This window comes from Paenibacillus sp. BC26 (assembly GCF_900116125.1).
Taxonomy (GTDB): Bacteria; Bacillota; Bacilli; order Paenibacillales; family Paenibacillaceae; genus Paenibacillus_Z; species Paenibacillus_Z lignilyticus.
Genome location: NZ_FPAD01000002.1, coordinates 692,059 through 749,729 on the forward strand (window position 1 = coordinate 692,059; position 57,671 = coordinate 749,729).

Sequence of the window (57,671 nt, forward strand, 5' to 3'; positions counted from 1 at the left end):
TCGCTATCCAGATAATAGATGCCTCCGCGTATATAAACGACGATATCCTTCGTCATTAGGCTATTAATGGTGCGGACGCAGTCGCGCGCCTTCGCAAGCGTCGCAAAAGGTTCTTGTTCCGTACCGGGATTCCAATCACTACCATGAACAGATACGTAATAATTCAAGTTCAACGTCTCCTTCAACCCGTTCTTAAACAGAAAGCGGCTATATTTGGAGCCCGTAGATTCCAAATATAGCCGCGGCGCCAATTTCACTTATGGATAAATCAGCCTGTTATTGAACGTGATATTCTGTATATTTGGATGCTTTTGCAGATGCGGCAGCCAGCTCGGTTTGAGCCCATTGGAAGTTTTTATCCGCACCTAATTGTGTTGCCTTATCGATCAGCTCTTGCTTAAGCTCGTTGAATTGCGCGTCATTCTTCGCGTATACCATTTTCCATGACATCGTTTTGAGGATTTCACCCAGCTTCTGCTGAATCACCTTGATATCATCCGAAGGAGCTCCTGCGAGTGCCACTACGCCATCGTCTTGAACAACCGTCAAATTCTTCTTGGCATAGTCATACACATTCAACGAATTATTCGCAGTTGCCCACTCCTGCTCGGCCGACGTCAGGTTTTTCTTCACGAACTGCGACCAACCTTCATGCGTAATCGACTCGTTCGTTCTTGGATCGATGTTCCATTTATTTAGCATCAAGAAGCTTTCATAGCCGGCTGTGGAAGGATCGTTCTTCGCCACTTTTTCCAAGTATTCAGGCGCATACTCGGCTTTGCCGTTATTGAGTGTCCATGCCTTGCCTTCAACGCCATTCATCAGCTCAGTCGAGCCCTGTACCGTTGCGGAATAGTTCAGCAGTTGGATAATACGGTCCGCATTTTTGGAATTTTTGCCGATGCCGAATACGTAACCGCCGCCGACCGGCAATTCTGCTTGTACAAGCATTTTCGCTTCGTCTTTCGGGAACAGTGGAATCATGCCTGCCATCGGATTTGATTTCACGAGATCATTGCCGTTAAAGATTTGCGATTGCCAGCCCCACATCGTCGTAAGTACACGGCCTTCTTTCGTTTTGCTCTCTGCATTCGGCCATTTTTGGGAGATCGAATCCGGATCAAGGATACCCTGTTGGTTCGCTTTATGGAAGAATTCTACGCCTTTCATGTAATCGCTGGACGGATCAAATACGCTCTTAAGTTGTTTGGTAGTTGGATCGTATTCCGTGAATTGCAGCGTTCCCGAGTTTGCGCTGACACCCATGTATCCCGGAATCGTAAAGTCGACCAAGCTCATACTGATGGAATCCCAATCGCTCCACAGCTGCAATGGATAAACTTTCTGACCTTTGTCGTTCTTCGGATATTCCGATTGCATCGTTTTCAATGTGTTCAGCAGATCGTCAAAGGTTTTCAGTTCCGGAGATCCGGCTTTCTTGTAGAGATCATATCTGGAATAGAGAGCCATATGAAGAAGGTTCGTTGGCTGACTGACGCCGATTTGCGATGCCAAGCCATACAGCTTGCCTGATCCATCGCTATAATTGTCTCTCATGTATTGAAGCATCGAAGGCAGATTATTTGTGATGTCTGGGCCGTACTGCGCGACCAAATCATCCAAGGACATCAGGACGCCTGCCTTGACAGCGCTTTCGAATTGCTTTTTATCCTTGAACTCGATCAGGTCCGGCATATCGCCGCTTGCCATGATTGCGGAGAGCCTTTCGTCGAATTTATCGCCGGCGAAGATATGATCGATTTTCAAGCCGAATTTCTTCTCGAAGATCTCTGTTGAAATCTCATCGCTCTGAACGCCGGAAAGACTGCTTGGCCCAATCAACGCCGAAATTTTGACTGGTTCAAGCGGCGCCTTCTCCTCAGTTGCAGTCGTCGTGTTATTCGAATTCGCCGCGTTCGACGTGTCGTTCGAAGCCGTATCACTCTTCGTATTTCCGGTAACATTACCGTTATTCCCCGTGTTCGAGCTTCCACAGCCAGCCAAACTTGCAGTGAGCATCGTAGCGATTGTCACCGCCGCTAAAGCTGAAACCTTCTTCTTCATTCTTGTGTGCCTCCCCATTTGTATACATGCGTCTATATTGTAGTTCTACCCTTTCACTGCACCTAGCATAATCCCTTTGGTAAAATAACGTTGCATAATAGGATAGATGCAGACAATCGGGAGAATAACAACCATGGCAATCGTCATGCTGACCGCGGTTGGTGTGAGCGTAAAATTCGTGGCTGATAGGCCTGCTCCACCGTTAACCATAATTTTGCTGGCTAAAGCATCCGCTTCCGACATGAACTTGTACAAGACAAATTGCAGCGTGTTCAACCGTGAATCTGTGATGAGAAACAAATTATCGCGCAGGTTATTCCATTGATTGACCGATTCGAATACGGCAACTGTGGCCAGAATCGGTTTGGACAGCGGTACTAAGATGCTCCAGAATACCCGAAATATACCGGCTCCGTCGATTTGCGCTGATTCCTCCAATGCGCTCGGGATGCTCTCCAAAAACGTCTTGATCAGAATGATATAGAACGGAGCAACGATGTAAGGAATGATATATACGGCGAACGTATTCATCAGATGAAGGTTTTTTATGTTGATAAACCATGGAATCAAGCCTGCATTAAAGTACATCGTGACCAGCACGAACCGGTATAGAAATTTCCGCATAAGCATGTGAGGCTTTGTGAACAAGAATGCAAGGAATGACGAGCCTGCGAGCGTACAAGCTGTACCGACAACCGTTTTGAGAATCGTAACCCACAGCGCCATGCCAATTCCGTCAAGCTTGAGAACATGAACATAGTTCTGGACATTGAATCCCTTCGGGAAAACGACCAGCGCACCGGATGCTACCCATTTGTTATCGCTCACCGTAAGGACGAAGATGTAATACAAGGGAAAAATACAAAGCAACGCGAACAGGATAAACACTGTACTGTTGATAAAGCTGAAGCTGTAGCTACCGAATGATGCCTTTTGTTTCATAATGGGTAATCCCCTCTTTAAATGATTCCTTCTCCGCGAACCTTCTTCGAGGCAAAGTTCACCGAGAACAAGAGCGCAATGCTGACAACCGATTTCAATATGCCGACCGCCGTGGCAAACGAATAATTATAGCCTGACATGCCATTTCGTATGCCGACATTGTACACATAGAGATCGAGCACCTCGATGGAATCGGTGTTCAGTGCGTTCTGGAAAACCAAGTACTGATCGAGGCCGTTATTCAAAAAATTGGCTATGCTAAGCATCATCAGTACGAAGAAGGTAGGCATTAAATGCGGTACCGTGATGGACCACATGATCCGGAACCTCCCGGCGCCGTCGATCCTGGCCGCTTCATACAGCTCGTTGTCTATCGAAGTAACGGCGGCAATGTAAATAATGGCTGTCCAACCGATCGTTTTCCAAGCCAAGTACGCCGTTTGAGTCAACCAGACATGGCTCGAACTAACCAAGAAGCTGATCGGATCTTCAATGATATGAAGCTGTATCAGCAGCTTGTTGATAAAGCCGTCGGATTCCGAGAACATGGAGAATGCGAACGCATACACTAACGGCCAGCTTAAGAAATTCGGAAGCGTCGTCAACGTTTGAATGGCTTTCTTCAGCGGCTCAAACTTCATCTCCACGAGGAATAACGCGAATATTAGCGGCAATACTTGAACGAGCAAGCTTAAGAAACTAATGCCTAGCGTATTCGACATAATCCGCTTCACTTCGTCGACTGTGATCGGATCACTTAAAATCATTTTGAAGAAGAAGAACCCTTTGAACTCCGAATCGAACAACTTATGGCCGAGCTTGTAATCGAAGAACGCGTACATCCATCCGTATAGAGGCAAGTAGCTGAAGACGAATACCAGCGCTATGAATGGCAAAGCCATATAAAACAGTTTCTTGCCTTCCTTCTCGGAAACGGTTACAGTTTTACTGCTTGCTGTGCTGCTCATGGTTGAGTGTCACCTCCCTTGATACTAATGGTAACGGAGGAGCAGGATGACTCTCAATTGTCAAAACTCTCAATCGTACTGTCAAAACTCTAGAGCCTTTTCACACCATCGGCTTTTATGCTATCTTAGATGCTAACTGGAGGGATCTGTCACATGTATAACGTGCTGATCGTAGATGATGAACCGATCGTAGTCGAAGCATTGCGGAAATCGACCGTTTGGGATGATTTTGGTCTTGAAGTAATTGGGGACGCTTACAACGGAATTGAAGCCCTTGAGTTGCTGGAGAAACACCAAGTCCATCTTCTGATTACGGATGTTCGTATGCCGCAAATGGATGGAATCGAACTCATTCGCAGCATCCATCAACGCGGATGGGACATCAAGATTCTTATTCTGAGCGGTCATGACGATTTCTCATATGTAAAGCAGGCTGTCAAGCTTGGTGTCGAGAATTACATGCTGAAACCTCTGGACAAGAACGAATTCGTTGCAAGCATCTCAGCGATCGCGGAGAAGCTGCAGGATACCACGAACCGTCAGATCGGACTTGCCGAACAGTTGAACGCGTTTCGCGAGAACATCCTGCTTCGATGGGTTACAGGTTCAATCACGAGAGCCGAATTACACGAGAAATCACAAATCGCTCAAATCGAGCTAAATCTCGATTGCTATCGCATTGTGATCATTAAAATACTGAGCGGCGAAGATAACGCGCAAAAGCATATGGCTGCCTTAACGATCCGCGATCTGCTGGCTCAACGATTTAACCACGATACGATGCGTTTGTCTTTCTGTGACTCATCCTATGACGTGGTTGCCATATTCTCTGAGCCTACTAAAGTAAGCGTTGGCTCTCCTCTTCTAGGGCAGCTGAAGCTATTTCTTTCCGAGATTAAAGCTCGAAATAACGTCCATATCTTAATCACGATCGGGCATCGGACAACTGATATGCTTGGAGCAAATCTTAGCTATCAGTCCGCCAAAGATCTGCAGGGCTACAGTTTTCTATTGCCACCGAATAGCCTGATCGATTCCGACGATGATACGAAGAACCACTCCGGACAAGACCAGATACCGAGCCTTCCTTACGAAACCATCAATAACTTGATCTTGGCCGGAAGGAAAGAAGAGTGTCTGGAATTGACGCGAGCCGCGTTAGAAGGTTTGCAAGACGCATCGCATCTCCCGCTTTCACAAATCAAGAATGCGCTGCTTGAGCTGCTGTTTCAAATCGCCAACACCGTGAAAAAGTCCGTTGTTAATCAGCAGCATGTTCCGGATCAGTTCAAGCATCTTTACCTTCGATTCGAGTCCTCTTCCCGATTCGATGATCTAGCTAAGCTTGTTTATGACACTGTTGCCCTAGCTTCGGATATCTTCGGCGATAAGAGCGGCACTGCCAACGCGACGATAAAACCGATCTTGGACTATGTCTTGCAGCATTCAAATCAAGATTTATCGCTAAAGACGTTGTCCTATAAATTTAATATTAATGCGTCTTATTTGGGTCAGCTTTTCCGGAAAGAAACCGGGATCTTGTTCAGCAGCTACCTGAACCATCTGCGAATCGAGAAGGCAAAGGAACTGCTGTTGCAGACCGACATGAAAATAACGGACATAGCAGCCAAAGTCGGTTACTTGGAACCAAGCCATTTTTATAAAATTTTCAAAAAGGCGACCGGTGTGTCACCGGCAGAATTCAAATGAAAAAACGGATACACATCAAGCTGTTTACCCGAATCCTGCTGCTATATATTCTGGTTCTATCCGTTGCCCTCTACATTTTCACAGGGTATGTGTCAAGAAACTCCTACGCATTACTGAAGGAAGGACAAATCGGAATCCATCAGCAAATTATCGCAGCACTACAGAATACGATGAACGACCGTACGAAGACGATTAAAGACATCCTGCTCAAAATATACGATGACGAACAGTTATTTGCTTATATCATGAGTATGATGGACGTTACAGACCAGTCAGAATCTGTGCCCTTAGACTCCTATGAGAGAAAGAACATGGCTTACAAACTCGAGGACCTATTAAGCCTTGACCCTAACATTAACAACCTCATTTTCTATAACAGCCATTCGCAGAAGGCCTATTTGTACATGTACGATTTGGACTATGCCTTCTTTGACCATACGGAAGCGATTCTGCAGAACATGCCCCGTTTACGGGATGTGTCACAGGAAAGCTTTATAATTCCTGCCCATCCGGGGGAATACGTGGCCTCTCAAGCATCCAAGAACTACTTTGACGTCGCCAGTAACTTTTACTACCCTAGCTCCAGCCTCTTTCTTGGCCGTTTCATCGTAGAATTCGGGATGGACGACCTGCAATATACCATCAACCAGTTTGGCAAAGACATGAAAGGCTATCTGCTAGTGTTAACGAGGGATGGAGAGGTTGTGTTCGACTCGTCTTCGACCTATTATGGGCGAAAATATCCCTACTTCGAGCAGCTACGCCAATCGTCAGATTCCGTGATGTTGGCCGAGGACAGCATTGTCAGAACGGCCAGCTCCGATAAAGACCCTTTTATTTATGCAGCCGTATTACCCAAGTCAGCATTGAAAAAGCAACTGAATATTTTTAACAACTCCACTTATATCGCAGCCATTATTCTGTTGCTCTTCATCTTCTCGGTTTATTTTCTTGTGACTAGCATCATATCCAAGCGGGTTAATCGGATCGTCAAAGCAATGAGCAAGACGGTTGAAAGCAATTTGGCTTACAGGATCCCTTTAAACAATAAAGATAATGAATTTGAACAAATCGCCATCCATTTCAACAAAATGTGCGACAGCCTGCAAGACCATATTAATAAGTCTTACGTCTACGAGCTGCAGCAAAAAATCGCGGAGATGAAAATTCTCGAGAACCAGATCAATCCGCATTTCTTGTACAATTCGTTAGAAGCGATACGAGCAAGACTGGAGATCGACGGGAATGACGAAGGCGGAGAAATGATTCATTCGCTCGCTGCTCTCTTCAGGGCATCGCTCAAAGCAGACTCGGTCGTCACATTAGCTGAAGAAATCGACTTATGCAACATGTACCTCAAAATATTCAATGCGAGATATCAAAACTTCTTTCACTACGAGATCGAAGTCGAACCGTCGATTATGGGGTACGGCATCATTAAATTGATTCTCCAGCCGCTTATCGAGAATTACCTCATACACGGCTTCGACCGTAAGCGTCAAAACAACCTGCTTACGATCCAGGGTTATAGGAATGAGAATGATCTCCGTATCACAATAACTGATAACGGAAGCGGCATTGGACCGGAGAAATTGAATGAAATCAGGCAAAAACTGACCCGCCCTTCACAATCTTCCGATAGAGGAAGCATAGGATTGTACAACGTTAACGAGCGGATCAAACTATTGTTTGGAGCGGCCTACGGTTTGGAGATCGAGAGCTCCGAGCTCAAAGGAACGACGATTATCGTTCGAATCCCTTGCAGACAACCGCATGAGATCAAAGCGGCCCAGCTCGAGATTGGCAACGTTTAATTAGGCAAGGCAACACCAAGAAGGCCCTCCCCTTATCGATGATAAGAAGTGGCCTCCTTGGTGTTTCTACACAACCTAAATCTTAAATGCGAGACCGCCGGACGTCCATAAAGGATAGACAAAATAATTTCCGCATCTCTATAATCACATTTGCTATCTCCATCATTAGAGTGCCAACAATTTGTGTTAGTAGCAGAAGGAGGAATAGATATATAGTAGACTGACTACTACGGCAGCAGTAGTAGTATAGTAGTTGGTGTTATCTTTCATAAATAATTGTAATTTAGAGACCGCAAACCCGCGTGGTTCCGTTGTTGTTATTTCATAATTAGCCCTAGAAAGGGAGAGAAAACTTTCTCTGTTTCAGGTTAAATTGTAGTAGAAATTGTACCAATATGCAGTAATTGCATAAATATACAAACCTCTTCTGACTTGGTCTAATTGTTTCTATCGGATGCTAATCCTTGTTCGACAATGTGAAAAGGACCAGCCCGTTGAGCTGGTCCTTTTCACACAATCTTGGGTATAACTATTTCTTCTTTTTCTTCCCTTCCTCTATCATCGCTACTTTAAAATTAAACTTGTCATCATTAAAAGGGTTCACAGCATGCGGTCTTGAAGATAAATCGAGCTGACTGAAAGCAACATACAAATCATTTTCATGTACATTATCTCTATTCGCCGCGACAGCCTCACAGGTCGCCACCTCAATTGTCCGCATTAAAACTCGAAGGTTACCCATAGAGGCGTAATAAAGCTTTTGTGATAACTCAGGGTCAGCCAGACAGGAGGATGCAGGAAACGGCAGCCTTTCATCCACAGACTTCAGAAAAGCACGAAAATATTTATCGTAACTGAAGGGACTAAATCTCTGGCGATTTGTAAATCTAGTATCCAATTGAATGTTGGTTTTGAAGAGTGATTCGGCACTCGGAATACCACTCAAGACTACTGGAATTTTGATCTCATTGACAAGACCTTTAATCCAGTCAGCTACATTAGACTTCACACGTTTATTTTCACTGTCATTAACATGCTGGAACTCATCAAGAAACAATAGTTTTATATCACACTTTTCAGCAAGATGAATGATCCTCGCCTTCATTGATTTTTCGGTTCCTTTATCAAAGAAGGGATCCCCCATTTCAAGTAGAATCTTAGATGCGACATCCTTGGGCTTGGCACCGGAAGGTAATTCCACCAGTAATACAGGAATAATATCTCCCTCCATTTCCTGTCTACGTGGAAACTTATCCCTATAGTACTCCAATACTGTCGACTTCCCAGTCCCTGAATCCCCGAGTAAACACATACATTCTGGCTTAGGGGAATCCTGTGATAACATGTGGCATTTATAAATCTCCTGGAAAATCTTCAAAAAGCTAGGGTGATGAATGACAATTTCCTTCACCTTATCCATAGCTTCTTTTTGTTTACTCAAGAGGATAGGATCTAATCCAAAGCTTTCGAAATTCTCAATTGCCATGTGTTCAAGCTCCTTTTATCCCCGTTTGATAAGTAGGCAGGTCATCATCCAACTCAATATCTGCAACCAATCCAGGTTGATGCTCAGATTGATCGTGGACTGCATCATGTGACTTCTTTTTTCGACTTTTTGCATCAGCTTGTTTCAAAGCTTCTGCTACTTGAACCGAATTAATGTCAGAGATATCTTCAGGTAAATTAAGCCGATCCAATTCGTAACCCATGTCTTCAAACTTTTGAGTCTGCTGCTCCATTTCATTCAGTGTATCAACGTACCCTTGTTTTTGATCGCATTGCTGTTGTTCTGTTATAACCTCCACATTACGCCTTGCTAGTCCAACATGAAGATCATCATTTCGCAATTTAGCTCTGCTAAGTTCTACTGATCTCAATTGAACCTCATAAAATGGGATTGGGAGATCAGAACGTATTTTCCGATCAGCAAGGATCTCTATATCCGGGTAAGCCTCAATGTAGTTCTCGTTTATCGGATCCCTGATATAGATCACTCGCAAATCGTCTTTATCAAATCGAACACGCAATTCATCATCACGGTTTAACCGATCCATTTCATAACGAAGATCTTGTAGAGCAGCACTTTGAAAATAGAAACCCTCTAGTTTAATCCCCTGAGCTTGCAGTTTTCTAAATTCTAAACCTGCACCCATTACAATTTTCAATTCTTTTAGATTGCGCGGAATCGATAATCTTAGGTGCGGATTCGCTTCAAGACTTTTATGCCAGAGTTCATGCGGAATGCCAGCACGAGTAATAGAATGCCTCCAATCATGAGAAATCATATCAACTAAAGCGATGTGCACGAGATAGTTAAACGCCTGTAAAGTGATGCATGCTTCCCCTTCGGAATCATACTGCGATTTTTCAAAAGGGTTTGAGAACGTGGTACCTGGGGAACGATGAAACAATTTCTGGTTAAGTGTTCGAAATGCCCTTTCAATTGTTCCTTTTTGGTGGCCCGAACCGATACTACAATATTGAATATCAATCCCGTATGTCTGACATACGTCTCGCAAGTCAAACGACTCGTTAACTTTGGCATTGTCTAGCACAACTTCTCTTGGGATGCCATAAGCTGTCCATTCCTTTTGCACAAGCGGATATAATTGACTTAAATAAGTCTTCGGTAGAAAGCAGTGTAACAAACACTGCTTTATTGCCGCGGTATCCGGCTGGTTGAAACAAGTATGAAAACCTAAGGGTTCTCCGGAATGCACATCGATTGCATATACAAGCCAGGGGCGCTGCCGACTAAGAGTAACCGGATTTACTAAGAGCTCATCCACCTGTGTCCAGTCAATCTCGACCCGTTCTAGTATGCGGTCGCTGGATAAACGACCTCGGGAACCCTTACGAAGTAATTTCGCATTTTGGAGACCATGCCGGATAACATCCTGCTTGTATTTATCCTGTACGTCACGGTACACCCGCCAAAAGGTTACTGAGGAGATGCACTTCAGCTTTTGGTTATTCTCCCTAAAATCATTTGCCTCATTAACTCGAACCTTGAGCTCAAGATACATTTCCTGAACGCTAGGTTTGATCTCTTCATAAGCCATATCGTCGACAACCTTTTCAGCCATTCCTAGAACCGTTGTGTCGGACAAGCGTTTTCTAGGTCCTCTCAGCTCAAAGTTGGAAATCAGATACCTAATGTCTCTGTAACGCAACCACTTTTGCATCCAGTTATAAAATGTACCCTGTGAAATATTATGTTCTTCTAGATGCTCAGCCAGATCAACAAACTTCTTCTCCCGATTAATGAAGGGGAGAAGAAGTTTATATCTCCTTTCCGCCTCATTTTTCTTTTCAGCTGAAAAAGCTTCAAAATCCGTTTCAATTATCGGTCGGTTTTCATCAATTTGGAATTCCAAGTTTCCATCCACCCAGGCTCTAAGCAACTCTACAACCTTGTAGGTTTCCAGGTTTCCGTATTTCACATTTTCAACAGTAATCTGTCGATGTCCGGACCGTTTTACAACGACCTCAAGGCCGTTAAGCAAGAATTTGGTACCGTGAGAAAATTCATGTTGTGACACTGTTACCACACCTTCCCTTCATTAATAGAAAGAATCGTCTGCTCCGATATCCTCTGACTAAACAAATCCGCTTTGAAAAACCGATCAAGCAGCAATCGATATACGATCGCTGTAAACCTCGGTACGTCAACTTCAGGAGTGTACAAGTGCAACTCCTTGATTGTGCAAGAACCTACTTTTTGCAAGCGTTCGAATACTACCATCAAATCATGTGTGTCGAACTCATAACGCATTACATCAAGAATGATGTTTATGTTTTTACTAAGATGTCCCTTATGCAGATCAAGTTCCGTCATCACCTTGAATTTCCACCCGTGTTCTTGGCAGAATATCTTAGCCACTTCAAACTTAATAACATTGTCAGGATCGTTCACATGCTTTGAGGGCTTCACCTCCACAATTGTTGTGCCTCCGTTTTCATCGGTCAGTCGAAAGTCTGGCGTATACTTGCGTACACGCCTTTTATAGTTGTAGCTTATGGTTAGCGGCTGGTACTCGACTCCTACGATTTCACATTGAAAGTTGCAAAACCGAACGAAATCTCGCTCGAGAAGGCTCTCACCAAAGACCATTGTTTCATCAGCCGTTGGTCTTGCCACAAGACACCTCCTATTAACCCCTTTTTTTGGGCCAATCTTTCTAACAGGCAAATAAGAAACCTCCTTTAACCACTTAGTAAAATTCGACTAGAAGCTTGTAGTATTCTTATCACTAGATTCATGTTTTAAACTAGTGAACATGCATAACGATGCTCCAGTCCTTTTTATGCTGTTTTAATCATTAAAAAACCTAAAAACAGGACGTTTTTATCTCACTAATTGATTTAGATTAACCTGCTAGTATACTAACTGATGTCTGCAATTAACTCTCTTAATCATCATCTGAAAAAGGGATACTTCATTACAAATGAAGTATCCCTAATTGATTAAACTTTAATATCTAGCTTCTACAAATCATATTTCCCCATTAATAAGTATTCTAATAACAAAAAAAACCGCCTACAAGGCGATTATATTTTAAAAATATATCCTTTATCTTTTAGTATATTGTGCTTTACAAGATCACTCCGCAAATAAAGATACCCTTTACTACCGTCTACGTATTCTCCAGAGACCGGCTTAACACCAATTTCATCTATTCTGCGTCGGATCTCCCTATAATCGATATTACAGCTCATCTTTATTTCTTTTAGAGTGATATATTTCATGTTAAAAGCTTTAATGTCTTCGGAACAGAACATATTAGAATTACCCCGTGGTATTAAACCCAATTTAATCCATGACAATATTAATGAATTATTAACACCAATTAACGTAGAGAAATCAACCGAGCTTAATATCTTATTAGTTGGAGTTGAAAGGTTTAGTTTATATTTCAATATTGCATTTTTAGATTCAAACTTATCAAACAAATATTGATTAATTCCATTCCCAGTTATTTTTTTGCGAGGAATTAATACTCCCTCTATAACAAGTTTAAAAAAAACGCTAATTTTGAAGAAGCAATTTCCTAGTTCTCTTATAATAAAAGAAGAATTGACGCATTTAGAATCCCCACTGCAATTCTTCAATAATCTTTCATCAAATACATCGAGTAATTTAATTACTTGAGTTTTATGATAATAAGTATACTTTTGTGTTGATCGTTCGCTTGATCGGCTTATCAATGAATTTTCTTCTAGTATTTTCACGCTGTCATGGCAAATACCAAGATAATTTTTAACTTCTTTCGAATACATAAACTTTTCTCTTGAAATCATGTAGTCATTAATGCTTTCTTGAGAGACAAATATTCGACAAAATCTTTGAGTCTTTTGTATTTTACCTTGAAGTTCATTAATTTCAATCAATTTCTTGACCTTATTCCAAGGTGTTTTTAGTAACCTGCTCGCTTCACTTCCGGAAATATATTTTCTATCTTCTAAAACGACATCTATCTTTTTAAATGTAAGATGATGTCCGTTACTCCATTCCTTATGTATATACTCAGAAAAAGCATCTTTAATAAATCCATAAGAATTTGATTTTAGAAAGATACTTTGAAAAGTACCAAAATTACTTCTTATGCCTGTTGTAAGCTTATACCTCTTAACTTCACTATATTTATCAAGGAACTTATAAAACTCATACGGCCATGAATTAAAAATGGAAACACTTCGTGAAATAATACCAATAAACTCCTTATCAGATGTATCAGCGTGAAATGAAAGTACCTTTTTTTTAGTTTCGAAATAACTTATAACTCGAACCATATATATAATTAAATAAATTAACTCTTCCAATGACAAGTTATACAAAGGATTGTAAAAACCCTTATTTACACAACTAGTTATCTCAGTTTTTTTGAGCTTCATCTCAATTAAAGAAGGTAATACTAAATCTTCTGGGTCTGCTTTTAGTATGGGTAAATTGCAAAAATCAAATCCACAATTACATTTATCTATAGTAATCCGATTATGAAAAATTTTTGATTTACATTTTAAACAACGATTAATTAAAAAGCACTTATGGACATGACAAACAGTTAAAACATTAATATCCCAAACAGCTCGATAGTAACTAGATTCTTTGAAACATAACGGACAAATCTTTATCGAGTGGCTATTAATACCTCTTCTCATAATAAAGGCATCTATTTCACTTTTCTTTTGCTTTGAGTCAATTAAATAATTAAGCATTGAATGATATGTTTGAATATTAACTCCCGTCATATCTGAAAGTTGAACTAAACTCTCGAGGTTAGGTTTTATTATATATGAACTACTAGGAGTTCCAACTTTGTAATAAATCCAACTTGCGAGTTGATAGCCATTATAATTACTGAGCCGTAACAAATATTCAAAAAAGCTTTCATCTAAAAATGGTGCCGGTCTTCTGAGATATTTCACCACTACACTCACCCACTATTCCCAAAATGTCAGGGGACGTAACCTAATATAATTCAGCAATAGACATCTTGATGCAAATATATACATTTCTCATCAATAGGGATTATCAGCGATCCACGTTCAGAAGGGGCTCCTATAAATAATAAAGAACCCGAAAAAAAGGCGCCCTCCTAGAGGAGATGCCTTCTTCATTAATATTGTGTTACCGCTGCAAACTATGTGATCCACCTTATTCGGGATATCTCTGGCCACAGCTTCATTGCAGCCGTAATGGTCCATAAGTTATTCAACAATAATCTCTTCAAATGAGGTTGGAATCTCAGTCAAACGACCTCCACTCCGTCCAATCTATACTGAACAATAAATATTCCTCTAGAACCAGTATTTCGTTTAGACCAGGATTATGTGCCATTAATTTCCAAGTTCCAATAGTAAGCCCGAGCGATGTATTTGCTGCTGTTAACATGAAAAAGACAGCTGGTTATTTTCAGCTGCCGATCATGGTTTGTATTGAGCTATAGTTCTCCGTTAGCTTAATGAACCTTGCCAAGTAATTCAGCCCCGCAGAGCAGTGTTTTGCTCGGATTGAATACGTAGGATTAAATATGAATTAGAGCGACTGCTTGCAACAAACAAAAAGGGATGCCCGTTATGGACACCCTCATGGTTTAATTCGATAATTTCGAACCATTTTAAAATGAGATCATCAAGCATTCCACACGTTAAGGCGCCGCATCCTTGAACGTGTAAAGGCAAGTAAGCCTTTTGAGTAGATGATTCTATTATTTTAGTTACCGCGCGAACCGTTGCTACCACGGGAACCGTTGCTACCGCGTGAACCGTTACTACCACGGGAACCGTTGCTACCACGGGAACCATTGCTACCGCGCGAACCGTTGCTACCACGGGAACCGTTGCTACCGCGTGAACCGTTACTCCCACGGGAACCGTTGCTACCTTGGGAACCATTGCTACCTTGGGAACCATTGCTACCTTGGGAACCATTGCTACCGCGCGAACCGTTGCTACCGCGTGAACCGTTACTACCACGGGAACCGTTGCTACCTTGGGAACCATTGCTTTCTGGCAAATGAATCAACTCCTTTACTTATAGATTCTATATATATATGTAGCAAATCTATCAGATGCTATAGTTATATACCATAATTTACCATATACATGGGGCTATATACCGATTGAATAAGTAATAAAAGAAGGGATGCCCGTTGCGGCATCCCTTCTATATAAACTCTCCAAAATTCCCGGGGACCAGCCGGGTTAAATCGTCTTCGTGTTAGGCGTAGTATATGCAGATTTTTATCAACATGGCTGGGCAGTCGTATTGCAGCGCTGTTTTTCTAGCCGTGGCATAGCAGCTCCTGCACTAACCTGCCCGTTAGCGCAACGAAAATGGAGCAGCTGCGGATCAAAAACTGCTCCATGGTTCATTGAACTATTGTACCTTTAGCTCAATCCATAGTATTTATCTTTTTGTTGGAGCCAGTTGACAATGACGCTTTTAAAAGTGTCTATTGGCAGCTCGCAATAAGCTTTGTCTTCGGAATATCTGTCGATTATCTTCACTGTTGTCTTGCTTAATTCAACATCATGATACTTCACACATAAAAGAGTGGTTTCAGTACCATTCAAAACTTCATCAACCGAATCAATTACCCAACTTCCTTTTTCATTTATATCTTGAAGATTTGTCCCGATAAATGCTTCTAACAAATCATATCCTGCTGGCAAAGAAATTACAGGAACTCCGAACATATCAATAAGGATAAATTTCATGAATAGACCTCCTGGTATCTGCCTATCGAGCCCCGTTAGTTAAATTAAGTGATTAATGGATTTATCCAAAAATCATTTCAAATAAGTATACGAATAGTCGAAGTATCATTGCTATAAAAGGAAGTGCAAAAGGGGCTAGGATGGCTAGTAAAAGTGCGATACCAATCCATTTTAAAAATCGGTTCATTTTTTCAATCCTTCATTCTTAACTTATAGAAATTACCTTAGCATGGAATTCATAACCCATAAATGAGCAATTTCTTCCACTTATTTGCCCATAAACATAATGAAGCCACCGATCGTGCCGGCGACTTCATCATAGGTGTTCGTTAGTTAGCGCAACAACGTTGCTATCACTTTTTTATAAACTTTTTCATTATAGTACTGACCAAGTATGAGTAATACTACTTCTTATAGCATCAAGTTGTTCAATTATCCTGCCCGTTAACGTAATGAAGGCTGACCGATCGATCTAGAATATGGGATATACCGAAAAAAATGTTACTTGGCCGCTTAATAACGAATAGCTCAATCCAGAGGTTGTGTTGCAACAAGAACTTACTTGAATATCCCTCTCGTGCTCTTGCGACAAGAACTTACTTGAATTGAAAATGGACAGCTGCGATTGTTCGTAGCTGTCCACCCCTATTGAACTGATATGGTTAAACTAATGTTCCTCGTCCCTCGGTTTTAAGGATTTATCTCATACCCGTCATATATTTCTGAATCGCTCGAAGTTAGTATTTCCTCACTCGCTACTTTTGGTTGGGCAAAAACCATAAACCGTTATCTTCTTTTAAACATGAAGGGCAGAAAGACGAATGGGATGAATAGAAAAAAAGAAAAACCGAACATTTTGCTAATTAGTAGGAACAAACCGCTGAATAGGATGGTAAAAACCAAACTATACAAACAACCTTTACCGGACATATTACTAAAAAAGAACACTTAATTCCTCCTTTTTTAAACCAAACCAGATGCGACCACGACATAATCACCACGAATAACCTAATTAATTAAAAAGACCATTAAAAAGACCATGGCTAAGTATTAGCCATAGTCTTATTCCAAAAATCAAATCTTTACTACGAACGCTCAGGATTACGGTCATGGTTACGACTTCTCAAACCAGCTAAACCGAGTAAACCTAAAAGTCCTAACCAGCCCCAATCGAAATCATTATCATCATTAACTGCATTAGCCCGATAGTTACCGTTACCTGCAGCAGTTGTTGCATAGCTATTTGTATTAATTGAACGGTTGTCATAAGACTGGTTACTTTGTGCAGAAGTCATATTGTTTGTGCCTGCAGCGCTTAAGATTCCGGCGCTCATCATTAAAGTAAAGCAGCTTAGCAGCAAAAATGTGAATAGATATTTCAATTTTCTCATGCAAATAACTCCTCTGCTGATGATTTGTCAGTCTCAATTAATTTCCCCTATATGTAAGTGAAATATTCGATCGATTTTTAAACTTTAAGCAATCCTACCGGTTCGTATTATGAGGCGGCCTCAATTTTATATGGTCATAAGATTGCGGTAGCCGGGGATCGAACTTCTGTCGGATCCCAGGAGTTATTCCGTCCATCTCCCCTACTTGTTAAACCATCATTCTACATGTCTTATAGGCCAGTGGATATAATAACCTCAGAGGTGATTTCCCAATGAAATGTGTTTATTGCGAAAACATTCAGCAAATCAAAGGTATGAAACATAAGTGTTATATTTGTTCTATAATCAAGGCACGTTAATCAGATAGCAGAAATACAAGCTGCCAATCTGACTGTTGCAATGTTGTCTAGAAGTCGGAAATCGGACAATGTTCTGTCAGCAATCGAGAATCGGATCAAGTTCTTGTCATCGCCAAATGACAAAGAACTTGATCCGTTAACTAAAAAAGCCAACGGACTTCATTCGGACAATGTTCTTGTCAACCGACATCTGATATTTTCTCCGCTCGTCCATCGTCATAGGAACATTTTTGATGTAAATGCATATTTATCTTCCTCCCAGGGGCAACATAGATTTTGTTGTCACTTAGATTTAATAAGGAGGTTGCAGTATGCCTAATGAACAAAATGAATTAACCAAAGCTGATGTGCACTCCGTTAAGCAGAATAAGCTTCCGGTTGCAGGATCCGCGGATACGGAATTTTCCACCGAGGAAGCAGCTGATGTATTTCAGCACAACCCTGCTGCAAACGAAACTTCAGCCAACACATCAGCAAAAGAAGCTCTGGATGAATTCTAGGATAATGTAAAGCAAGATGCCCGACCTCACTTGGAGCCGGGCATCTTCTATGTCACAAGATATTGTCCTCTGCAATCGATGTATTCTATAAAGCTAAAAACGGTAGCTGTCATACAGCTGCCATTTTCTCAATGCTTTGTGGTGCAGCAAAGAGGTGCATGAATGGCTAACAGGCAAAATAGTTAATTATTAAATAGGATTTTATACACGAGATATACTGGGCATGTATTGAGCTATCCTGCCTGATAGTTGAGAAAACGGCCGCCATTAAACCGGCTGCCGTTTCAACGTTACTTATAGAACTATCGTTCCTCGTTAGCGCAACGACTATTTATTTAGACACATAAACACACGATGGTTCAGACAATGGTGAGGAAAGTCTTGCCAAGAATTGTTCATCTTAAAAAAGAGCCGTCAATTAAATTTAATATTGCAATAAGTAACAATAAAATACCAAAAATTCGATTTAATATTTTCACTGCTTTATGTCCAGAATCAGGATACGTAAATTTCCCAGCTTTCAAGTCAAAACTCATGCGAGAGATCATCCATACTTTTACAGGAAAGAAAAAGAATAAAAGCCCGATGCAAATCAGCAATATTGATAACAACATAAATCCACCTATTCTTCCGTTAATGATATGGCTGGAACTAATGTTTCAAACGTTGACGGTCGCTTTTACTTTTTGCAGGCAGCCTCGTGATGTAATAGATTCAACTATCCTTCCCCGTTAGCTTAATGCCTACCTGCAGTCTACAACTTTATTTTCACGGTCTAATACTTTATTTTTCAGTCTAATACTTTGGCGTGATCCTCTAATCTCCCGCCCCGGTGTCCCTTCCCTATGCTACAATAAATGGAAACAAGCCCGTTGACAAGGAGGCTGCTTGCCATGCAAACGTTAATCGACGAATACGCCCGCGGATACGCGATGCTGCGGGAAGCCATGAAAGGCTTGACCGAAGAGGAGCTGCGTTTCAAACCGGCGCCGGACCAGTGGAGCATCCACGAGATCCTCATTCACGTGACGGATTCGGAGCTATCGTCGACCTCCCGGATGCGCAAGGTGCTGGCGGAAGACGAGCCGATGCTTGAATCCTTCGATCAAGTAGCCTGGGTCGAACATTTGCGCTACGACCTGATGGACCGCGAGGAGCAATTGGAACTGTTCCGCTTGCTGCGCAGCGGCATGAAGACGCTTATGGCGCACCTGACGCCCGAAGAATGGCGGCGGGTCGGCGTCTATCCCGACCAGGCACGGTTTACGTTCGAAGAGCTGCTCGGCTACCGGGTGGGCCATATCCGCAGCCACCTCGCCCAAATCGAACGGGTGCGGGAGGCTTACCTACAAGGCCACCAGAATCGCGGCTCGTAAGCCGGTCATCCAACCGGCAGCAAATGTGCCACTTCCCGAATTTCTTCCCGCCGCCGCTTTATCGCAAAAACCGCTTCTCGCGCTGGACGAAAAGCCGTTTTTTGCTAAGCTGGCGCGCAGAGAGAGGTTCTACTGCCCGTTACTTCAATGAAACAAGGAGCAGCTGCCGCTGGCAAACTGCTCCTTGTTCGTTTAGCTATCGTGCCTCGTTAGCTTAATGAGTTATTTGTTTTTTTAAACAAAGCAGTAAGTAAAGCTGAAACACCAAACATAGAATTTGATGCTTCCTTTTCGAGCATATCCCGTAATTCGATTACTTGAAAACCATTAAATATTTCTCTTAATTTTTCGTCCGTGTAACCTAAACCACCTCTGAGGCTCTTTAGTCTATACACTTCCCAATCAGATATATCCGAGCCCCCAAGTGCTCCACCAACCTTAAAGCAAGTTATTGCAAATAAACCATTTGGCTTTAGAGCTTTATTCAATAATTTTAGATAACTCATCCTTCGATGAGGTGCGATATGGTGAAAACAACCCGAGTCGTAAACTATGTCATATACTCCTTCTTCAATATCTAATTCAAATATATTTTGTTTTATAAAATTAACTGTGACATTTTTATCCTCTGCACGCTTCTTTGCCCAATCAAGAGCCTCTTGTGATAAGTCCACAGCATCGACCTTACAGCCCTGTTCAGCAAAATAGATTGCATTTCTCCCAGGACCACAGCCTAGTTCCAACACCTTGCCTGAATTTAAATATCCTCGTTTAAAATAATTGACTAAATTTTCATCAGGTAAATTCACAAAAAAAGGGACTTCCTTTTCCTTGTCAGAATAAAAGTTGTCCCAATTAAAACGTGATTGTTCTTTTAACAACGTATCTAGCATATTCAAGACATCATCATAATTTAAAATTGATTCCTTCATTGAATAACCCCTCACGTAAAGGTGAATTATACAAGTCCAATTTTCATCGCATTTTTTCGAGAGCAAATCAGTTATTGTGAAGATGTAGGGACAACTTTTGGCTTATTCAATAACATAATCATTGACATGTTGGTTTCTTACGAAAACTTTATTTCCAAACAAAGCTGCGTCTTTTATTCTTTGAATTGTAAAATTGGACATTGGTTTAGGCAGGTTATTCAAATCAAAATTGCATATTCATTAATTTCTTTACCGTCTGGAGTTGGAATTCCACTAAACTCGTTCGCACGAAAAATAAAAACATAAGCATCACGGTGAGATAAGAAATAGACTCCACTGAGTGAGAGATCAGTAACTTCTATCTTTATTTCTTCTCGACATTCCCTAACTGCCGCTTCCCATGAAGATTCACCGCTTTCGACAACGCCACCTGGTATTGCCCATTTCTTTTTACCATAGGTATGATGGACGAGAAGAATTCTTCCAAACTCATCGAATATAGTACATCCAGTCGCATCAGATGTTCTTTCCATAGTTTTCTGAGCCTCCCTCAACCAACATATTGGATTTAAAAAACGGAATTCATCTTCAACTACATTTAATCTATATCCATAATTTCCTGTTACTTTTAACAACATATCTATTCATTATGGTCTTCTATTAATTCAATAATCTCCAAAGAATCGTACTTTTCTTTAATTTTTCCAGACAGGGACTTCACACCAAAAATCTCTGTGAAAGTGTGACTCCCAACGATCAGGTTCATTCTAATGAATTTTGCATACTGGATTGTGTATAAGATTTTCTCTCCAGTAATATAGACATCGCATTCTGAATAATGGGCATCACGAATACTTTTTGTAGAATTTCCTGCCCCGGTAATAATCCCTACTCTCTTTATTGGCTTTTCGGAGTTTTTCCACGATTTTATGGTTTCTCCTAGTACCGTACTAACCCGATCACTTAATTCTTGAAAGCTAATAGGGAACTCGAATTCTCCAATACCAGGTAGGCTTCTACCCTCGATTTCAAATGATTGTTGGATAACATTATTTATTCCAATTGCCTTGAATAATGAAGAACAGGTGCCAAATTCAACATAATCCAAAGGCAAATGAACGAAATAGTGACTGATTCTATAGTTTTCCAGAAGTTTATGACACTCTTCTTTCATACCAAAGACAAAATCCCATGCATCGTGGTGGGTAACTATAAGATCAACTTTCTTTTGTGCGGCTTGTTCAATATGTTCAGGAGTTATATTTGTTGCATACCCAATTCGACGGATTAAATCAGGACCATAATTGTAAAATGCAAATTCCTCTCCGTAATCAAATTGCTTGAGGAGTCCGCCAAATAGGGTTTTCATTAATTCATTAAATTGTTGTGAATTCACGCGTACCTCCCCAATAATTAACATTTCATATTAATACTTCTATTCGGCGAAACATTCAACAAACCTGCCCGTTAGCCATTCATGCATCTCTTCTACTGCACCACAGAGCATGAAAGTTAATCCGTTCTTTCATGGTAGTTGAGAAAAGGCAACCGAGCGTCGCTGGCTGCCTTCGTATATTTGTTGAACTTTCGTACCCGTTAGCCATTCATGCGTCTCTTCTACTGCACCACAGGCATGAAAGTTAATCCATTCTTTCATGGTAGTTGAATGTAAGGCAGCAGTTCATTTTTGGCTGCCTTTATCGTGATTACGATCCTTTTTGCCCATCACAGCAAACATTGAAGGTAAATTGTCTACTGCATTAGTGTCCCTTTCCAATTCATCGACTCGAGTTATTATGAATCCTGAAGTAAGAAAATCATTTAAGTATTGTGAAAGTGGTCGATGAAAAGCACCTAAAGTAGAGCGAATTGTACCAATGCCTTCCGACTTCCAAAACTGCGAGTCATATCGAATAATCTTTCTAGAACCGTCACCTAGCGGATAACTAAATGGTGATTGAAAACAAGGGTGCATTATTACCCATATCATCATCCCATTTGGTTTTAAGACTCGATATACAGCATCAAACACCTTTTTATGGTCCTGAACATCCATCAGCATTACGCTAGATATTACATAATCAAAAGCACTATCTTCCAGTTTATGTAGCGACATAGCATCATCTTGCACCCAAGTAACCTGATTTGTATGATTTTCTGCGTACTCCAGTAGCTTTTCACTTAAATCGACACCAGTTACCTTTACTCCAAGCAGAGACAGTTGATAAGCTAATTCACCTTGACCACAACCGATATCACATACATTTAGACCGGTAAGATCAGATTTATCTTTTAAGTGCTGCAAAATATATCTGTAGGAGACATTAGGTCCCCCGGAGGTCACCATGTCGTTATATTGCTTTGCAAAGTCATTATAGCTCCTCATCTTCGCCCTCCTTTTATACATGTTATGTATATCACAGTCCTTTACCAATACAAGATATTCCACTTAAACTAGAATTATCCTGCCCGTTACTTCAATGTATATAAGGAGCAGCTGCTGATGGCAAACTGCTCCTTAATTCGTTCAGCTATCGTGTACCATTAGTGGAACACTACCTATGATTCTTTATTCATAAATTTTGGACGCATATAAAATATCAGCTAACACTCTCCACGTTGGTTGCTCCGGTATGGACTGATTAGTGTTTACATAGTAACTTTCCATTCCTTCTACCCATGCTTCCATCGCTTCAAGGTAACTCTCTAATGTTGGGTTTTCCCAATTTTCCTTATTTATAACTAAGTCCTTTCTAAGTGCAGAAAGGAACTTGAGTAAATCCTCTTTTGTCCTTATTTCGTTTATCATTTCATGTGGCTGCAATTAAACTCACCCGGCTTCCTATCCGTAATCTTGATTGAACTAGAGTTCTCCGTTACCTGAACATCCATATAAATGTCCACGGAAATATAGGTTCGGTTTAATTTATCTTATCTTCGTACTTCTTCCCTTGGGTTTCCCAGTTAATAATGATTAATATCCTATCCTTCTCTATGGCATCTAATGTAGTATAATCATTGTCGGCTTCCACCATTGCATATTCGACGGTAAACTCATTAGTATTTCTCTTTTTGATTTCATCAATAATAATCCCATACCGCTCCTCATATTCTTCCTGATATCCTCCATTATTTATCAATTTCGCTTTATAACTCGGGTCATAAATGTTAATTATTTGAGTTCCTAATGCTGTCCCTTGTGCAAAGGAAATCCTCTCCACTTCATGAAGGTCTTCCAAGTTACCTTTATATTGATAAATAATATTAAAATAATGCTTTCCATCGTGTTCAATAACATTGTTCTGAATTATGGCTTTCCATTGTTCACCTTCGGACTGAAAGATTATTCTGTCCTCAATTGGCTGCTCTCCACCTGAACAGGCACTTAATATGAATAGCATAGAAACATACAAGCATATTTTTTTCATGAAATCACTCCCAGTTACTTTTTCATTTCAACTGGATACTTTTCAACTGGATACTATCCTTAGTTATTAAATCCATAAATCAAGACGCAGAAAGTAAGTGAATGTTGCGCTATCCTGCCCGAACTTAAATGCAAAAAGGAGCAAGCTGCTGAGGCAACTGCTCCAAGGTGCATTGAACTATCGTCTCTCGTTAGTTCAACAAAAGGTTTAAAATCCACGAACAGATTGAAATAGACCGGATCCTGCCTTTATTATTGTTTCATTGTGTTGTTGCTTGACCTCAAAGTAACTTCTTGAATATCAAAAAAGTCTAGGCTACCCCTTTATTTTTTTGACATAATCATCCCGCACTTATAATCTTGATTGCGGGATTATCTTACCTGTAGTCTGAGTGAATTACATTCTATCGATTCGAAGATTTCCAATCGTTTGTTTAAAACTCGATCAAGGATAGCATAATAAAGGAAAACTTAGCGCGCTGATTCAGGGGATGAAAAATGACAGCAATCTCTTTAGAAACTTTAACGCAGCGCCTCGCCCTAATGGAGGATGCGGAGATAATTGATCGAGAGACTACCGACGGACTTCGTTTGACATTTATTTATCTTGGAACCTTAATCGATCAGGAGCGTCTTAACGAATCGATTCTTGAGCCTCTCGTTCGAACATTCCAAAGTTCGGTGGAAAAAAGCCTAACCACTGCCAAAATTACGCGCTTATCCAATTTGGAGCAAGCCCTCCAGTATCTCATGAAGGGTTCAGTGCTAGTTCACGACTCATCCAGCGGGCGATGGCACGCTATTATGCTCCCCAACTCGCTAAGCCGGTCCATCGAAACCTCAGAGACGGAAACAATAATGTTTGGCCCGAAAGACAGTTTTAGCGAGCAGCTGGAGCAAAATATCTTGTTGATTAGAAGAAGGCTTCCTATAACAGCGCTCAAAACAGAGAGATACTCCGTCGGCTCCTTAACTCAAACAACCGTAGTCCTTATGTATATCGACGGGCTAATCAATCCAGAATTTGTAGAGGTCGCGAAAAATAAGCTTTCCAGCATAGACTTCGATATGTTTTTGGACTCTTCACATGTTGCAGCGTTTATGGAAGACCATTATCATAGCATCTTTCCTCAATATCTTCAGACCGATCGACCGGATTCCTGCGCGTATGCACTAGGCATTGGAAAATTGGTCATTCTAGTCAATAACACTCCTTTTGCTTTAGTCGCTCCGATTACGCTGTTTCACTTGTTTCAGTCGCCGGAGGATTATATTAACCGATGGTTGGTAGCCAGCTTTTTGAGGCCGTTACGCTATCTCAGTTTCCTTCTTTCCATTACTTTAATTCCACTTTACGTGGCATTAACGACTCATCATTATCAAATGCTCCCCCTGCAAATTTTATATGTAATCATCGAGTCTCGTAGCAAACTGCCACTATCCCCCTTCTGGGAAGCGTTAATAATTCTTGTTACGCTAGAAATTATAAAGGAAGCCAGCCTAAGAATGCCGACCAAAACAAGCCAAAACTTGGGGGTTATTGGTGGAATCGTTATAGGACAAGCCGCGGTAGAAGCCGGATTCGCAAGCAAAGTACTAATTGTATTGGCAGGCATTTCGGCGATTTCCACTTTTCTCGTTCCAAACTATCTGGTCACCAAATCCAGTTTACTGCTTCAATTCATGTTCTTGATTCTCGCGTCCTATTTGGGCGTTCCCGGAATCTTGCTTGGACTTGTCGGCATGTTTGCCCATCTGAACGGGCTTACGTCCTTGAACCAGCCCTACTTGGCGCCGGTATCTCCGTTTTATTGGAGAGATTGGGTCGATCTCTTCGTACGAGGGCCGTTACACGCTATGCGCATTCGTCCCGAAGCATTGCATCCTTTGAACAAGTATCGTATGAACCGAAGGAGTAAATGAACCTATGCAAGCTATATCGCTGTTTCGAAAAACCGCACAGCAAGAAAGCGGTTTTTACGCGCTCTTCCTCACCAATAGGATTCAAATGCTTTATTACATGATTGTCATGCCCTCAGCCCTTGTTCAACCGTATATGTTGTTGGCGATTGTAGCCATGGGCATAGCCTCCCAATTTTGCCTATATATGCTGTCCAAGTGGTTCGCAACCCCCTACTCAGCCCAAGGGTACCAGGGTTTTGAAAGATTATTCGGAAAAACAGGCATCAAAATTTTAGCTTTGGCAAGCTTGCCTCTCCTTTTGCTCAAGATCTCTTTCATTACAATCAGTTATGCCGAAATCATGCAGCAATTTGTTTTTCCCTCTATGGACCGAGAATGGCACATTGTGTTTCCTTTTATCCTTAGCTGCTATTTGGCGCTGTTTGGAATGGAAAACATGGTACGGTTCGTAACGGTCGTGGTCATTGGAACGATTTGGATCTTCTTTTTGTATATTCCGTTTTTTTTGGAGCAATCAAATTCGATTCACGATCTATACCCTCTCATCCCCATTGGCCCAGAGCCGTTTGCATGGAAATCCCTACTGCTCGTTTTTTCGTCGTTTTCCGGACCTGAATTTTTAATCGCTATTTCATACTGGCTGAATCCGCAACGGAAAATGCTCAAATATTTGACGATCGCTAACGCCATCTCGGTCGTCGAGTATCTCTTTATTTCCATTGCGTCCTTGCTCTTCTACGGCTCCAAATACTTGCCAACCATCAAATACCCGAACGTGGAGATGGGGCGCTACCTGCAATCTCCTGTATTCGAAAGGGTCGATATTATCCTGATCTCGGCATATTCGTTCAGCTTCCTTTACTCAATCGCCTTGTTCGTGTTAATGATATATGGCGCATCTCGTTTGCTAGGCAAGACGAAGACAAACACTACGCGTATTGGGCTGATCGTTAGCGGCTGTGCGGCGATGGCCGTCACTCTTCCGATCAGTAAATGGTTTTGGGAGCCCGGGCTCGAACAGGCCTTTTGGCTCGACCTGCAGATGTGGGCAGGATCCGCCACTTATTTGTTATCACCTCTCCTCATCTGGATCGCGATCAAGCGCAAAGCCAGGACAACGTCATGAAACGCTTCGTACGAGCAACGCTTGTGCTGCTATCATTTTCTTTGTTGACATTCGCATGCGGCTGCGTCCCCATACCAGAAAACAATATAATCGAAGAAATCACGCCGATCATTTTCTGGTCCGTTCAGGGTGGAGGAGAAGAAGATGGAAAGATAACAATCAGCACGCTCGTCCCTCCTCTTATCAAGGAGAAGAAGCGAGTCCTTACCCTTAAGGTCTCTCTATTGAATGAAGGCAATAAGGGGTTTAATTTGACCTATCATAACGAATTGAAAGCCGGTCAAATCCGCTTGCTGTTCGTGGACGAAGCTTATGCGAAACGGGGACTGACCCGTCTTATCAATACCGTTCTGACCGATCGAAACATTTCGCAACGGCTGTACTTAGTCATTACGAAAGGCAATTTTAATGAATTCCTTGCCAAGCACTTGGGTGAAACAGATAATATCGATTATTACCTTTATCGCATGTTCAAACATTACGAGAAGAAAAAACAAGGCGAAATTACTGTCGTCAATTTGCACCAGTTTATGAAAATGCTGTACTCCCAGGTTTCCGATCCCCAGCTACCAGTATTTCGCGCGGAAGGCGAACAGTTCTTGTACGAAGGCACAGCATTTTTCGACCGGGACAGTATGGTTGCGGAGATACGTGGAAAGAACGATCAAATCAACCAATTGTTGTATAGGGACAGATTCGTACGATATTTAGTCCTTCCTGACCTCGCGGTTACGCTAGGGCATATTCGCGCGCATACCCGTAAGAAACTAACCCCGGATTTATCATCCCTGTCCATCGAAATCGACGTGAAGGGAAGAATTGATGAATTGGATTCGCTCGCAAGAATCGAAGATAACTTCCAATATGCCGCTCTCACACAAAAAATCGAACGGTACTTGGAGGAGAATGTCATCCGCTTGCTATCCCAAATGCAAAAATTACAGATTGACCCCCTTCAAATCGGGGCTTTGACTGCTAAACCGTTCTCCAAACCAATAACCAGAGATACTTGGGATCGGCATTGGTCTACTATGAAGATTAATGTAAAAGTGCGGTTACATTTAGAGCCTCTGACGAAGGTGAAATAGTAAGTTGGAATTTTGTTCAAAGAGGTCGGCCTGTCACTGAATCTGGGTCTTCAATACTTGCGCTTGCTGTACTTCACGAAGCCAAAATACACGGAAAGCGCGCCAGCCGACGACAAATGGAACAGCAACAGCCCCGGACGAGAAAATAAAGTCCTAGACTGCTACTGTCTTATTGAACTCAGAGGGAGCTTCGCGCTTCGGTGGCGTTGCCCGATCCCATATGGTATCAAGCATTTCGGTTTTTTTCTCATTTTTAAGTTACATTATAGTTGGTTCATCACTCAGAAAGCGATTACATTAAATTTGATCCCTATACATCAGTAACCATTTTTCCTGTATAAGTAAATTAGCCATAGTTTCAAATTCTAATCCCTTTTGAGGAATGACGAGTAGATGGGTAAAATCACATCAACAATGGTTCCTTCGTTGACCGTGCTTTCGATGTGAATACTCCCTCCGTGTTCGTGGACAATCTTATTGCTGACCATTAGGCCTAATCCCGTCCCCTTTTCTTTGGAACTATAAAAGGGTTCTCCAATGGATTTAATTCGTTCCGCCGAAATGCCACTTCCTTGGTCTATAAATCGAAATTTGATAAACTCTGAATCGTGGCATAGAATCTGTGTTTTGATGATTCCACCGTTTGGCATAGCGTCAACCGCATTCTGGAGAATGTTAATAATCACTTGCTTGATTTGATTCGCGTCGCAGTAGATACGTGGTACTTCCGAGTCGTGTTCTTCAATAATTTCAATGTTGTTTAATATGGATTGTGTACTGAATACCAACACCACCTGTTGTAAAACAACCGCCGCATCAACTTCCTTCATTTTCGGAGCTTGGGGTTTGGCAAGTGTTAAAAATCCCCATAATACTGCTTCCAATCTCCGAACCTCAGATAGAATCAATTCAATATACTCGGGTTTTTCGTTACCTTGGTGTAACAGCTGGGCGAATCCCTTGATCGAGGTTAGAGGATTTCTAAACTCATGTGCAACTCCTGCCGCCATTTGACCTACTATCGAAAGCTTTTCAGTTCGTAGAAGGAATTCTTCTGCCTTCTTTCGTTCCGAAATATCACGAGACCCGTACACGCATTGCACTACTTTGCGATTTTCATCAAATATAGGAGTGCCCCTGGTCTCGATATATACCCAACTGCCATCTGCTTTTTTACACCTCCACTCAAAATCGAACGTTGATTCTAATGTAACCATGTCATCGAATTGCCTCTTAACGTACGCAAGATCGTCAGGATGAACGAAATAAAAAGCAGAATTTCCTTCAAATTCGCTGGACGGAAACCCCAAGACCAATTCATGGGACGGCGAGGCATATAGAACTATACCTTCCATATCCACGACACCGACTAAATCCTGGGTATTTTCGGCAACAAAACGATACATTTCAGCTGTTTGTGGCGGGGTCCAATCGGGATGTTTCATTGGGTCAAATAATAGTTTGGTCACACCTTACTCCTCCTCCTTACTCCTCCTATAGAACATTTCATTTAGCAGCGAGTAGACCTGGCTCCAAGAAATTCATCCAAGTACCAGGATCCTCGTGTATGTGACACTCCAAGTATGTAAGTACACCAGCTTTTGTCGCTGACGGCCACGCATCTTCCGGAACCATACGATCGGAAACCGCTTCCAAAACTGCTCTTAACTCGAATGAAAAAGACTTCTGCCAGCGCTTCATCTATCTACGCTCTGTTGTATCATCAAATCCATTGAGGAGCGTGAAAGGTTGCGTTAATGCCCCTTTAGCTTAATGAAAAATGGAGAAGCTGCCACTGGCAGACTACTCCTTGGTTAGTACAGCTATTGTGCCCTTTAGATCAATAAAGATAGCCTAAAAAATCTAGATCCCCCTCGCTCCAAGCGATCTTTCCTACTTCCTTAATCATCAATTCATCAATTGTCTCAAACCCAATGCCATTTGTAATCAGAGTTTCATTATCAATTTTCACCCATTTGCATTGGTTCTTTACTAATTTATAACCATTTTTCAAATACAAGGTCATGTTATCTGCAAATAAAAGTATAAAGTCAATATTTCGTCGCACAGAAAACTTATCGATTTCTCCAAGCAGCGTTGAAGCCACTCCCTGGGAGCGAGTGTTTTGAGAAACACATAAATCAATTACACCCAGTATTCTTACGGGTTTCCCATTTAGATTCATCACCCTATAATCTAATCCAACGTGTCCTATAAGTTGATTTTCCTGGTTAAAAGCTAGAAATCTAAAATGCGGTAGTTGCTTAAAATAAATTCTGTTTTTTGGATAAACTTCTGGAAAACTGGCGTTTAATAATTCTTGTATATTTGCTGATAATTCATTACTTAGATCATATTCAAATACTATATCTATCTTCAAATTACCTCTCCAATACTAAATTATTTGTTTTATGCCTTTTCTACATACCCATGTCCATTATGACCATATTTTCAACTTATTCCACATTTATTAAGCTAAACTGCCCGTTACTTTAATGAAAACGGCAGCCGATAATCAAGCTAGCTTCCTTTTATGTGGAGCAGCTGATTTACTTATTTGGAATACTAGTCCAACCTGTATCTAAACAAAAAGGAGCCAAGGGATGCTTTCCCATTGACTCCTTCCGACCGATGCTTTCGGATTTGTTATAATTTTACTATGACTTCGAGTAAGTGTAAATATCTATATACGTTGGACTAAATAATAGATTGAATCTCAAGCCATTCATCAATAGCTCTTCATTTTTTCCCATAGTAACATCGGATCTTAGGTCTCTTTATCTCGATTAGTACCTAACTTACAGGCTTTTCTGCCGTTAGCTTAATAATGAAAACAAAGAACTGTTACTCTACCCAGAACTGACTTCTAACTGTGCTTACCGAGTCCATGCAAAATGGTTTGAATTAGGTTTTATCATCATATCCCCAGCTTTCCAGTAGCCACTTATTATCAATAATATCTTGCTCAGTTAATCGCTCCAATTTCATTTTAGCGAGTAGAAGGATGTCTTTATGATCTGTATATGCAAATTCCTTGTAGATCTCTTGATTCTTATGGAATACATGAATCAGCTCAGTTAACTCGAAATATGGTAAAGCCCCCGATTTCCATTCCAAAAAAGATTGATACAAGGGTTCCAGCGCTTGTTCTGTTATCATTTTGTGATATTCATTAATAAGTTCTCGCTCTTGCTCACGTTTTTGCTGTTTAGGAGTTAATCTGCTATCCAAGTTCTTTACCTCTCCTTTTATTGGCCTATAGTCTACCGTTAGCCCAATGCAACGCCTACTAAAAGAACCGACGATACATTTCTCGACGACGTTCTCCACGTAATTGTGCATATATTTGAGTGGTTGACGCTTTTTCATGACCCAGCATTCCTTGAATGAAATCTAACGGTGCTCCATTATCTAGTAGCTGGCATGCATAGGTATGACGAAAGCGATGCGGGTATACATTTGCTTTGACCTCTCCCCGATCTGCAAGCCGCTTTAATGTCCACCTGAGCGTTGGAATGGCCATTCGTTTAATTGGACTTGTATTGGTTATAAATAAAGCTATGCACGAGTCTTCACGACTGGCTATATACTTCTTTAACCATACTTTACACTCAGTAGTGAAGTAAACCTCCCGTTCCTTTGAACCTTTGCCATTTACTATGGCAGAGCAATTCTCCCAGTTCAGATCTGCTACATTTATTTTCTCCACCTCTCCAATCCGGCAGCCTGTGCAATAGAGAAACTCAAGTAGCGCTCTTTCCCTTAGTGTCACACATGAGATCTTCAAATGAATAATATCTTCCTCCATCAAAAACTTAGGGATTCGCTTATCCATTTTGGGTTCGCGTAATTTTAGTGAGGGATTGTAAGTTAAATATGTCTCTTCATAGGCAAAACGGAAAATGGATCGTACAAAACGGATGCGGTGCCCTAGGCTGCTTGGCTTCAATCGCTCAGACTGCTTAGCTAGATATTCTTTCAGCAGATGCAAGGTTATCTCAGAGATTTCAAGGTCACCAAGTTCAGTTACCAGCATCTTGAACTGTAAGGCATAGGCTTTCAATGTTTTCGGACTAAATCCCTGGATTCGTTTATCTGCTTCATATAGAAGCCATAGCTCACTTAAAATCACAAGAAAACCTCCCATTCAGCAATTAATTCTAGTTTGCTTCAAATGGAAGGTTTTAGACTGAATCTGAAGGACTGCTTCATTTTTAATAGATTACCGAGTATTGAGTCAGCCGAATTCCATCACAGCAGTGTTTCTAGGTGTTTATTAGGCGCAAGTGGTAGTTATAAAACTATTGCTTGAATAACTTCATTTGATCTTTCAATGAATTAAGTGCCTGATAGTAACTCTCAAGAATAGCCGGTTCAATCTCTGGACCCTCCTCTATTGAGGAGGCAACTTCTAGTCCTGCTGTATCAAATAAGACAAGATGCTCTCCTTCATCAGGGTTATACAAAATTGGAATGGTCCAGCTGCCGGTTCTCAGGGCTAGTTCAAACCACTGATTTTTTATCATCTGCGTATTTGAATAGACTCTATCGTTAAAGACAACTCCTTTTCCTGTCACAGTAGCTAAACCAAACTGAACATCCGTTTTTCCATTCGGCATACTTGCCGTCCCCTTCCTTAGACCATTAATAATTTCAAATTGCTCCAAGCATATCTGTAGAACTTCTTTATCGAAGGTTACATTCATAATTGAAATACATCTCTCTGAACTCCCCGGAATTAACAGTCCGTTTATTATTAAAAATATAAGCCAAGCAACAGTTATTCCTTTTCTCGCAAATGCCGGCATTACTTCTCGAATGGAGACCCGATCATTTAGCGGCATTATTTCTCCTTTGCACAGTTTCAGCAATTTAGTAACTTCATCGCGAATCAGTAACGTTTGATAATTAATTTCTACCTCTTTAAGAATTCTTAGCTTGATCAAATCAACAATGACTTTATACTGAACTCCGAGTATGTCGCACGCTACGGTTTTAGAAATATAAGGATATAGATCACGATTTAGAAAAGATGGGCCTATATTTATCCTTTTCTTCTGCTGTGCTGCGGCAAAATCAAGATAAACCAGCTTGATTGGATCATACAAAGGATTCGCAAACAACTTTTCAAAATCAAATTTGTGTCTCGTCGTCCGTTTTAGAGAGTTGAAAAACTTCGTTAGAACTTGAATGAAATTACTCGGAAACCCTTCGTATAAACGTATTACCTCACAGATTGAGTAGCCTTTTGAATAGTTCTCCTTTCCTGTCGTAAGATCTTGCACCATAATTCCAACGTCAATTGTGCTGCGACTATTCCTAATTAATGCAAGGCTATGCCTGCACAGAGTGACAAATTGACTCATATTTAGTTGTAAATCAATGATCCTTATCCTTGATCCTGGAACAGTAAAAAGCTTAACTAATTGCATTTGGTAATTCCATAAGTCCTCATTCATAACATCCACTGACTTTATTGCGCTTAACTTGTAATTGCAATATTCACATCGATTATGAACTAATGAGCCATACGAGAAGGGTTTCCGGCACAAACATAAATTTAGCAATTTGACCTTGTGATTCGGACAGACGATAATTGCACTGTTGCACCAGATCTTCCGATGGTATCTGCCATCATGTAGACAGAATGGACAATACTGTACTCTGCTGCTCAGCATGATCAATTTAAAGTAATCATTTTGGAGTTCTTCAAGGTAATCATTGGATGTCATTCTTTCTAGCCTTGCGAAGGTTTGATTTGTCAGAGTACTTATTTTCTTCAAACTTTCCTCTCGAAATAAATTGCGATCGATCTCTTGACGATTTACGTTTATTACCCTCCTCATATAAGCTATTTCCACATCTCCATTTAGAATAGCCACCCTGTGAAGAAATCCAGAAAGACTTTCATCTTCATGAGGATGCGGCCGTCGTAGAAACATTTTCCTCCCTCCCTACTATTCAGTATTGCCAAATCTATCAAAAATACCACCTATAAGTGGTATTTTATAAAATACTATTTATCTAACAATATGAACCTCAGTTAACTTTGACTACACTCCACTTAAGAGGTGTGGGCATGGCTAACATTTTAGTATTCGTTGGTGCAAAGATAAGAGAACTCAGAAATCAAAAGGGCTGGACTCAGGAACAATTAGCTGAGAAAGCCGGATTTTATTATACTTATATCGGAAGTGTTGAACGCGGTGAGAAAAACATTTCCTTGTTGAATCTTCAGAAGATCGCAGATGCGTTACAAGTCGAAGTCAACGAATTATTTGCATACGCACAAGAAATCTCTGTACCATCTTCAAAAGAAAAGACAATAATAGAATTGTTTGAGATGATGTTGAAATTAAAGCTCAATGATTTAAAAAAGATAAAAACTATCGTAAAAGAATTCCTGGAATAATAAAAGCGGATCAGTCTTTGACTGATCCGCTTTTGTTTTGTCTATTGATTTGCTTGCAACGTCAAAAGTTATACTACTATTCACTCTGCAATTTATCTAGCCTATCTCGCCGCTTCTAAGATGATTCCCACCTGGCTCGAATTTCTCACTTTAAATGTATCGTCGGCAATGCCGCTCTTAAAGGAATTGACAACATGACTTTCTATATAAGAGTTCAACTACTCAAGAGCTTCATCCGGAACTGCGTCTCATTAAGCTCCCTCTTGCATCAAAAATGAATAGGGAAATCCTCCCATTTCATCAACTTAAAGCGACTTCAAAACCGTCGTATTACGAGGTTTTCTTGATAATTGGGTAATTATATAAATAGCACTAATGGGATAGTCTAAAAACCTATTTTAAATCATAGCTTGTACAAATCCTAAGAGAGGTGAGTACAGTGTTTATACAATTAACTGAAACTGAGATAAAAGGACTTGAGGTAAAAAATCTTGCTCAGCCGATATCAAGATGGGAGACTATCGAGAAAGCAAAGGCATATTATTCCAATGTTGAAGGTATTTTTTCTGGATATAAAATCAAACTTTCAGATTTAAAAACAGCTTATTCAACGCCTATATTAGTCTTTAAATTAAACAAACAGCCGCCAATTTAGTCGGCTGTTTGTTTTTATTCTTCAAGCGCTTTGGAGATTCTAAAATACCGCTTATCCAAGGCTTCTTTTCCGCCTTCCATAACTTCGCACACTGCTTCACGTATATCTGTTTTCTGTAATGCTCCACTGATTTGCTTTTGAATTTTCCCACCAGCAAAATTCATTTGAATAATATTTTCCGCCGCAGCATTTACTGGAATGTTTGGATTATGTGTTATAACTATGACTTGCTGCTTCTTTTTAAACTGTCTTAAACTAGTGACAACTAGATCAGTGATTCGTTTAGTGTCAAGGTCTTCCTCTGGCTGATCAATAATAATTGGCGAATCATCAAGTAACAACATAAGCGACAACATAGCCGCAGTTCTTTGTCCAGCTGATCCAGTTTCTATATCTTCTTCTTTCCGATTTGTTACTAATTTCAATTCAATTTTATCTTCAGGAAACCACAAATACATTCTATCTGTGTCTTCTGGAGTGTTTGTTTTTTGTGTCACAAGGTGTTTAGTGAAGAGTTTACCCAATCCATTTGGTGCTTGTTCTGTTACTGAAGTTATTTTTGCAATCAATTCTGTCCTTTTTTTCCAAGGATCATCGGCTTTCATTAAATCAAAAATAATCCCGTTTTTCAGGATTCCATCTTCGTCTCTTTCTAAAATATCTTTAGCGAATTCATTCCCAGATTTTCTTATTAAGCTCCTAAAACTCGCTTCTGCATTGGTTATGTTCCCCATGACCTTTAAATGAATTCTGATATGAGGATTTGTACCTTGCCAATTCTTGATTGCTTTGTCCCGTTCCTCTCTTAGTTTTTTTTCATGCTTTACTATCTCTAGGTATACTCTCTTTGCCTCTTCATTCTTCAATTTCATCTGTTCTTCCAATATTTCTACTTCAATGATTCTTTCTTCAAGTTCTCTCTTCCTTAAAACATGTTCTCCATAAGCATTCGGATTTTTTTCGCCTTTTTCCTCCATGCGCTCTACAAGTTCAAGATATTTTTCCTGATTCACTAAGCGCTCAGTTTGCCAAGGAATCTTAGCTACAGATTCAATTAATTGAATTTGAAAAGCCCTCATCTTTATAAACAGATCTTTTATTTGAGAAGTCAAATTATTATATTCAAGTGTTTCTTGCTTCAATTTATCATGTGATTCAACACCTAATGCTGAAAAGCCATCTGAATTAAAGAGTATTTCAGGAATACTAATGCCCTCCAAAATTTCCGTTAAATTTGATACCTTATCCATTTCGTAATTGATCTTCTTATTAAGAGTTTCAGTCTGTTGGTACCTCTCAAGCAATTCTTTGTGTCCAGATTCTTCAAATATTTTCATTTTAGCCTGGACGTCATCCAACTCAGATTTTAAATTACCTTTGTTATTAATTTTCAATTGTAGCTCACGTTGTTTACTTTTAGATTCCAAAAATTCTTGTGTTAATTCTCCTTTCTTATCTAACCAATTAGCTTTATCAAATTGCTGATCGATAATGTTTAGAATATGGTTTGGATCTTCAGTAAGCGAATATAGATGTTTCTGACTAAAAATGCGAATTGGAAACCTTGTATCTATATTGCTACTTTCATCTTTTTCTACCCAATCACCTAATGCATTTTTATGTTCTTCAGTTACTTTATTATTCGACCAAGATAATGCTATATTCCGACCATCTTTCTGCATTTCCACTCGTATTTTTGTGGCAGGAGTTAACATCCCTGGTCTGCCTCTTTCCTTAGGAACTTGATTAAACTCTTTAAACTCTTCATTCACTTTATGCGGTAGCCCCGTAGTTTTACCCAAAGGAAGCCTCATATATTCTATTAGACTTGATTTACCTGAACCTCTACCACCAATAACTGTATTTAACCACGGACTAAAATATACTGTTAATGGGCTCGGTCTGCCTGCTTTAGCCCCATGGGATATTTCAAGGGAATTAATGAAAAAACGTTCATGCGTATCATTTGGATCTACTATCGTGCTATCACTTCGAATTACTCCATCTTCACCATCATGTAACGCAAGTCTCAGAGCTTCTATATTAGGCGTCTCCATTTTAACCCATGTAAAACTTGAACCAACATTTTCCGGATGATGACTATCAGAGCCTGATATTTCAGTAAGAGTTAATTTTGATTCATGGTAAATCTGTGGCTTTGTAAAACTCGGATTACATATTTGCATGGCAAGTAATCCATTAACGCCTAGACACATTCTTAAAGAGTTTCCCTCTTCCTCAACGAATAACCCCCTTTCAATATCAACATGTGCAGGGATTGCCAATCCTTTCATTTCATTAATGATATCAACAACATCATTAAATGATTTGGATGTACAAGCATCAGAATCACCAAAAGTACCTTGAAACCTGCATTCACTCAATAGATTACTGATACGAACAGAAGACTCAGATGGGTCAAATATCGCTAGTAAATGTATATTTCCATTTACCGTTATCTCTACACCAGGAAAAATAATGAGATCTCTATACCCCTCAAGATGTTCTTCCTTCATATTAATAAGCTCTTCTTTAAGAGTATCGATCCATTGTCCTGAATTATGGTCGGTTACTGCTACACAATCGATTTCCTTCTCCATATGATCTAATAACCATTCTCTTGGGCTGCGCGCTTTTAAAGCTTCTTGATTGTACCCCTTACCATAATCTACAGATACTGGAGTATGAGTATGAAAATCAAACTTCCACCATTTTGCACCATGATATTCCACGGATTTCCCACCTTATCTAAATAGTCTCAATCATTATTCGACAAGGCAGGACTATTTACCTTCCAAAGATTTCCTAATAAATCCTCTAGTACATAAGCACATTAGTAAAATGAAGAATGAGTTTCCGCATTGCAAAGATTTCAGGACAAAAAACGACTCAAAGAATCTGTTGAAACAGTTCGAAAATGCTTGTCCAATTAATGCGGAGCATTGAAAAACAATGGAATGAAGTACATCTTTAACACTTATCAGCTAACTGTAAGAAATGTTTCTTAATGAGGGGGCACTCGTGTGATATTATCCCTTTTCAAGTACACTGCTCATGTCGTTTAAGTTACTTAATACTGAGCAGGCCTGCTATAACAGTGAGAATCATCTCGAAAAAGAAATGGCCCATGTATAAATATTCATTTTCATGTATACCACATAATCCTGAAACAAAAATTACAGCTTATTTTGAAACATTTACAGCTAAAGCTGAAAAATCACAGTTGGTGGCTCCCCCCCTCCCAACTTGTACCAAATTACATATAGACACGCGAACACGCGTTCGCTTATAATGAAGAAGCGATGAATGGCTTGCAAGGGCGGTCGGCTAGTCTCCCGGAAGGGAGGTGACGCCATGGAGGTTCAAGACGCGATAACGCTGATGTTCACGTTCGGCATGTTTATTATCGCAATGCTCACTTACCTCAAAAAAAAATAGACCGCCCTCTCGCAAAGGAATGCGGTCTACTCTATAATCTCATATCCTGATACAGCCTTCCGCCCTTAAAAGCGGTTAATCGCGCCTGGAGTCGGTTGCCGCCGACTCTCTTTGCCTGTTACGTTTCTTTGCCAATATAATACCATATTTGCTCAGGAGTTGAACATATGCATTTCGTAAATGAGACCCCTTAATTGAGCAAAATGAATTTGTCTTGACTTATTGCATGCTACCAGTATAATTGCCAATCCTTCTTCACCCGAACAAGCGCTTCGAAGTAGAAGTAATCGCCCCAGATGCAGCACTCGTCGACCCCATTGCGATGCGGCTTACTGTAGACTGCGTGCAGCAGAATACCGTTTGATTCCGGGTTACCCACAGTGGTGTATCCTTCTGCTAACGACTTCAACATGTGCAAAGAAGCATTCTCGTACCTGCGTCGATTATCATTCGATAGCGGCAAATACTTCGAGAGCTCCAATAACCCGCATGCAGCGATAGCCGCTGCCGAGCTATCCCGTTCTTCGTCGTTGCCCTCTGTGAACATTAAATCCCAGTAACACACGTAATCCGCCGGAAGACGGTCCAAGTAATAATTCGCCGATCGTTGTCCGACATCGAGTAATTCACTTCTTCTGCTGTACTTGTAGCTAAGCGGGAAACCGTACAACGCCCAAGCCTGTCCGCGCGACCAGCACGATTCGTCAGAGAAGCCTTGTGCCGTCTTGCCATACCGCGGTTCCCCTGTCTCTACATCCATATAGAACGTATGGTAGCTAGAGTCATCGTCCCGTATCAAGTAGGCAGCTGATTGCCGAACATGGCTGTCCGCCGCCTTATAATACCGTTCATCGCCGGTCACTTCGGAAGCCCAATACAACAGCGGAAGGTTCATGCAGCAGTCGATAATCATTCGGCCTCTTTCGTCCGGATTGTTAAGATTGCCCCATGCTTGGATTATACCCGCTTGATCCCAATACCGCTCAAGCAGTAAATCAGCTGCCTGAATCGCCAAACGTTTCGCTTCTTCATTGCATGTCAGTTTATAAGCGGATACGCATGACAGGGTGTAGAGAAAGCCCAGATCGTGCATGTCCGTCTGAATCCGCTCTTCCAACCGAATCTTGTAGCTCTCGAGCTGATGCTCCGCCGCAAGTCGGTATTTAGCATCGCCGGTCACTTCATAAGCAAGCCACAGCATCCCCGTCCAGAATCCCGGCGTCCATTCGATGTTCTCCCATTCCTCATACCGGTGATCGACGCTCGCCGGCGATGGGAATGTATCCGTAAATGTCAGCATATTCCGATCGATCTGGGACAACACATATTGAATTGCCTCTTCAATGAAAGCTCGGTCAATTCCAAGTTCCTCAATCGCCACATGATTTCGGATTTGGTTCAATGCTATCACTACTCCTTAATTGCCCCGATCATCACGCCTTTGACAAAATACCGCTGCAGAAACGGATACAGACAGATAATCGGCAGAGACGAGACGATGATGGTGGCATATTTAATCGTTTCACCAATGGCGTATTTATCATTGGCCCCAGCATCCGTCATCATGGAATCCGTGTCATTGGCAATGAGAATCTCCCTAAGAACGAGCTGCAGCGGGTAGGCCTCCCGATTGCGCAGATAGACGAGTGCGTTGAAGAACGAGTTCCAATGCCCTACCGCATACCACAAGATCATGACCGCTACCACGGGCATCGATAACGGAAGGATGATCCGAAACAGAATCGTCCAATCATTGGCGCCATCCATACGGGCAGACTCATCCAAGCTGACCGGAATACCTTGAAACGCCGTGCGCATGATAATCATATTAAACGTATTGATCGCCGTCGGAATAAGCAGCGCCCACATGGAATTCATCATACCGAGCTGGTTTACAAGCAGGTACGTCGGGATCAATCCGCCGTGGAACACCATCGTCACCACGATAAAGAACATAACCGCATTTTTGAAATACAAGCTCGGTCTGGACAAGACATACGCGCCAAGCGCGGTCATGAACAGATTGATAGACGTGCCAAGCACCACGTACGTCAGCGTATTCCGGTACCCTCTGATAATCATCGGATTATCGAATACCGCGCGGTAAGCGTCCAGATCAAAGCCGGTCGGCCGAAACAGAATGCCGCGATGCTGGATAAAGGATGTCGCCTCGCTTAGCGAAGCGAACAGAACGTATAAGAAAGGATAAAGCATAATCAAACAAAGGCCGCTCATCAGTATCGTATTGAAGGCGCCAAACGCTCTCTCCCCGGAAGTCGGTCTCATCTCTTGCTCTCCTCACCACAGTTTGTTCTCGCTGAGCCGTTTAATAATCGAATTAGCGCTCACGATCAGAATAAAGCTGACAACGGAATTGAACAGACCGACAGCGGCCGTGAAATCGTAGCTCGCTTCCATAATTCCTTTGCGATACACGTAAGTGGAGATGACATCCGCAGTCTCATACGTAAGCGGATTGTACAGCAGGAGCACCTTCTCGCTGCCGACCGTCAGCAGGTTGCCCATGTTCAGAATAAACAAAATCACGATCGTCGGAGCGATCCCCGGCAGCGTGACATGCAGGGTCTGCTTCCATCGGCTTGCGCCGTCCATACGAGCGGCTTCATATAATGTTGGGTCAATCGAAGCCATGGCTGCCAGATAAATAATCGAACCCCATCCGACTCCCTGCCAGATGCCCGAGGAAACATACAAGAAACGGAACCAGCCCTCTTCCTTTAAGAAATCAATCGGCTCGATACCGAAAACACCGATGACTTGATTAATGAGACCGGTGCGGCTTAGAAAATCCACCATCATTCCGGCTACGACAACGATCGAAATAAAATGAGGCAAATAAGAGACTGTCTGTACGAATCGCTTGAACAGAACGCCTCGAATTTCGTTAAGCAGCAAGGCCAGTATGATAGCCGCCGGAAAGCCAAACAACAGCTCATAGAGATTAAGCAGCAGCGTATTACGGATAAGCCGCCAGAAATAAATGCCATGAAAGAAGCTCTCGAAATGATCGAATCCGATCCATTTACTTGCCATAATACCTTTTGCAATCGAGAAGTCTTTGAACGCGATTTGCAACCCATACATCGGTCCATAATGAAAAAGAAGATAATAGGCGATTACAGGGAGCGCCATTAAATAGGCCGCCCAATTGCGCTTCCAATCGGCCCGGATTGTTCGTAGCTGCGTCATCGCTTCAACCTGCCTATCTATTGAATATTAAGAAGCAATCAGGGAGATGAGCCCATCCTTCATCTCCATCTCCCAATGCCGGCCGCAGCAGAGGATTACCGTTTGTTAAACCGTTCGAGTGCCGCTTGTTCGATTTGAATGGCCTCTTCAATTCCCATGCTTTGGATCTTCTTGACGTATTTATCGAAGTTCTCGATCGGCTCCGCGCCCATGATGAACTTAAGCAGCATCTCATCCCGGTAAGTCTGAATATCCGTCATGATCGAAGCATACTTCCCGCTTTCCTCCTGCGTCGGCGATACGAGCGGCATTTTGCGTTCAACTGTCGCCGTGGACCATACATCGAGGGCATTCTTCTGCTCAGGCAGCACCAGATACTGCATTTGGAAATTATCGCTCAGCACGAATGGCCCGCTCCACGTCGAGCGCGTAAACTTTGCCATCGATTGTTGAATGGATACGCCGCCCGGCGGATTAAGGATGTCTTGCGCGAGCACCGCTTTGCCATTCTCCATCTTGTAGCTGACGCCCTCTAGTCCATAGTTGAACAACAAGCCGCCTTCTTCGCTGTAGGCATAATCAAGCCATTTGACCGTATCAATCGGATTCTTGTTGCTCGTCGTGATGGCAGCCCCATATCCGTTGAATGCAAAATCCTTTTGCCCCCAGATAGGCGTATCGCCGGCTTTCAATACCGGATAAGGAGCAGCCGTCAGTTTAAAGTTGGGATCGGCGTCCTTCATGAGATTCGTGTACTTGGCAATTCCGCCGCCGTTATACAGATCGGATGCGCCGAGCAGGTTCGTCGTCATTTTGTTATCGAACAATTTGCCGTTTGGTGCAGCAAAATCTTTATCCAGCAGGCCTTCCTCATACCATTGGTTCATGGTCGAAAGAAACTCTTTGAACTCCGGTTGGATCGGACCGTATTTCACGGTGCCGGCATCCTGATAGAAGCTATAATTAATTCCCCATGCGCCAAGGAACGGAGCATCGGTATTGAGCTGATCTTTATCGATATAGAACGGAATTTCATCAGGTTTACCATTGCCGTTCGGGTCTTTTTCTTTAAACGCCTTCAGCACGTTGTACCACTCATCAATCGTCGTTGGCACGGCCAGACCGAGCTTATCCAGCCAATCCTTGCGAAGAGCCGGGCCGAAGAACACTCTGACTTTATCATCGCCGCGCAGGAACGGGAACGCATAGATGGTACCGTTATCCGTCATGATTTGTTTTTTCCAGTCCGGATGCGACTCCAGCAGGCTTTTCAAATTTGGTGCATATTGATCGATGAGATCGTTAAGCTTGATGATTTTACCGTCTTCAATCGCTTTCTCCGGCCCGCCCGGGTATCCCGCTGTTTCGGTCGCCCAGCCTGTTTCAATGACATCCGGTAACTCGTTCGTGGCAATCATTAAGTTGAACTGCTCTTTAGCCTGCTGCGCGTCGAGCGGAGGATGCTGGAATTCTACCTTTACGCCTGTTCGTTTCTCCAGCTCTTTGTACATTTCCATTTCAGCATACGTTTTCATCTGTGCGGAAGCTGCCGTGTGATTCGCTACCCAATACGTCATCTGCGTCATTTGGGGCTGCTCTGTTGCATTGCCGGTTTGAGACGACGAATCGGTTGCTGCATTATTCGCATTCGCGTTCGTCTTAGATGAGGTATTGTCCCCTTCTTGATTGTTGCAAGCGCTGATCGATGCTGCGAGCGCTGCTACCAGTATGAAGGAGCTTGCTTGTTTCATCTTTCTTTGTACGGCCTTCATTGGCTTGCCTCCCTTAGATTTGGCTTGAGTTGTTCACTCGCTCTCAGTGTAGATGGGCAGAAGGGAGCTTGAATACTTTCACCTTTTCACTTGCACAGTACTTTCGTAAGAAAAATCGGCGACCATAAAACAAATCAGTCGAGATGAAAAATCATCAGTACTGTCTGCTATATCAAAAAAATGAGCAAACCCGCCAAGGCTGCTCATTAATTGTCCGAACCGGTTTTATCATGCAACAGCATCTCCCGGTATTTGCCCGGTGTCACGCCTTCGAGCTTCTTGAACGCCCGGATGAACACAACGTCATTCTGATAGCCGACCATCTGCGCGATTTGGGCGTTGGTCAGCACCTTGTCTTCCATTAATCGCTTCGCGCGTTCCATTCGTTTACGCGTAATATAGTCCATCAGGTTCTGTCCATGGTTCTTCTTGAAGAACGTGGAGATGTAGGGTGGTGTCAGGTTGAAATGGTTTGCGATCATCGCCAAACCCAGATCAGGATCATCCAGATGGGCATCCGCCATTCGGATAATTTCCTTCAGCAGCTGTACCTTGTGATCCGACCGATCCACTGTGTAAGAACGGGCAAGCGTTTCGTACAGCTCATTGGTTTTCAAGCGCATGCCTTCCACCGTCGTGTAGCTGAAGACCGTTCGAATCGGATCGAATTCCACGCCGAATTCATCTTCCAGGTTCGTGTTCGTGGAATTCAATATTTTGATAAGGGTGCTTGTCAGGTTGAAGAATAGACATTTGCCAAGTTCCGGTGAGATATGTGTTTTATTGAAGTTCATCGAATAAATCTTGTCCAGCAGCTTCTCGACGTTATCCCAATCGCCGCTTCTCACGAAGTTGATCAGCTGGATCTCGATTTCGAGCGGATAATAGAAATGCTGCTTCTCGTCCACGATATCTTGGAAGTGAATAATGGATTTGGTCCCCATAATGAGTCTGTACTCCAGTGCCGCAACGGCTTCCGGATAGGAATCCCGAACCGCCTTCTGTCCCTGATGGATGCCTCCTGACGCTACAGTGAGATCGATATGGAACTTGTCCGCGGCCATCCCAAACAACGTTTGAGCAAATTGACGAATATCGGCTTCGGCGATCTCCCCATCCACCGCATCCAAATTAATCAGAAAAGCAAGGCTGTCCCGATTCAACTCGACGGAATACCCTCTGTGGGGATGTCCGATCAAATCAACGCCGATATTGGAAACGATAAACCGAGCATGAGCCCACTGCTCCTCGGATCGTTCCTCTTCCATCCCCTGTATGCCTTCAATCTGGACGAGTACGACTGTAAATCGATCACTGATAAACGCGAGATCCATGAAACGAAGCTTCTCCGCACGATCCGCGGAAACGTCGACGTCCACATAGCCATGCATGAGGCGGGATAGATAGTTCGCGCGGATGAATGGCGTTTGCTGCGCAAGTGCATGACGCAAGTTTTTCTCATTATGAATAGAGCCCGTAATCGTTTCCCGGATAAACTCGTATTCATTAATGGCATGGCGTCCGATCATTTCTTTGCCATTCAAGATCGTGCTGATCATCTTCTGAAGAGGCCTGTAATTTCGGTAAGCCCCGATCGAAACCGCAAACAATCCTGCAATGACACAGAAAACGAATAGTCCCGTCGACCAGTTCTTGATTTGATTGACCTGTTTCATAAACACATCATTCGGGGTCACAGACAGGTACTTCCAACCCGCTTCCTGCGAGGAGGTGAAGGATACCATTTGATCCACGCCGTCGATCCGGTATTCGAATGGTGCATGTTGATTCTTCATGAGCTGTAGAAGCTCAGGCGGAAGCGGCGTATCATTCGTACTCATAATGGTGCGGTCCATCGCGTCGATGATATAAATCTCACTATGGCTTGCCGATTCCAGCTGCGCGAACAGCTGTTTCACTTGCTCAACATCAATCAACACGAAAATATGGCCGAGTCCATCGGAAGGGGAGAAATAAGGAAGGGATTGCGCGTAAACGACGACTTCCTTCGGAATATACTCGGCATTGGTAGAGGTACCCGACCGAGCAAGCGCTGCCGCTGGCAAATAAGTCATGGTTTGATCATTCAGGAGTAATTCTTCACGCCATCGCTCGTATGGCAAATGATTATAGGTGTAGTAAGTGGAGTAGAACGTGCGAGAATCGGTAATGAGGTCGTCTTTCACAATCATGTCGCTCTTCGTAAAATGAACATAATAATCGAATATAAAGTGACTTACCAATGTACGATACCGGCGCATCTTATCGTGCAGCTCTACGAACGTATATTTATCGGAGCCGTCGGCATCAGGCGGTATCTTCAGCATGTAATCCAGCTTCGGGTCAAGCGCAATCTGACGCATCAGATTGTCCACCTCGGAGAGCTTCTGGTCGAGTGATAAGCGCAGCTGCTCCAGCATCGCCGTATTGGAACGGGTTGCATTCGACTTCATGCTCTTCTCTACCTTGGCATACAAGAAAAGTCCCATTGCCAGCGGAATCAACAAGATGAGCAAATTCGAGATAATCATCGTTGTTAACGCGCTCTTGCGGCCACCGATTTGTAATAAGCGTAACGGCATCTTCAATTCGGCAGGCCCCCCATGTGAAGAGTTATTTAATTTTATATTAATTCATCCCTCCCAAAAAAGCATCCAACTATTGAACGACCCGTCGTCACCCCACTTTACTTCTGCTAGATTTAGAGGACCCAACTATCCTTTCGGTTTCGCCGCTTCCAATAATGCTTGTCCTTCCTTCTGCACGGCCGCGATACATTCGTCTACGCTCTTCTCGCCATTAACGGCTGCTTTCACTTCACGATCCTGAAGCTGCTGAAACAGTTCCAAGAATTTAGGATCATACCCTTCGAGCGAATAGCTCTGATCGATGCTCGGAAGCGTCTCATACAGCTCCGCCAGCACCGGGTCATGATCGTAGCTCATATAGGACCTGCGCGTTGGCATGCTGTACGCGTCCTGAATGCCTGATTTGGCCTTCGCCACATAATCACTCAGCATGAACTCGATAATTTGCCATGCCGCATCGGCATTCCGGGCACCTGTCGGGATCGCCATATAATCATAAACGCCAAGATGGACAGATCTGCTCGTATCGATGGAGCTAACCGGCGGCGTAACCTTACCCGTTTCGAACTTCATTCCTTTGATGCTGTTGTAACTGTCGATCGTCATCGCAGATTTTCCTTGCTTAAACAAATCCGCTTCATTCACGGCATCTTCGTCGAACATCAAAGTACCATTAACCATATCCCCTTTGACATCCTGCATCATGAAGGTGCCATTCTTATAGAGATTCACGACGGTCGCGAACAGATTGCGCCAAGCAGGCGTGTCCACAGTTACTTTACCGGTTTGGAAGCTGTAAGACTGGAGCCCCTCTGAGCTGGACAGACTGAGGAGCAGGCTGTGCGGCATACTGCTAAACGGCTGATGATAGCCTACTACCCCATCCTTTCGGCTTCCTGCTTTCGCAAATTGGCCGGCCAGCTGCATGACATCCATGATGGTCATGCCGTTCCGAGGCAGCTCTACCCTATACTTGTTAAACAAGTCCGCGTTGTAATAGAGAACCGAGGCTTGAAAGGAAGAGGCGAGCGCGAATAAGTTCCCGCCTCCCTCACGCTTGATTTTATCAACCATCCCTGGATAGAAATCATCTGCTTTCATCCCGCTTGCTTGCAGCCGCACCGACAGATCTTCCAATACGCCATGAGCCGCCAATTCAGGGTATTTGCCGGAGTAGCCGAGCAATACAAGATCCGGCTTCTCTTCTTTCAGCTTCTTCTCGTACTGCTCCGTCGATATGGGTTTAAAATTCGGTTCCATCTCGATAAGCTCAACTTGGAAATTCGGGAAAGCAGCGGTTACGAAATCCCCGATCGTAAAGGGATAGCTGCTCTTCGTAGACAGCGCTATCCGAATGACTTCTTTCTCGTTACCGCCTGCAGTCCGATCATCTGCCATACAACCGCTTAGCAGGGAACTAACCGCCAGTAAGCAGATGAAGCACATGAATGAAACGCGACGTATTCCACTACTCATGTGACTGATCCCCTTTTCCTGCCAGCCTCGCTTCCAGCGTGCTTTGCAATTCCTCAAGCGCTGCATCAACCGACTTCGATCCTTTCACAATGGCTTCCATCTGTTCGCCGCCAAGCGTGGACAAGGCGGCGTCCAACTCCACCTTCGCTCGATTGTCGAAAGCCATTCTATAACCCTCAGCTGCTTTTGCCGGATCAACCTTATTCTCATAGAATGCTTTCCAGTGCTTGCTGTCCTTCTCATCCATGACCGACTGATCAGCTAATAAAGTAGTGTATAGCTGCGGATTCTCAAGCCCACTACGCCAAGTGCCGCTTATAATAAACGAAATCAGCTCCCAGACCGCATTATCTTGGGTTGAAGCCGCATTGATCGCATACACGGTATTCGTGCCCAAGAATGACAATTGGTTCGTGGCGGACGCGTCCACGCGAAGCGAAACTGTCGCCCAATTTACTTTCATAACGCCCTCGAACTTAAAATTCTCCAAGTTCGAATAGTAATAGCTAGGTGCAATCTTCATCGCTATTTTTCCTTGAGCAAACGCATCATTCTTGCCCATATCCTTCATCATGATGCCGTTCTTGCCGACATCCAAGGGCTTCTGCTGCGTAATCCAGCCTTCCCGGTAGCCGGCCGCAACCGATTGCCAAACTTGTTTCCATGCATCGGAATTAACGGTAGCCTCCGTTTTGCCTTCATTGTCTTTACTAAAGGTCTGCAACCCGGATACTTGTCCGAAGAATTGGGTCAGAGCAAATTTATTAGTGATGTTCAATGCGTCGAGTCCGCTAACCCCCGTACCTTGGAATCGTTTGGCAAGCTGCATAATCTCCTCCGGCGACATCTCGCCTTCAGGCAGCGGTATCCCCTGCTTCGCAAAAGCATCTTCATTAATATAGAGAGCCATCGTGCTAAAATCTGCCGGCAATCCGTATAACTCGCCGCTTCCGCCAAGCTGCCGCAGCAGCTCAATGATTGGAGGATATAAGGTACCCAGCTCAAATTTATGTTCTTTCACAATCGTATCCAATGACTTGAGCTTTCCGTCTGCCGCCAGCTCCTTAAACAGTTTCAACGGAAGCTGCAGCATGTCCGGCTGCTCCTTGTCCATCCAGGCTTTAAACAGATCGGGATCATTATATAAATCTCTTGGCGCATCGATCATATTCAGCTTCACGGAAGGGTGACGAATAATAAACGGCCGCTTAATCTGATATTCTATGCTGCCATCCTGCGCAAACTGATGGATGTTGATCGTATATTCCCCGTCACTCAGCGGATCACCGCGAAGTGCGGCCGGAATGTTCTCCGCCGAATTCGGCTTCAGCAGCTGCTTCACATCATCGCGGAACCACCAGCCGCAGCCAAGCAACAATACGATGCTCATCAATGCTGCAACCGCGCGGTACGGTGACCTTCTTTTCTCATTTTGCATAAGAATGCGCTCCCTCACTTTATGCTCCAGTTCTGAGGTGAACCCATTCTTCACGGGAGGTTTCCCTGCAAGCTTCTCCTCCCAGCTGTTCAACGGTTCCTTCATGTCCATTCTTCCTCCCCAGTCCACTTCGCTTCTTGGGTAAGACTGCGATTAACTGCAGCTCGCGCACGATGAAGTCTCGACTTTACCGTACCGACTGATACGTGGAGCATGTCCGCCATTTCTTGCATCGAAAGTCCATAATGACTGTTCATCAGCAGCACTTCCCTCAGCTTCTGCGGCAGCTTCAAGACAACCGCCCATAGTTCCTCGGTCATCAGCTTATCGAAGCTTTCCCGCTCCGCCGAGGGCGAAGTTTGCTCTTGTGGACGGACGAGCCCTCCGAAGAAGGTCACGCGTCTGATCCATGCCGACCGCAGCACGTCGCGCGCCGTGTTGCGGGTAATGGCCAGCAGCCATGTTTTGATCGACGATTGCCCGCGAAATTCATAGAGCTGTTGAAACACCTTTACGAATACATCTTGGGAAATATCATCGGCCAGCTCTCTGGAACGCGTATAGAAAAAAGCGAAATTCCAAACGTCTTTGCCGTATGCCGCCATAAGCTCATTCAGCACCGCATGCCGGTCTAAGCCGCCTGTTACATGCTTCAAGTAATCAAACTGCAAGTCGTTCACCTCATCAAGTAGACGATAGAGCACCGGAAAGGTTCCCTATTCTGTCCGGAAAATAGAATCTATAATTTCGCATGCGCACAGTTGGTATAAAGTACCATCACATTATACACACCTAAGAGCGGCAAGTAGAGTATATTTTCTGCAAACAGAAAGAAGCCGCGGCAACGAGAGCTGTTTCCAGCATCTCGCCATCCGAGGCTCCCAGACTTCAATCGGTGTTAATCGCTATCGGTTCTTACGCAGACTCTCCCACTTGACTTGCCGGTCCTACCTTCTTGCGGGTAACGCTCTTCCGACCATCAATGCTGACCGGCACATCGCCATCGACCGTGACGCGGCGCACAACACGGTGCTGATCGCCGTAATCGTTAACCGCATAATGCTGCGTTGCCCGGTTATCCCAGATAACGACATCGCCTTCCGCCCAGCGCCAGCGCACCGTATTCTCAAGTTTAGTCACATGATTTTGCAGCAGCGAGAACAATTGGGCCGAGTCTGTGGAAGACAACCCAAGGATACGTTTCACAAAATGACCCAAAATTAGCGTCCGCTCCCCTGTCTCCGGATGTACCCGAACGAGCGGGTGCTCCGTTTCATATAACGTGGACACGAATACTTCGCGGTATCTCGTCTCCGCCTCCTCATCAATAGGCTTACTCCGATAAGCTGCATAATCATATTCATTGGAGTGGACTGCCCACAAGCCATCGACGAGCTTCTGCAGCTCCGCAGGCAAATTGTCGTAGGCCGCTGCCGTGTTCGCCCAGACCGTATCGCCACCGAACTCCGGAACAACGACTGCCCGCAGTATGGAAGCTTGCGGGTAAGCATCCACGAAAGTAACGTCGGTATGCCACGAATCGGCACGACCGCCATGATTGGAATTGAGCTCCAACACATAATCGGTTCCTTGTTTGATCGGCACCGTCGGGTGAGCTACCGGATCACCAAGCAATTGAGCAAAAGCTTCCTGCCCCGCATCATCGAGCTGATGCTGCCCGCGGAAGAAAACAACCTTATGCTTCAGCAGCGCTTCTCTAATGAAGCTGACCGTTTCTTCATCTAAATGGGAAGAGAGTGTAACCCCTCTAATCTCCGCGCCGATTCTGCCTGCTACCGGACGTACCTCGAATGATTGACCAATGCTTTCATTTTGTTCTACTTTGCTCATGGTATTGCCTCCTTGGATTGGATTTGGATTTTTCGAGCCTCCATCGGATTTCAATCTGAACAGGAAATAGAGATAAAAAAAAGAGACGCACTCATCTCTCGATGATTGGTCTCTCCGGTAATCCGGTGGAACAAACTGTTCTTTTCCTATCGATTTACTTTGATTTATACATGATATTACCTGTTGACCCTTTCGATGTCAACAGGTAATTGGGAAATTTTTCTTCAAGCCGATATACTTGTTGCTGCCGGCTCAGGCGCCTGCTGCTTAAAGAGCGGCATCAGCGACAGCACCCCGGCTAGCATTAATAATCCGGACAACGTATAAATCGTGGTCAACGGAAGGATTGTCTTCAGTGGTCCGGCCAATGCCATCATGAGCACCATCGCTCCCATATACATTGGACCTAATGTACCGCTGACGCGTCCGATAAATTCAGGCGCCGACCATTTTAGCATAATCGTATTGATCGAGATGTGGACCATGGGAAAAATCATGCCCATGATCAACTGCAGACTGAGCGTAAACGGTACGTTCATGGAATAACCAACGCCGACTGTGCCAACCGCGCTTACGCCCAAGGCGAGCGCCAGCATTTTGACCGGAGACATCTTCTTCGACACGACCGTTATAAAAGCACCGCCGATTAACATACCTATTCCGCTAATCATGAGTACATATTGCAAAAATTCCTTCGGCTGCCCAAGTCGTTCCGTCACGACAAACAGCCCCAACGTTTGCGCAATACCGCCCGACAAGCCTGCCAGAGCAAAAGTAATGCACATGGTTCGAAGTACTCTGCTGCCCCATACATAACGAAGGCCTTCCTTCATTTCCGTCATGACGGAGGTTGGCTTCGCTTCCGGATCTCGTCGCATGATCGCTTTGTCTTGCGGGAGTCGGAACAGGATTAGTGCGGATAAGAAACTTGCAACTCCCATAACGCCAATGGAGACATGAATGCCGAAGTTTTGGTACACGATCGTTCCTACGGATGGCCCGGCAATTAAGAACACCGCCATAAGCGTTTGGAAGATGCCCATCGCGCTTTGCAGCTGCTCCTGCGGCACGTGCTGCTTAAACAGCTTCATCGATGAGGGTGCCGAGAATTGAGATAACGTTGCAGATAAGAAGGTGGCAAAATAGACCGCGGCCCATGATTCATACACAAGTGCGATCAGCACCAGCACTACGGATGCGGCCGACATGAGATCGCACCATATCATCGTTCGCTTCGGAAGCCAGCGGTCCGCGAAGGTGCCTCCAATGAAGGCGAATAGAAAAATCGGTGAAAATTCCGCTACGGAGATAAGCGAAACCGCAATGGGATCATTGTTCGTTTGATCGGTCACATATAGTAGGATGGCGAAATTTCGCACCCATATTCCAATTTGCAGCATAATATTCGACATGAGGATCGTTTGAAAAAAGCGGTTCCGCAGCAGCGGAGTATGGGAAGTTGTATCCGCAGCTGCTCCGGCCGCTTGATTAGTATTCATTTGGTTCATAACTCCTTATTCGGTTCTATTTGGGCGGACGGTTGTAACCGTTCGGCTCGTACGGCTGTAATTGATCCAGCCACTTCTTCTCCAGCCGCTTGAGGGAATCGCGGTAGTTCATCAAGGCATTGCGATCGACGATCTCCGTGCCTGGAATGAGCGTATCTTTATAATCATTTCGCACCTCTTCGCCAAGACTGAGCTGCTCCAATACCTCATATCTGAAATCTGCCCCTGCTTGCGCTCTGTACTCCTCTTGAAGCGCGGAGTTCATGTGGCCGTTCATGTCGAGCGAGAACTTCTGGCGCGTCCATGCCGAATCAAGTGTCGGCGATGAGGCGATATAACGTTTGCCATTCCGGTCATTGATGATCTGAAACACGCCCATCGCGCGCTGCTTCATGCCATATTCGTTTTGTAATTCCTTACGTCTGTTCATCATTGTAAACTCCTCCTTCAGTCTTTCCCATTCATGTTGCTCTGTGTCTTCTTACAAGTTGAGCCAATATACGCTTCCGTCGCTCTCGCGGTCCAGAAAACCATAGTCGACCAAGTATCTTCTCAACGTCACGTAATCTTCCGCCATGAACCGCTTAAGCAGCTCGTTGACCTCAACTTCCTTGTACTTGCGGCCTTTCTTGAAGCTGGTTGCAACGTGGCGAAGCAGTGCTGCTTTCCGTTTCTCCTTACGCGGCAAACCCGTGAGCGGCCCAGCCAATCCTTGCGGCAGATACTTGTTCAGCAGCGCTTTATATTCATCATGCGTAATGGCAAAACGCTCATCCACCAATGGTGCTGTACGGTGCACAGGCACAAATTTAGCACCTTGCGCAAGACCGCCGTCCATCAGCTCCATGATGGCAAGAAACAGCTTGGCCTGCTTCGCTTTCTCTTTCAGCGCAAAACGGTGATTTCGGATGGTTGACGCGCTGCCGCCGCCGGTTTGCTTCACAATATCTGCATCGGAAGAGCCGGAGGCGAATGCACCGATCAGTTGCTTCTGCAAGTCGGTTAGACCCGTTGCTTTCTTGTCTAGCTCGAGCAGATATTGAAGCATGGATCCATGTGCGCTGCCAATATGTTTAACGACTGCTTTATGAGCTTCCATCATCCGTTTATCGACGGTGTAGATGATTCCCTCTTCAAATTGTTCCCCGCAAACTAAGCAGTAATAGCTATCGGATTCCGCGTGGTACACATATCCTTGCTTTAGCTCGCTCAGCGATGCTGTATAAAAGGATTCTGAAATGTCCATAACAAACAACTCCATCGTTCGTTTAATAATTACCTAGATAATATATCATTTTGTTTGGTTTATTTCAATAAACGTTTGTTGCCACATCTTATGTCGTTGCTTCGACGTTGCTTCGCCAAAGAGCGGTAACCAGTTCCTCTCTTGATGCTGCTTCGTCGTTGCTTCTCCAGAGAGCGGTAACTGGTTCCTCTCTTGATGCTGCTTCGACATTGCTTCGCCAAAGAGCGGTAACTGGTTCCTCTCTTGATGCTGCTTCGACATTGCTTCGCCAAAGAGCGGTAACTGGTTCCTCTTTGTCGCCTGCATCGACGTTGCTTCGCCAAAGAGCGGTAACCAGTTCCTCTCTTGCAGCGGTGATTGGTGAATATAAAAAAGAATGACGATGATCCAAACTTTAAGCTGCCGCCGCATGCTTAAAGCCTCGATCATCGTCATTCTTCGGATACGCATATTTCCGTTTATCCGGCTTCACCCTCGTCACAGGCTTCACACCGTTCCAATTCCCTCTTTGCATTCTTGGATCCATTCCGCCTTGCTGCAGCTTCTTCTCTCGCTGCTTTCTCGCCGTACTCTTCGCCATGCGATATGCACGCTCCTCTTATTAAGTTATGGCCGCCCGTTGCTAACAGCAACCTACGGCTCTTCTCTAGCTTATACGATTGGCACGCTATGTTTCAAGGGGCGGATGCGGGTTGTCGATTGTCCATCACCTCCGATTGACCGCGCCTTCTAGATGAAATATTGCTTTCTGTGCTACATTTCAGTAGTTAATGAGGTACTTTGCAGAAAATGTTGCGCTTATTTCAACATTCTTGCCTCCATATGCTTTTCTTCCACACATTCTCCTGAAAATGTTGCAAAACGGGCAACATTTAGCTGTAATCGGCCTTGAAATGGTTATTATGTTGCAAATCCAGCAGCATTTCTAGCATGCGCCCAGAAGCAAAATAAAAAGCTGCCCCACAAGTCGCATCGCGCGCCTGCGGGACAGCCTAGTTTCATGCCCATCAGGCATGCTCATGCATCTCATTAACGCCTGCCTCTACGCCCATCGGGCATGCTCATGCATCTCATTAACGCCTGCCTCTACGCCCATCGGGCATGCTCATGCATCTCTTAAACGCCTGCCTCTACGCCCATCGGGCATGCTCATGCATCTCTTAAACGCCTGTCTCCATGCCCATCAGGTATGCTCTTTACCGCTTCTTCCCATCAGGCATCGCTATACTAGCTTACGCCGTCTCGCGGCGATCGGGCGGCAGCATGATCGCCAATAAGCCGATCATCGGGAGGACGCTGGAGTAGTTCATCACCTTCGTCAGCCCCCAAGCTTCAGCCGCATGTCCCAGGATGATGGCGCCGAGCGCTCCCATGCCGAAGGCAAGTCCCGTAATGAGCCCTGACGCCATGCCGACGTTGTTCGGGATGAGCTCCTGCGCGTACACGACGCTGACGGAGAAACCGGACAGCAGGATGAAGCCAAGCACGAAGCTTATCGGATACACCCACCCGATAGACAAATGCGGCAGGAGCAGCGCGAATGGTGAAGCACCGCCGATCGAGAACATAATCATCCGCTTGCGGCCGAACTTATCGGCAAGTACGCCGCCGAAGAACGTGCCGAGCACGCCTGCTGCCATGAAGATAAAGATCGGTACTTGCGCTGCCTTGGTCGACAGCCCATATTTCTCTACGGCGAAGAAGTTATAGAAGTTCGAGATGCCGCTGAAATACCACGATCGGGAGAATACGAGCAGAATCAATATCGTCATGGCAAAAATAATGACGCCGCGGCTTTGACCTGCCGCGCCGTTCTGAGTTGCTGTTTTAGCGGATTTCTTAACCGGCCTCCCGTGCTGATCCAGCTGCCCTTTGTACCAAGGGACAACACGCAATAGAATGGCGATAGCCGCAGCTGCCAGTAACGTCCCCCAGATCGCGCCCGGCTGACCCAGCGGCAAGAAGATAAAGATCGTCATCAGCGGAGCCAGCGAGCTTCCTGCATTGCCGCCAACTTGATAGATGGATTGCGCCAGCCCTCGGCGCCCTCCGGCTGCGAAATAGACGACTCGCGAGCCTTCCGGATGGAATACCGCCGAGCCGAGGCCGATAAACACGACGGCTCCGATTACGGAAAGGAAATTCGGTGCATAGGCTAGTCCGGCCATTCCGAGCAAGCTAAGCCCCATGCCGATCGGCAGCATCCAAGGCATCGGCCGTTTGTCAGAGAAGTATCCCACGACAGGCTGCATGACGGAGGAAGTCATATTCAGCGTAAAGGCGATCCAGCCCATTTGCCCGTAGCTTAGATGAAGTGATTTTTCAAAGACAGGAAACAGTGCGGATACGACGGCCTGCATCGTATCATTCAATAAATGCACGGCACTGATTGCAAACAAAATGATGTACAGCGTACCGGTTTGCAAAACGGCCGTGCGTGGTGAAGCTGTAGCCAAACTCCCCAACCACCTTTCTCCATGCAACCTTACCGCGATGCGATAAGTTGAATCCTAGTCTACCTGCAAACCTTAGCATAATCGCTTCGAAGTGACAATTATCCATTCTTAAGCAAAATTCCCAACTAATATTTGGAAATGTAATCGTTGACATCGCTATACAGTGCCGTTATTCTTTACATAGTAGTGACGCTTGTCCTTCCAATAAGTGCCCATTATGAGGGGAGATTATCTCGTGCCGAAGTTCCGTAATCGTACTTCCATTTCATTGCTGCGCATGTCACTCATGGGATCGCTAGCCGCTCTGATACTCAGCAGCTGCTCCTTGCTTCCTGCTGAAGAAGAGTCGCTTCAGCCCCCTATTCTAAGCAAGAAAGAAGAAATTCACGAAACAGAAGCCGTCAAACGCGGCAATATGGAACTCTATTTATCCTCTACCGCAACCGCTTCTTCCGATACGAATCAATCCGTCTCGTTCCCGGAATCCGGCGAACGCTTGAAGAAGCTGTACGTGCAGCCCGGAGATACCGTGAAAGCCGGTTCACCGATTGCCGAGCTCGATACCGGGGATTTGCCGCTCCGGATCAAGCTACAGGAGCTTACCGTTGAACAGCGCTCGCTGCGTTACTCCGATGCCGTAAAGGGCGGCGATGTGGAAGAAACCAAACTCGCCCATATCGACTTGGAGAAAGAACAGCTTCAGCTCGATGCCCTGCGCAAACAGTATGAGAAGTCGCTTCTTGTTTCTCCGGCAGACGGAATCATTACGTACCTGAATGAGCTCAAGCCGGGCGAAACGGTAGAAGCGCTGCAGACGATGGCAATCATCTCCAATCCGAATAAAGTCAATTTCATCTACGAGGCAACGGACGCTTCCAAGATCGCCGCTGTGAAGAAGGGCATTGAGGTTGACGTCACGGTCGATAAGAAAACCTACAAGGGAACCGTTATCCAAACGCCTGCAACAGCACCTAAGAGCGATGTCGATACGATCAAACGACGCAATGCAAGGGCGCTCATCATCGCGCTTGATGCACCGAAACCACAGGTTGAGATCGGTACTTTGGCTGACATTAAGCTGTTTATCGAGAAACGCAGTAATGTCCTCATCATCCCGCGCGGCAGCTTAAACAGCATGTTCGGCCGCAATTACGTGAAGATCATCGAGAATGATCGGGTTAAAGAAGTCGACGTTGAAGTCGGTCTCAAGACTAGTGCTGAGGTCGAAATTAAAAAAGGAATCGATGAAGGCACGAAGGTCATCGTCGATAACTAATAACAGAAGCGTCCCGTGCGCTTGGTGTATGAACTCCATACACCTTGCAGCACGGGACGCTTTTTTACTTATTTGCCTTGCAGAGTGAAGGAGAATGCGTACGTCTTGTTCGCTTGCAGCAAATATTGCGGATGCGGCATCGCGCCCCAGCTGTCATCCCCGCCTACGCCCATTTGCTTGTAGTTGATGCGTACAACCGTCTTCTCGCTGGCCGGCAGCTTATAAACATGGTCATGCGCTTCCAGCTCAAAAGGGGTATATGGCAGCACGTTCAGTTCAAACGAAGGTGCGCCGGTGATATGGAGCGTCGCTCCGGAGCCGTTGCCAATTGCTGCACGGCGTACGCCCATCTTGTTGCCGCACTCTTGCGGACGCAGATAGGGAACGAATTGCTCGGCCGGTGTGCCTTGGTACAAGCCGAGCTTCGCGCTGCCTTGGCGATCCCAATACGATTCGTGCGGCCCTTTGCCATACCACTCCAGGTTCTCGAAGGAGCCGTCCA

51 protein-coding genes and 1 pseudogene (2 of these 52 only partly in view) are annotated in these 57,671 nt (G+C 43.7%); 12 read left to right on the plus strand and 40 right to left on the minus strand.

The window, feature by feature from the left end; genetic code table 11:
* The 4 genes from BM412_RS19255 to BM412_RS19270 all read right to left on the minus strand — a co-directional run.
* A protein-coding gene (locus tag BM412_RS19255; RefSeq protein ID WP_091221924.1) for a right-handed parallel beta-helix repeat-containing protein crosses the window boundary here: on the minus strand, positions 1-167 show its 5' end (the start). The gene continues 1,768 nt to the left of window position 1, outside the view; 167 of the gene's 1,935 nt are visible here — the first part of the coding sequence; it begins with the start codon at positions 165-167; its stop codon lies beyond the left edge, outside the window.
* A 109-nt stretch (positions 168-276) separates the two neighbouring features.
* Entirely contained in the window at positions 277-2,064 is a 1,788-nt protein-coding gene (locus tag BM412_RS19260) for a type 2 periplasmic-binding domain-containing protein (RefSeq protein ID WP_177245930.1), read from the minus strand.
* Positions 2,065-2,109: 45 nt separating this feature from the next.
* Complete coding sequence (locus BM412_RS19265) at positions 2,110-3,006, minus strand: carbohydrate ABC transporter permease (RefSeq protein WP_091221930.1); 897 nt, start codon at positions 3,004-3,006, stop codon at positions 2,110-2,112.
* Positions 3,007-3,023: 17 nt separating this feature from the next.
* Positions 3,024-3,974 (minus strand): ABC transporter permease subunit, encoded by a 951-nt coding sequence (locus BM412_RS19270; RefSeq protein ID WP_256256452.1) that lies wholly within the window; start codon positions 3,972-3,974, stop codon positions 3,024-3,026.
* 153 nt (positions 3,975-4,127) lie between these two features.
* On the opposite strand from BM412_RS19270, the gene BM412_RS19275 reads away from it, so the two are divergent.
* Positions 4,128-5,684: a response regulator transcription factor gene (locus BM412_RS19275; RefSeq protein WP_177245931.1), complete on the plus strand. Its 1,557-nt coding sequence runs from the start codon at positions 4,128-4,130 to the stop codon at positions 5,682-5,684.
* Positions 5,681-7,498, plus strand: a complete 1,818-nt coding sequence (locus tag BM412_RS19280) for a sensor histidine kinase (protein ID WP_091221935.1) — start codon at positions 5,681-5,683, stop codon at positions 7,496-7,498. The genes BM412_RS19275 and BM412_RS19280 overlap by 4 nt, the downstream gene beginning before the upstream one ends.
* Positions 7,499-8,027: 529 nt before the next feature.
* On the opposite strand, the gene BM412_RS19285 is transcribed toward BM412_RS19280, so the two are convergent.
* The 7 genes from BM412_RS19285 to BM412_RS32565 all read right to left on the minus strand — a co-directional run bounded on the left by BM412_RS19285 (position 8,028) and on the right by BM412_RS32565 (position 17,112).
* Positions 8,028-8,984 carry a TniB family NTP-binding protein gene (locus tag BM412_RS19285; RefSeq protein WP_091221938.1) on the minus strand — a complete coding sequence of 319 codons (957 nt, stop codon included), beginning with the start codon at positions 8,982-8,984 and terminating at the stop codon, positions 8,028-8,030.
* 4 nt (positions 8,985-8,988) lie between these two features.
* Complete coding sequence (locus BM412_RS19290; RefSeq protein ID WP_091221940.1) at positions 8,989-11,040, minus strand: Mu transposase C-terminal domain-containing protein; 2,052 nt, start codon at positions 11,038-11,040, stop codon at positions 8,989-8,991.
* Between the two features lie 2 nt (positions 11,041-11,042).
* On the minus strand, positions 11,043-11,639 hold the full coding sequence (locus tag BM412_RS19295; protein WP_143111658.1) for a TnsA endonuclease N-terminal domain-containing protein: 597 nt from the start codon (positions 11,637-11,639) through the stop codon (positions 11,043-11,045).
* 410 nt (positions 11,640-12,049) lie between these two features.
* The gene (locus tag BM412_RS19300; RefSeq protein WP_177245932.1) at positions 12,050-13,927 is read right to left on the minus strand and encodes a TniQ family protein; all 1,878 of its coding nucleotides are present in this window, start codon (positions 13,925-13,927) and stop codon (positions 12,050-12,052) included.
* Positions 13,928-14,482: 555 nt separating this feature from the next.
* A complete protein-coding gene (locus tag BM412_RS32560; protein ID WP_256256453.1) occupies positions 14,483-14,977 on the minus strand; it encodes a hypothetical protein in 495 nt (164 codons plus the stop codon).
* Between the two features lie 414 nt (positions 14,978-15,391).
* On the minus strand, positions 15,392-15,721 hold the full coding sequence (locus BM412_RS19310; protein WP_091221952.1) for a hypothetical protein: 330 nt from the start codon (positions 15,719-15,721) through the stop codon (positions 15,392-15,394).
* A 1,085-nt stretch (positions 15,722-16,806) separates the two neighbouring features.
* Positions 16,807-17,112 (minus strand): WGxxGxxG family protein, encoded by a 306-nt coding sequence (locus BM412_RS32565; protein WP_091221955.1) that lies wholly within the window; start codon positions 17,110-17,112, stop codon positions 16,807-16,809.
* 670 nt (positions 17,113-17,782) lie between these two features.
* On the opposite strand from BM412_RS32565, the gene BM412_RS19320 reads away from it, so the two are divergent.
* The 3 genes from BM412_RS19320 to BM412_RS19330 all read left to right on the plus strand — a co-directional run bounded on the left by BM412_RS19320 (position 17,783) and on the right by BM412_RS19330 (position 19,347).
* Positions 17,783-17,971 (plus strand): hypothetical protein, encoded by a 189-nt coding sequence (locus BM412_RS19320; protein WP_091221958.1) that lies wholly within the window; start codon positions 17,783-17,785, stop codon positions 17,969-17,971.
* Positions 17,972-18,352: 381 nt separating this feature from the next.
* Positions 18,353-18,706, plus strand: a complete 354-nt coding sequence (locus tag BM412_RS19325) for a hypothetical protein (RefSeq protein ID WP_143111659.1) — start codon at positions 18,353-18,355, stop codon at positions 18,704-18,706.
* A 158-nt stretch (positions 18,707-18,864) separates the two neighbouring features.
* Positions 18,865-19,347, plus strand: coding sequence for a DinB family protein (locus tag BM412_RS19330; protein WP_091221963.1), 483 nt, complete (start codon positions 18,865-18,867; stop codon positions 19,345-19,347).
* A gap of 209 nt (positions 19,348-19,556) precedes the next feature.
* On the opposite strand, the gene BM412_RS19335 is transcribed toward BM412_RS19330, so the two are convergent.
* The 6 genes from BM412_RS19335 to BM412_RS19360 all read right to left on the minus strand — a co-directional run bounded on the left by BM412_RS19335 (position 19,557) and on the right by BM412_RS19360 (position 23,707).
* Positions 19,557-20,279, minus strand: coding sequence for a class I SAM-dependent methyltransferase (locus BM412_RS19335; RefSeq protein ID WP_091221966.1), 723 nt, complete (start codon positions 20,277-20,279; stop codon positions 19,557-19,559).
* A 218-nt stretch (positions 20,280-20,497) separates the two neighbouring features.
* Positions 20,498-20,917 carry an NUDIX domain-containing protein gene (locus tag BM412_RS19340; protein ID WP_091221970.1) on the minus strand — a complete coding sequence of 140 codons (420 nt, stop codon included), beginning with the start codon at positions 20,915-20,917 and terminating at the stop codon, positions 20,498-20,500.
* A gap of 2 nt (positions 20,918-20,919) precedes the next feature.
* Positions 20,920-21,675: a Nif3-like dinuclear metal center hexameric protein gene (locus tag BM412_RS19345; protein WP_091222945.1), complete on the minus strand. Its 756-nt coding sequence runs from the start codon at positions 21,673-21,675 to the stop codon at positions 20,920-20,922.
* A gap of 285 nt (positions 21,676-21,960) precedes the next feature.
* A complete protein-coding gene (locus tag BM412_RS19350; protein WP_177245934.1) occupies positions 21,961-22,665 on the minus strand; it encodes a class I SAM-dependent methyltransferase in 705 nt (234 codons plus the stop codon).
* A 183-nt stretch (positions 22,666-22,848) separates the two neighbouring features.
* Entirely contained in the window at positions 22,849-23,103 is a 255-nt protein-coding gene (locus BM412_RS19355; protein WP_218163163.1) for a DUF7660 family protein, read from the minus strand.
* A gap of 97 nt (positions 23,104-23,200) precedes the next feature.
* Entirely contained in the window at positions 23,201-23,707 is a 507-nt protein-coding gene (locus tag BM412_RS19360) for a hypothetical protein (RefSeq protein ID WP_091221978.1), read from the minus strand.
* Between the two features lie 497 nt (positions 23,708-24,204).
* On the opposite strand from BM412_RS19360, the gene BM412_RS19365 reads away from it, so the two are divergent.
* The 3 genes from BM412_RS19365 to BM412_RS19375 all read left to right on the plus strand — a co-directional run bounded on the left by BM412_RS19365 (position 24,205) and on the right by BM412_RS19375 (position 27,843).
* A complete protein-coding gene (locus BM412_RS19365) occupies positions 24,205-25,629 on the plus strand; it encodes a spore germination protein (protein ID WP_091221980.1) in 1,425 nt (474 codons plus the stop codon).
* 4 nt (positions 25,630-25,633) lie between these two features.
* A complete protein-coding gene (locus BM412_RS19370) occupies positions 25,634-26,755 on the plus strand; it encodes a GerAB/ArcD/ProY family transporter (RefSeq protein ID WP_091221983.1) in 1,122 nt (373 codons plus the stop codon).
* A 224-nt stretch (positions 26,756-26,979) separates the two neighbouring features.
* Positions 26,980-27,843 (plus strand): Ger(x)C family spore germination C-terminal domain-containing protein, encoded by an 864-nt coding sequence (locus BM412_RS19375; protein ID WP_256256455.1) that lies wholly within the window; start codon positions 26,980-26,982, stop codon positions 27,841-27,843.
* Positions 27,844-28,208: 365 nt separating this feature from the next.
* Here the strand turns inward: BM412_RS19375 and BM412_RS19385 are convergent, their stop codons facing one another.
* From BM412_RS19385 to BM412_RS32920, 6 genes and pseudogenes are all read right to left on the minus strand, one after another.
* Positions 28,209-29,312 (minus strand): ATP-binding protein, encoded by a 1,104-nt coding sequence (locus BM412_RS19385; protein WP_091221991.1) that lies wholly within the window; start codon positions 29,310-29,312, stop codon positions 28,209-28,211.
* Between the two features lie 371 nt (positions 29,313-29,683).
* On the minus strand, positions 29,684-30,223 hold the full coding sequence (locus tag BM412_RS19390) for a GNAT family N-acetyltransferase (protein WP_091221993.1): 540 nt from the start codon (positions 30,221-30,223) through the stop codon (positions 29,684-29,686).
* Positions 30,224-30,747: 524 nt separating this feature from the next.
* Positions 30,748-31,074, minus strand: a complete 327-nt coding sequence (locus tag BM412_RS19395) for a hypothetical protein (protein ID WP_091221995.1) — start codon at positions 31,072-31,074, stop codon at positions 30,748-30,750.
* 58 nt (positions 31,075-31,132) lie between these two features.
* Positions 31,133-31,975 carry a tyrosine-type recombinase/integrase gene (locus BM412_RS19400; RefSeq protein WP_091221998.1) on the minus strand — a complete coding sequence of 281 codons (843 nt, stop codon included), beginning with the start codon at positions 31,973-31,975 and terminating at the stop codon, positions 31,133-31,135.
* Positions 31,976-32,144: 169 nt separating this feature from the next.
* Positions 32,145-33,275 (minus strand): hypothetical protein, encoded by a 1,131-nt coding sequence (locus tag BM412_RS19405; RefSeq protein ID WP_256256456.1) that lies wholly within the window; start codon positions 33,273-33,275, stop codon positions 32,145-32,147.
* Between the two features lie 144 nt (positions 33,276-33,419).
* Positions 33,420-33,785 (minus strand): annotated as a pseudogene (locus BM412_RS32920) (TniQ family protein); the annotation flags it as partial.
* Positions 33,786-33,922: 137 nt separating this feature from the next.
* Between BM412_RS32920 and BM412_RS19410 the strand changes: the two are divergent.
* Both BM412_RS19410 and BM412_RS19415 read left to right on the plus strand, forming a co-directional pair.
* A complete protein-coding gene (locus BM412_RS19410; protein WP_091222004.1) occupies positions 33,923-34,255 on the plus strand; it encodes a helix-turn-helix domain-containing protein in 333 nt (110 codons plus the stop codon).
* A gap of 439 nt (positions 34,256-34,694) precedes the next feature.
* Entirely contained in the window at positions 34,695-34,910 is a 216-nt protein-coding gene (locus BM412_RS19415; protein WP_091222007.1) for a hypothetical protein, read from the plus strand.
* Positions 34,911-34,924: 14 nt separating this feature from the next.
* Here the strand turns inward: BM412_RS19415 and BM412_RS19420 are convergent, their stop codons facing one another.
* On the minus strand, positions 34,925-37,642 hold the full coding sequence (locus BM412_RS19420; RefSeq protein WP_091222009.1) for a TrlF family AAA-like ATPase: 2,718 nt from the start codon (positions 37,640-37,642) through the stop codon (positions 34,925-34,927).
* A gap of 622 nt (positions 37,643-38,264) precedes the next feature.
* Here BM412_RS19420 and BM412_RS32570 point away from each other — a divergent pair.
* Positions 38,265-38,348: a putative holin-like toxin gene (locus BM412_RS32570; protein WP_256256496.1), complete on the plus strand. Its 84-nt coding sequence runs from the start codon at positions 38,265-38,267 to the stop codon at positions 38,346-38,348.
* Between the two features lie 229 nt (positions 38,349-38,577).
* Here the strand turns inward: BM412_RS32570 and BM412_RS19425 are convergent, their stop codons facing one another.
* The 15 genes from BM412_RS19425 to BM412_RS19495 form a co-directional block, all read right to left on the minus strand.
* Complete coding sequence (locus BM412_RS19425; RefSeq protein ID WP_256256497.1) at positions 38,578-39,741, minus strand: glycoside hydrolase family 88 protein; 1,164 nt, start codon at positions 39,739-39,741, stop codon at positions 38,578-38,580.
* Between the two features lie 17 nt (positions 39,742-39,758).
* Entirely contained in the window at positions 39,759-40,634 is an 876-nt protein-coding gene (locus tag BM412_RS19430) for a carbohydrate ABC transporter permease (protein ID WP_091222012.1), read from the minus strand.
* Positions 40,635-40,646: 12 nt separating this feature from the next.
* Positions 40,647-41,558 (minus strand): ABC transporter permease, encoded by a 912-nt coding sequence (locus tag BM412_RS19435; protein WP_091222014.1) that lies wholly within the window; start codon positions 41,556-41,558, stop codon positions 40,647-40,649.
* 95 nt (positions 41,559-41,653) lie between these two features.
* The gene (locus BM412_RS19440; protein WP_256256457.1) at positions 41,654-43,330 is read right to left on the minus strand and encodes a type 2 periplasmic-binding domain-containing protein; all 1,677 of its coding nucleotides are present in this window, start codon (positions 43,328-43,330) and stop codon (positions 41,654-41,656) included.
* A gap of 206 nt (positions 43,331-43,536) precedes the next feature.
* Complete coding sequence (locus BM412_RS19445) at positions 43,537-45,912, minus strand: helix-turn-helix domain-containing protein (RefSeq protein WP_091222951.1); 2,376 nt, start codon at positions 45,910-45,912, stop codon at positions 43,537-43,539.
* A 132-nt stretch (positions 45,913-46,044) separates the two neighbouring features.
* Entirely contained in the window at positions 46,045-47,394 is a 1,350-nt protein-coding gene (locus BM412_RS19450) for an ABC transporter substrate-binding protein (protein WP_177245935.1), read from the minus strand.
* Positions 47,387-48,937: an ABC transporter substrate-binding protein gene (locus tag BM412_RS19455; protein ID WP_177245936.1), complete on the minus strand. Its 1,551-nt coding sequence runs from the start codon at positions 48,935-48,937 to the stop codon at positions 47,387-47,389. The genes BM412_RS19450 and BM412_RS19455 overlap by 8 nt, the downstream gene beginning before the upstream one ends.
* Positions 48,934-49,536 carry an RNA polymerase sigma factor gene (locus BM412_RS19460; protein WP_371264837.1) on the minus strand — a complete coding sequence of 201 codons (603 nt, stop codon included), beginning with the start codon at positions 49,534-49,536 and terminating at the stop codon, positions 48,934-48,936. Before BM412_RS19460 ends, BM412_RS19455 begins: the two co-directional genes overlap by 4 nt.
* A 211-nt stretch (positions 49,537-49,747) precedes the next feature.
* The gene (locus tag BM412_RS19465) at positions 49,748-50,683 is read right to left on the minus strand and encodes a TauD/TfdA dioxygenase family protein (protein ID WP_091222022.1); all 936 of its coding nucleotides are present in this window, start codon (positions 50,681-50,683) and stop codon (positions 49,748-49,750) included.
* A 224-nt stretch (positions 50,684-50,907) separates the two neighbouring features.
* Positions 50,908-52,182 (minus strand): MFS transporter, encoded by a 1,275-nt coding sequence (locus BM412_RS19470; protein WP_091222024.1) that lies wholly within the window; start codon positions 52,180-52,182, stop codon positions 50,908-50,910.
* Between the two features lie 25 nt (positions 52,183-52,207).
* Positions 52,208-52,624 carry a GIY-YIG nuclease family protein gene (locus tag BM412_RS19475; protein WP_091222029.1) on the minus strand — a complete coding sequence of 139 codons (417 nt, stop codon included), beginning with the start codon at positions 52,622-52,624 and terminating at the stop codon, positions 52,208-52,210.
* A 48-nt stretch (positions 52,625-52,672) separates the two neighbouring features.
* On the minus strand, positions 52,673-53,437 hold the full coding sequence (locus BM412_RS19480) for a DUF2087 domain-containing protein (protein WP_091222032.1): 765 nt from the start codon (positions 53,435-53,437) through the stop codon (positions 52,673-52,675).
* Positions 53,438-53,482: 45 nt separating this feature from the next.
* Positions 53,483-53,872, minus strand: coding sequence for a hypothetical protein (locus BM412_RS19485; protein ID WP_143111661.1), 390 nt, complete (start codon positions 53,870-53,872; stop codon positions 53,483-53,485).
* Positions 53,832-54,017: a hypothetical protein gene (locus BM412_RS19490; protein ID WP_091222037.1), complete on the minus strand. Its 186-nt coding sequence runs from the start codon at positions 54,015-54,017 to the stop codon at positions 53,832-53,834. The genes BM412_RS19485 and BM412_RS19490 overlap by 41 nt, the downstream gene beginning before the upstream one ends.
* A gap of 652 nt (positions 54,018-54,669) precedes the next feature.
* The gene (locus BM412_RS19495) at positions 54,670-55,893 is read right to left on the minus strand and encodes an MFS transporter (protein WP_256256458.1); all 1,224 of its coding nucleotides are present in this window, start codon (positions 55,891-55,893) and stop codon (positions 54,670-54,672) included.
* Positions 55,894-56,128: 235 nt separating this feature from the next.
* Between BM412_RS19495 and BM412_RS19500 the strand changes: the two genes are divergently transcribed.
* Complete coding sequence (locus BM412_RS19500) at positions 56,129-57,169, plus strand: efflux RND transporter periplasmic adaptor subunit (RefSeq protein WP_177245937.1); 1,041 nt, start codon at positions 56,129-56,131, stop codon at positions 57,167-57,169.
* 68 nt (positions 57,170-57,237) lie between these two features.
* Here BM412_RS19500 and BM412_RS19505 read toward each other — a convergent pair whose 3' ends face one another.
* Positions 57,238-57,671, minus strand: the 3' portion of a protein-coding gene (locus tag BM412_RS19505; protein WP_177245938.1) for a beta-galactosidase, LacZ type. 2,686 nt of this gene lie beyond the right edge of the window; the window shows 434 of its 3,120 coding nt (coding positions 2,687-3,120); its start codon lies beyond the right edge, outside the window — the gene reads right to left on this strand; the stop codon is at positions 57,238-57,240.

What these genes read in the sequence shown, in the direction of transcription:
- BM412_RS19340 (WP_091221970.1), bottom strand. Translation starts at nt 20,917, where the DNA reads ATGTTGTTAAAAGTAACAGGAAATTATGGATATAGATTAAATGTAGTT.
- BM412_RS19265 (WP_091221930.1), bottom strand. Translation starts at nt 3,006, where the DNA reads ATGAAACAAAAGGCATCATTCGGTAGCTACAGCTTCAGCTTTATCAAC.
- BM412_RS19365 (WP_091221980.1), top strand. Translation starts at nt 24,205, where the DNA reads ATGACAGCAATCTCTTTAGAAACTTTAACGCAGCGCCTCGCCCTAATG.
- BM412_RS19320 (WP_091221958.1), top strand. Translation starts at nt 17,783, where the DNA reads ATGCCTAATGAACAAAATGAATTAACCAAAGCTGATGTGCACTCCGTT.
- BM412_RS19270 (WP_256256452.1), bottom strand. Translation starts at nt 3,974, where the DNA reads ATGAGCAGCACAGCAAGCAGTAAAACTGTAACCGTTTCCGAGAAGGAA.
- BM412_RS19435 (WP_091222014.1), bottom strand. Translation starts at nt 41,558, where the DNA reads ATGACGCAGCTACGAACAATCCGGGCCGATTGGAAGCGCAATTGGGCG.
- BM412_RS19455 (WP_177245936.1), bottom strand. Translation starts at nt 48,937, where the DNA reads ATGAAGGAACCGTTGAACAGCTGGGAGGAGAAGCTTGCAGGGAAACCT.
- BM412_RS19430 (WP_091222012.1), bottom strand. Translation starts at nt 40,634, where the DNA reads ATGAGACCGACTTCCGGGGAGAGAGCGTTTGGCGCCTTCAATACGATA.
- BM412_RS19405 (WP_256256456.1), bottom strand. Translation starts at nt 33,275, where the DNA reads ATGCAATTAGTTAAGCTTTTTACTGTTCCAGGATCAAGGATAAGGATC.
- BM412_RS19490 (WP_091222037.1), bottom strand. Translation starts at nt 54,017, where the DNA reads ATGGCGAAGAGTACGGCGAGAAAGCAGCGAGAGAAGAAGCTGCAGCAA.
- BM412_RS19330 (WP_091221963.1), top strand. Translation starts at nt 18,865, where the DNA reads ATGCAAACGTTAATCGACGAATACGCCCGCGGATACGCGATGCTGCGG.
- BM412_RS19440 (WP_256256457.1), bottom strand. Translation starts at nt 43,330, where the DNA reads ATGAAGGCCGTACAAAGAAAGATGAAACAAGCAAGCTCCTTCATACTG.
- BM412_RS19350 (WP_177245934.1), bottom strand. Translation starts at nt 22,665, where the DNA reads ATGAGGAGCTATAATGACTTTGCAAAGCAATATAACGACATGGTGACC.
- BM412_RS19470 (WP_091222024.1), bottom strand. Translation starts at nt 52,182, where the DNA reads ATGAATACTAATCAAGCGGCCGGAGCAGCTGCGGATACAACTTCCCAT.
- BM412_RS19410 (WP_091222004.1), top strand. Translation starts at nt 33,923, where the DNA reads ATGGCTAACATTTTAGTATTCGTTGGTGCAAAGATAAGAGAACTCAGA.
- BM412_RS19465 (WP_091222022.1), bottom strand. Translation starts at nt 50,683, where the DNA reads ATGAGCAAAGTAGAACAAAATGAAAGCATTGGTCAATCATTCGAGGTA.
- BM412_RS19360 (WP_091221978.1), bottom strand. Translation starts at nt 23,707, where the DNA reads ATGAAAAAAATATGCTTGTATGTTTCTATGCTATTCATATTAAGTGCC.
- BM412_RS32570 (WP_256256496.1), top strand. Translation starts at nt 38,265, where the DNA reads ATGGAGGTTCAAGACGCGATAACGCTGATGTTCACGTTCGGCATGTTT.
- BM412_RS19280 (WP_091221935.1), top strand. Translation starts at nt 5,681, where the DNA reads ATGAAAAAACGGATACACATCAAGCTGTTTACCCGAATCCTGCTGCTA.
- BM412_RS19370 (WP_091221983.1), top strand. Translation starts at nt 25,634, where the DNA reads ATGCAAGCTATATCGCTGTTTCGAAAAACCGCACAGCAAGAAAGCGGT.
- BM412_RS32565 (WP_091221955.1), bottom strand. Translation starts at nt 17,112, where the DNA reads ATGAGAAAATTGAAATATCTATTCACATTTTTGCTGCTAAGCTGCTTT.
- BM412_RS19450 (WP_177245935.1), bottom strand. Translation starts at nt 47,394, where the DNA reads ATGAGTAGTGGAATACGTCGCGTTTCATTCATGTGCTTCATCTGCTTA.
- BM412_RS19475 (WP_091222029.1), bottom strand. Translation starts at nt 52,624, where the DNA reads ATGATGAACAGACGTAAGGAATTACAAAACGAATATGGCATGAAGCAG.
- BM412_RS19485 (WP_143111661.1), bottom strand. Translation starts at nt 53,872, where the DNA reads ATGACGATGATCGAGGCTTTAAGCATGCGGCGGCAGCTTAAAGTTTGG.
- BM412_RS19310 (WP_091221952.1), bottom strand. Translation starts at nt 15,721, where the DNA reads ATGAAATTTATCCTTATTGATATGTTCGGAGTTCCTGTAATTTCTTTG.
- BM412_RS19275 (WP_177245931.1), top strand. Translation starts at nt 4,128, where the DNA reads ATGTATAACGTGCTGATCGTAGATGATGAACCGATCGTAGTCGAAGCA.
- BM412_RS19480 (WP_091222032.1), bottom strand. Translation starts at nt 53,437, where the DNA reads ATGGACATTTCAGAATCCTTTTATACAGCATCGCTGAGCGAGCTAAAG.
- BM412_RS19260 (WP_177245930.1), bottom strand. Translation starts at nt 2,064, where the DNA reads ATGAAGAAGAAGGTTTCAGCTTTAGCGGCGGTGACAATCGCTACGATG.
- BM412_RS19445 (WP_091222951.1), bottom strand. Translation starts at nt 45,912, where the DNA reads ATGCCGTTACGCTTATTACAAATCGGTGGCCGCAAGAGCGCGTTAACA.
- BM412_RS19335 (WP_091221966.1), bottom strand. Translation starts at nt 20,279, where the DNA reads ATGAAGGAATCAATTTTAAATTATGATGATGTCTTGAATATGCTAGAT.
- BM412_RS19285 (WP_091221938.1), bottom strand. Translation starts at nt 8,984, where the DNA reads ATGGCAATTGAGAATTTCGAAAGCTTTGGATTAGATCCTATCCTCTTG.